This window comes from Citrobacter sp. Cu231, from assembly GCF_030332265.1.
GTDB lineage: Bacteria > Pseudomonadota > Gammaproteobacteria > Enterobacterales > Enterobacteriaceae > Citrobacter > Citrobacter meridianamericanus.
The window spans coordinates 115343-168926 of record NZ_JAOWIE010000020.1 but is presented as its reverse complement, the minus strand read 5'-3'; the positions used below and the strand labels follow the sequence as shown (position 1 = coordinate 168926).

The window sequence follows — 53584 nt, the reverse complement described above, 5'->3', positions numbered from 1 at the left end:
CAGGGAGGATAACGTTGCTTCAGCAACGGCCCGCAGGGCGAGGCGCAGCCGAGTAATCCTCCCGGATGCACCATCTTCTCCGAGATAGCAGCAAAACTGTTGTTTAATGGTCTGCGAGATAATCACCAGTACTTTTCCCCCGTTGAATCATTTCCACCAACACTCAGAACCCTCTTCATTCGCTGTCAGCGACAAAATCAATCAATTACGATAAAATAACGTCTGTCATTCGGCTTGTGAGAAGACGATGTACGAACGTTATGCGGGTTTGATTTTTGATATGGATGGCACCATCCTGGATACCGAGCCAACGCACCGTAAGGCGTGGCATGAGGTATTGGGGCATTATGGGTTGCGTTTTGATGAACAAGCCATGGTCGCCCTCAATGGCTCCCCAACGTGGCGTATTGCCCAGTCGGTAATTGAATTGAATCATGCCGATCTTGATCCCCATGCCTTAGCGCGTGAGAAAACCGACAAGGTGAGAAGCATGTTGCTGGACAGCGTCCAGCCTCTGCCGTTGGTTGACGTCGTGAAAGCCTGGCATGGGCGTCGGCCTATGGCGGTAGGAACGGGGAGTGAGAGCGCGATTGCAGAAGCGCTGCTCGCTCACCTTGGACTGCGTCGCTATTTTGATGCTGTCGTCGCAGCCGATCACGTACAACGCCACAAACCTGCTCCTGATACGTTTTTGCTCTGTGCTGAACGCATGGGTGTTGAACCGGCGCGTTGCGTCGTGTTTGAAGATGCCGATTTTGGACTTCAGGCGGCGCGTGCCGCAGGAATGGACGCCGTGGATGTCCGGTTATTGTGAGTGATGGACTGTCGCTCCTGTCACTGTTTGCCAGCAGTTTTCTCAGCGCCACGCTATTACCCGGCAATTCTGAAGTTGTTTTAGTTGCTTTGCTGGTCTCCGGGGTAAGTCATCCCTGGGTCTTAGTCTTAACAGCAACAATGGGTAATAGCCTTGGAGGGTTAACTAACGTTATCCTTGGGCGTTTCTTTCCATTGCGTAAAACATCGCGCTGGCAAGAAAAAGCCACTGGCTGGCTGCGGCGCTATGGCGCTGTCACACTATTATTAAGCTGGATGCCGGTTATAGGTGATTTATTGTGCCTGTTAGCTGGATGGATGCGCATCTCGTGGGGTCCAGTTCTCTTTTTCTTATGCCTTGGCAAGGCGCTGCGCTATGTTGTTGTCGCGGCGGTTACGACGCAAGGCATTATGTGGTGGCACTAATTGTGTTGTGAGATAGCCTTCAGGGTAACCAATACCATTATGCTAATTAAAACGATTTTGACAGGCGGGAGGTCAATTTGATCCCGGACGTATCACAGGCGCTGGCCTGGCTGGAAAACCATCCTCAGGCGTTAAAGGGGATTCAACGTGGGCTGGAGCGCGAAACGCTGCGTGTTAATGCAGACGGGTCATTAGCAACAACAGGCCATCCTGAGGTGTTAGGCTCAGCGCTAACGCATAAATGGATAACGACTGACTTTGCCGAAGCGCTGCTGGAATTTATCACTCCGCCAGGCGATGACATTGAGAAAATGCTCACGTTCATGCGCGACCTGCATCGGTATACCGCCAGAAACCTGGGCGACGAGCGTATGTGGCCGTTGAGCATGCCTTGCTATATTGCCGAAGGCCAGGATATCGAACTGGCGCAGTACGGCACGTCTAATACTGGTCGTCTGAAGACGCTGTACCGTGAAGGCCTTAAAAACCGTTACGGCGCATTGATGCAGACTATCTCCGGCGTACACTACAATTTCTCCCTGCCAATGGCCTTCTGGCAGGCGAAGTGCGGCGTAACCGAAGGCGAAGATGCTAAAGAGAAGATCTCTGCGGGCTACTTCCGTCTGATTCGCAACTACTACCGTTTTGGTTGGGTGATCCCGTATCTGTTTGGCGCCTCTCCGGCCATTTGTTCCTCCTTCCTGCAAGGAAAACCGACAACCCTTCCGTTTGAAAAAACTGACTGCGGGATGTACTACCTGCCGTACGCAACATCGTTGCGTCTGAGTGATTTGGGCTATACCAATAAGTCGCAAAGCAATCTCGGAATTACGTTTAACGATTTGCATGAGTATGTGGCAGGATTAAAGCGCGCGATTAAAACGCCTTCCGAGGAGTATGCAGCGATCGGTCTGGAGAAGGAGGGTAAGCGCCTGCAAATCAACAGCAACGTTCTTCAGATTGAAAATGAGCTGTATGCGCCTATCCGCCCGAAACGTGTTACTCGTCGTGGTGAAACACCATCTGATGCGCTTCTGCGTGGCGGTATTGAATACATCGAAGTACGCTCGCTGGATATTAATCCGTTCTCACCGATCGGCGTTGACGAGCAGCAGGTGCGCTTCCTCGATCTGTTTATGGTCTGGTGTGCTCTTGCTGATGCCCCGGAAATGAGCAGTGATGAATTGCTGTGTACGCGTAAAAACTGGAATCGTGTGATTCTCGAAGGTCGTAAGCCAGGGCTGACGTTAGGTATTGGCTGTGAAGCCGCCCAGTTCCCGCTGCCTAAAGTGGGTAAAGATCTGTTCCGTGATCTGAAACGTGTGGCACAAACGCTGGACAGCATCGATGGGGGAGAGGAGTATCAGAAGATCTGTGATCAACTGGTGGCCTGTTTTGACAATCCTGAACTGACTTTCTCTGCCCGGATCCTGCGGTCTATGATTGATGAAGGCATTGGCGGTACGGGCAAAGCGCTGGGTGAGGCTTACCGAAATCTGCTGCGTGAAGAGCCATTAGAAATATTGCAGGAAGCTGAATTTATTGCTGAAACCGAGGCTTCAAAGCGTCGTCAGCAGGAGATAGAAGCGGCTGATACTGAGCCGTTTAGCGTGTGGCTGGAAAAGCACGCTTGATACAAAAGAAAAAGGCCACTCGGGAGTGGCCAAAATTTCATCTCTGAAAACAGGGATGATGATAACAAATGCGCGTCTTTCATATACTCAGACTCGCCCCGGAACAAAGAGTTCAGATTATTTTAAAAAAATTTATCGGAGGTGGCTAAATGCCGTTGTTAGATAGTTTTACTGTCGATCACACCCGGATGGAAGCTCCCGCAGTCCGGGTTGCAAAAACGATGAATACCCCGCATGGCGACGCAATCACCGTGTTTGATCTACGTTTCTGCATTCCGAACAAAGAAGTGATGCCTGAGAAAGGTATCCATACGCTGGAGCACCTGTTTGCAGGTTTTATGCGTAACCACCTCAACGGTAACGGCGTTGAAATTATCGATATCTCTCCGATGGGATGCCGTACCGGCTTTTACATGAGCCTGATTGGTACGCCGGACGAGCAGCGTGTTGCCGATGCATGGAAAGCGGCGATGGCGGACGTGCTGAAAGTGCAGGATCAGAATCAGATCCCGGAACTGAACGTTTACCAGTGCGGTACGTATCAGATGCACTCTCTTAGCGAAGCACAGGATATCGCGCGTCATATTCTGGAGCATGGTGTGCGCGTGAACAGCAATGAAGAGCTGGCGTTGCCGAAAGAGAAACTGCAGGAATTGCATATTTAGTCTTATTAATTAGCTGTTCTTGTATTGAAATCAACCCCGGCTTATCACCGGGGTTTTTTATTTCGCTATATAATCCAGAGCTATTATATTTATGACGGGAATATAATCTCGTCCAATTAATTCATAACCTGCTAAATAATAAAATGTGATCTGGCAGGCAGAAAATAATGGATAATTAACGATGCCATCTCACACCGATCACATAAATAAAAAAACATAAATAATTAATAGAAAAACATAATGGAATACGCCAGGTATCCAGGTAATAAAAAGACTCTTTTCATTGCTGGTGGATGGGGTTTTTATCAAATCTTATCTGGTATACATTAAACTTTAGGGATAAAAAATGAAGGTGAAATATTTAGCGCTTGTGGTCGGCGCTTGCTTTTCGCATAACCTTTGGGCAGCAAATACCACTATTGAACAGCGTCTTGCCGAGCTGGAGCTGCGCGTGATTAAGGCCGAACAGCGAGCCGCAGATGCTGAGTCGCAAATTCGCTCGCTGAAGCAGCAGCAAGTAGCCGCAGCGCCGACGGTGCAAGTACAGTCTGCTGAACCCACCGCCTCTACGGAAAATCCACCCAAGTTAACGCTATCCGGTTTTAGCGATATTAAGTTCTATGGCGACGTTGAGTTTAACATGGATGCGGCAAGCCGCTCTGGTAGTCTGACATCAACCCGAACCTCGGCAAATAAAGATTGGGCACCTGGAACGAATGAACGTTGGGATATCAACGGGCGTCTGCTACTGGGGTTTGATGGCTACCAACGACTGAATAACGGTAATTTTGCCGGATTCTCGGTTCAGCCCCTGGCAGACCTGACCGGAAAAATGAACCTCGATGATGCGGTGTTCTTTTTTGGTCAGGAAAAAGACTGGAAAATTAAGGTGGGACGTTTTGAAGCGTACGATATGTTCCCGCTGAATCAGGATACGTTTATTGAATATTCAGGTAATACGGCGAATGACCTTTACAGTGATGGCTATGGCTATATTTATATGATGAAAGAGGGGCGTGGACGTAGCGACAGCGGCGGTAATTTCCTGATCAGTAAAACCATCGATAACTGGTATTTTGAAGTGAATACATTGATGGAAAATGGCAGTACGCTCTATATCGAGAAGCAGTACCACGGAATGGACTTAACCAATGATAAAAACGTGGCTTACGTGCGCCCGGTGATCGCCTGGCAAAACGGGCGTTTCTCTACGGCGGTGGCGATGGAAAGTAACGTCGTCAATAATGCCTACGGCTATTATGAGAACGGGAAGTGGATCGATCAGTCCGATCGTACGGGGTATGGTTTTACCATGACCTGGGACGGACAAAAAACCGATCCGGAAGATGGCGCGGTGATTAACCTGAATACTGCTTATATGGACGCGACCGATGAGACCGATTTTACCGCTGGGGTGAACGCGTTGTGGCATCGATTCGAACTGGGCTATATCTATGCGCATAACAATATTGATGCTTTCAATGCCGCTAACCTGGGGGCCGTTTGCGAGGAAGACTGCTGGATCACCGATCCGGGCAGCTATGACATTCACACCATTCATGCCTCATACTTATTCCCTAACGTAATGAATATGAAAAACTTTAATATCTATCTCGGTGCTTATGCCTCATGGGTTGAGGCCGATCCGAACAGTGGCGACAATAGTGAAGATGCACGTTACGGCGGACGCCTGAGATTCAAATATTATTTCTGATGCTGGCCACAATAAAAAAGGGATCCGCAGATCCCTTTTTTTCAGATAGTTAGTGCGCGCCACCGCCGCCGCCTCCCGCGCCGAAGGGGGGTTTAGCGAACCACACCAGACCAAGCAGAACCAGGAAGATCCCCGCCGACATCCAGAAGATTTCGTTGGCTGAAATAATCAGACCCTGATTAGTGATTTGCTGGGCTATCCATCCTGACGCTTGCTGGTGCGTCATCCCTAAATCCTGCAGCTTGTCGTACATTGCCTGAGCATTTGGGTTGTAGGGATTAACGGATTCCGTTAGCTGCGCATGATGCAGCGACTCACGGTTAGTCCACATCGTTGTTGTAATCGATGTACCAATAGAGCCGGCCAGCGTTCGCGTAAAGTTAGACAAGCTCGATGCAGCCGCCAAACGCTCAGGTGGTAAGCCGGACAGCGTGATGGTCGTCAGTGGCATAAAGAAGCAGGCTACCGCGAAACCCTGAATAAACTGCGGCCAGGCCGATGCGCCAAAGTCCATACCCGGTTCGAACGTCCACGCGCGCCAGTAGAAACAGACGGCATACATAATAAAACTGAATGTCACCAACCGACGCATATCCAGCTTGTGCGCAAAGCGGCCGATAATTGGCGACAGGATCACCGGAATAATCCCTACCGGCGCGGACGCCAGACCGGCCCAGGTTGCCGTATAGCCGTAAACCTCCTGCAATAGCTGCGGCAGCAGGACGATGGCGCCGAAGTAGAGCATATAGGCCAGGCTGATACACAGACAGCCGATGGTAAAGTTGCGCGACTTAAACAGCGAGAGATCGACAATGGGGTGCTCGTCGGTAAGCTCCCAGACGATCAGGAAGCTGATAGCCACCACGGCGACCACCGTCAGGAGAATAATCTCCTGAGAGGCAAACCAGTCCAGCTCTTTGCCACGGTCGAGCATAATCTGCAAACTACCGATACCAATGACCAGCAGTGCCAGACCAATGGCGTCGATGCGCCGCTGCTCGGTTTTTGTTTCCCGACCACGCAGTGTTTGCAGGGTCATCAACACCACTACAGCACCGATTGGCACGTTGATGAAAAATATCCAGCCCCAGTGATAGTTGTCGCTGATGTAACCCCCAAGAATAGGGCCACATATTGGGGCAACGATCACCGTCATCGACCACAGCGCCAGGGCGATGGAACGTTTGGCGGGAGGATAGTTATTCAGTAACAGGCTTTGTGACAGCGGAATCAATGGACCAGCGACAATCCCTTGGATCACGCGGAAGAAAATCAGCATGTTCAGGCTGGTGGACATCCCACATGCCCATGATGCAATGACGAAGGCAGTCGTTGACCATATGAATAGTCTTACTTCACCAAAGCGCTTTGCCAGCCAGCCGGTGATCGGAATTGAGATAGCGTTTGCCACCCCAAATGAGGTGATCACCCAGGTTCCCTGGCTCAGTGAAGAGCCGAGGTTCCCGGCGATAGTGGGGATCGCCACGTTAGCAATGGTGGAGTCCAGCACCTGCATGAATGTCGCCAGGGATAGCGCGATCGTCATAATGACGAGCTGCGCGCCTTCCAGCGGTTTTTGCTGTTGCATCACACGCACCTTTGAATTAGCCCGCGTTGGCCCGCACGATCTCTTCGATCATCTTATTGACCGGAGCAAGGTTGATTTCACGTGCATTACTTTCTGATACCGGCGTGGTGCGGACCTGGCTTGCCAGAATTTGTCCGTCACGATTGGAAGTATCCACCGTAACCAGCGTAGACAAACCGATCCGCAGTGGATGCTGTGCCAACTGCTGCTCATCCAGTTCGATACGTACCGGCAGACGCTGGACGACTTTGATCCAGTTACCGGTCGCGTTTTGGGCCGGCAGCAGTGAAAAGGCGCTCCCCGTCCCCATATCGAGGCCGACAACTTTACCGGTATATTTCACGTCATCGCCATAAATATCGGTGACAACCGTCGCGGGTTGACCAATACGAATATGGGCGAGCTGTGTTTCTTTAAAGTTGGCATCCACCCACAGGTTAGTGGCCGGGACAACCGCCATCAATGGCGTTGTTGGGCTAATCTGTGCCCCTGGCTGTACGGCACGGCGGGATACATAGCCGGTCATAGGGCTGACGATTCTGGTACGTTCCACCGCCAGCCAGGCATCGCGCACTTCGGTGGCGGCCTGTTGTACGGCGGGTTGATCTTCCAGCTTGCTACCGAGAATCATTGCCTGGTTAGCATTATACTGCTGGATAGCGACATCAAGCTGAGCCTGAGCGCTGGCAACGGCATCACGCGCATGTTGCAGCTCTTCGCGGCCAATCAGGTTGGCGTTGCCCAGCGGGACACGACGATTAAAGTCGCTTTGTGCCTGCGCCAGCGCGGTTCTCTGCACCTCAATGCTGGCCTGTAACTGCTTGCTGTTGATCATCAACTGGTGCGTCTGACGCACGCTGGAAGCCAGCGCAGTTTTGGCTTTTTCAAATGCCTGTTTGGCATCAGTCTGGTCGAGGGTGACCAGCACATCGCCTTCTTTAACAAAATCAGTGTTATCAGCCCAGACTTTTGTCACGCTGCCTGATACCTGCGCCATGATTTGAACCTGATTCCCTGCCACGTACGCATCGTCTGTATCTTCGTAATGACGCAGTACTAAAAACCAATAAATCCCATATGCCACGGCAATGATAATAAAGAGCAAGGTCAAAAGGAGAAGCATACTTTTACGTTTGCCATTCTTCTTGACCGGTTGCTGCGGGGTTTGAGTCTCCGCATTTGCGCTCATGTTGTTCTCCACGATCTTCTTTTTATCACATCGGCTGAGCCGACCTGTTTATCAGACAGGCCAGCAGTATGCGTGCTGGCCTGTCGGTTTTTTCATTTATAAATCTGGATTTCTGAGCGAGTCGACGCCTTAGCGCAGCGCTTCTAACACCGCGCCATCCTGCTCCATCTGATCAAGACGGGTCAGAAGTTTACGGGTAATTTGCTCAAGCTGATCTTTTTCGGTGGTGCTAAGAGATGACCAGAGCTGGTGCAGGCAGTTATGCTGAGGCGGTAACACCTCCTGCAAAAATGCATGGCCTTTCTCGGTCAATTGCAGATGCAGACAGCGGCGATCGTTATCGCTTTCACGACGTTCGATCCAGCCACGTTTTTCTAACTCATCCGCGATGCGGGTGGCGTTAGTACGTGACGATCCAAGCGCGCAACTCAGTTCAGAAGGCTGAATACTGTGGTTTTCCTGAGACTCCAGCGTAATTAACGCCATAAACAATGTCTCGTTAATCCCTTGAGCTTTCAGCATCTTATTGCGGTTTTCCAGCAGCTTGCCTTGCATGTGCATGCAGAGACGGGTCAGAAGCACTTCCTGATAAGGGAACTCTTCGTAGCGGCTGGCGCGAAATTTTAGCATTTGTTCAATGGGCGTAAACGAACTATCCATTTGGGTATAACCTCATTAATTTCAGCCGATATAGTAACGACAGTGACAAATAAAGTAAATGTATTATTTATTTAAAATGATTTTTTTTATCTATAATCCAACCAGCATTTTCCAGGCTAATCCATAGCCCAGAGCACTCAGTAACGTTGGAATGATGATGCTGCGGGTCTTATAGAAGCTTGCGCCCAGTATGACAAACCCCACCAGTGTAGGCACAAACCGACGAGTGTCGTGCATCACTTCCGGTGCGGTAGACACCACCAGCAGGGCGCAAATTGATGCAATGCCAATGGTGTCGAGTAATATCCCCGTCGCGCCACGCTTCGCCGGGCGAACATTCCCCACGCCAAGACGAAGCGGCAAATAGCGGAAACAGTAGTTAACACAGCCGACCAGCAGGCCAAGCAGCAGAACCTCATAGCTCATCAGGACCTCCCTGCCAAAATGACTGGATGAGTGCGGTCAGACATCCGCAGACAATGCCTGAAAGGATAGCTGCTGGAATGGAAAACAGCGTAACGCCAGCTAACGCCCCGGCCAGTGCAGCAGTTACGCAGAGCGCCTGTTGACGCTGGAAAGAGGCGAGCAGGAAGCTCATGAACAGTGCCGGGAGCATGAAGCCTAACGCCGCCTCAACCGCCGGGTAATCCTTGAGTAAACCGCTGCCGGAAAACGCGCCGATCACCGTACCAAACACCCAGGAGGCCCAGGAGCATAGCGCAATACCGATCATCCAGTTTTCACTCCAGCGCCGGTTATCCCGTACCAGCTTCGCCGTTGCGGCAGCAAAGACTTCATCGGTGAGGCCAAAAGCCCATAGTGCGCTTTTGGGCTTGCTCAGCCGCTGAGCGATGCGGCTGCGCAGGGAAGGGCCATACAAAATATGACGGACGTCCATCGCCATAACAGTAAGGGCCGCGACCCACAGTGAACTGCCAGCGGCGAGCATCGTGGTGATGACAAACTGGCTGGCTCCAGCATAGATAATGCAGGAGAAAAAGACGCTTTCAACGGGACTAAAGCCAAGACGAGTGGCACTAAGACCAAAAGCAAAAGCGACTGGAATATAGCTGATGACTATCGGCAGGCTATCTTTGAAACCTTCAGTTAGCGTTGCAGAACTGGGTTCAGGTTGGGGAACAGGGCTTTCCATAGGGCTATAGGCTTCATTACCGAAATTAATATAACTTGGTTCAATGAGTTATAACCTTAGCAGACTGATGGGCTCCTTAACACCCTGCGGAGCCCAATCAACGGTAAACATGCGCTATACGCTTAATTTACGGCTTCCTGGCGGTGAAAACCTCGCCACCAGACTAACAGGTTGAGTATGGCAACGGTCATACCTGCCAGACAAACGCCAGCCCACCCGGCGTGCTGCCAGGCAGAAGCTGAAATCAGCGAACCGGCCGCCCCGCCGATAAAATAGCTGGTCATGTATCCGGCGGTCAGGCGATTACGTGCGTCTGGGTGAATGCGATAGATAACCGTCTGGTTGGTGATATGTACACCCTGAACGGTGAGATCCAGTACCAGGATGCCGATAATCAGCATGGGTACGGAACTATGCCCCAACCAGATGGCCCACCAGGAGAGCAGCAGTAATAACAAACCTGCAGTGGTGGTGAGATGCGATTTTCCCTTATCGGCAAAACCACCCGCCGGACGCGCACCTAACGCTCCGGCAGCGCCAGCCAGGCCAAACAGTCCGATGGTGCCTTCGGAATAGTTAAACGGCGGTGCAGCGAGCAAAAACGCCATTGAGGTCCAGAGAATACTGAAATTAGCAAAGGTCAGGCAGCCCAGCATCGCGCGGGTACGCAGCAATTTATCATGGGTAAACAGACTGAATACGGAGCCTAACAGCTGTGGATAGTTAAGATGAGTCTCTGATTTCATCTTTGGCAGGCCGCGCCACAGCGCAATCGCCATCAGCGCCATTAATACCGATGCGACCCAAAATACGGTACGCCAGCCGCCAAGATTAGCCAGTAATCCCGCTACGGTGCGCGCCAGCAGAATGCCCAACAGCAGGCCGCTCATAATTGTGCCGACAACCTTACCGCGCTTGTCCGGCGTCGCAAGCGTTGCCGCCAGCGGAACCAATATTTGTGCCACGACGGAGAACAACCCGGTCAGAGCGGTGCCGAGGATCAGCATGACCAGCGACTGGCTGCTGGCGGTAATCAGCATGCCGCCTGCCGCTAACAGTGTCATAGAAACGATCAGCATTCGACGCTCAAACATATCGCCAAGCGGTACTAAAAACAGCAGGCCGGCGGCATAGCCAAGTTGGGCTGCGGTGACGATAAACCCTGCAGTACTGGCAGATAGCGAAAAGTTACGCGCAATGGTGTCGAGCAGCGGCTGTGCATAATAGTTACTGGCGACGGCAAGGCCGGTGGCGATAGACATTAACAGGATTAGCGAAGGGCTAAGTCCCTGAGTGGTTTTCGTCATGGTTTTCAACTGAATAATGGATTGCAGAAAACAATCATAACGGAAGTGATTAAATGTTGCTGATTTGTTGGGTGATGGATTGTGCGGTTTAGAGGAGATAGAGGGAAGCAGGCCGGATATGCCTTAGCGTATCCGGCACTCAGGCGATGTTATTTCTGCGCAGCCAGCGCTTCATTCACCCAGCCGTCGAACTGTTGCTGGTGGGCTTTGATCCAGCCGTCAACGTGACCCTGTACGTCAGCTTCCGAGGCTTTCCCATCATGCATCATCGCGTTCTGCGCGTTAATATCTGCCAGCGGCAGCTTCATGATAGCGAACAGTTTCGCGGCGGCCGGGTTTTTCTCCGCCCAGGCTTTATTGGCGACGATATGCATCGTGTTCACCGGGAAGCCGTAGTTGGCACCGTTTGGCAGTTTGGTATCAATGCCTTTCTGTTCGCCTGGCAGGGAAGAGAACGGCACCTGCAGCCAGACCACATCTTTACCCGGTTTCATCACGTCGCTTACCCAGTACGGTGTCCAGGTGTAGTAAAGAATGGGTTTGCCTTCTTTAAAACGCGTAATGGTGTCGGCCATCATCGCCGCATAGTTCCCGTGGCTGACCTCGACGGTTTTTTCCAGATCGAAGGCTTTGTTCTGGTGGTTAATAACCGCTTCACAGCCCCAGCCCGGTGAGCAGCCCATCATGTCTGCTTTTCCGTCGCCGTTGGTGTCAAAGATTTTGGCGATCTTCGGATCTTTTAACTGGGCGATGTTGGTGATTTTGTACTGCTCAGCGGTTTTTTTATCGATCAGGTAACCCTGTGCCGCCCCCGTAACGAATACCCCCTCGCGATAAAACTTTTTATCTCCGCCCGCCGCGGCGTACATATCATCATGCAGCGGCTGCCAGTTCACAGCGGTAAACGTTGCATCGCCAGAGGCAATGGAGGTATAGCCGACGTTGTAGTCAACTTCGCTGGTTTTGTTAACGGTATAACCCAGCTTCTCCAGCGCGCGGGCGACCAGCTGCGTCTGGAAAGATTCTTCAGAGATAGTGCTCTGGATTGGCTGTACGGTGATGCCTTTGCCCGGCAGGTCAGAAGCGAAAGCGCTGGTGGAGACAAGGGTGGCAAACGCTGTGGCAATAATGATTTTCTGTCGCATCGTTGTTCCTTATTGCACTTCATCCTTCAAGCCGCCTCTTTGTTGGCTGCACTCATGCACCCCAGTCATGTACTACTTGTACGCTCCCGGGGATACATTCGTTTGCCGCCGCGATGCAACTTGAACGATTTTGCGCAAGTTAATGAATTGTAGGCCCGGTAAGCCATGGGCTACCGGGCAACGGGTGAATTACTTCGTGAAAGGGCGAGTGATAAGCCCAACGGGACCTGTGGTGTACCAGCGGCGGTTACCACGGCTACGCGAGTCGCGACCGACGGCCTGCGTCAGGCGGTCGAGAATGATGGCGAGGATCACAATCCCAACTCCGCCAACGGTGGCAAGCCCCATATCCAGACGACCGATGCCGCGCAGAACCATCTGACCCAGTCCGCCGACGGCAATCATCGAGGCGATGACGACCATTGAGAGCGCCAGCATCAGCGTCTGGTTAACCCCGGCCATAATGGTGGGCATTGCCAGCGGGAGCTGCACTTTAAACAGCATCTGGCGCGGGCTGGCACCAAACGAGCGTGAGGCTTCAATCAGATCGGCTGGCACCTGGTTAATCCCCAGAATGGTCAGACGCACAATTGGCGGCAGGGCGAAGATAATCGTCACCACCACGCCCGGGACGTTACCAATACCGAACAGCATGACAATCGGCACCAGATAGACGAACGCAGGTGTGGTTTGCATCGCATCCAGCAGCGGGCGAACAATTTTTGCCGCCCGAGGGCTACGTGCTAACCAGATCCCCATCGGCAGACCGATCACCACGCAGAACAGCAGCGCAGTCAGCACCAGTGCCAGGGTTATCATGGCCTGCGACCACGCGCCGATGGCACCGATTGCAATCAATGAAATCAGCGTAGCAACGCCCATTCCAACGCCGGAAATCTGCCAGGCAATCAAGGCGAACAGGATAATCGCCGCCGGGGCTGGCATACCTAACAGCAGCTGTTGAAAGCCGTTGAGAATGTAATCCACCGGGACACGAATGCCCTGGAAGACCGGACGGAAATGAGTAACAACCCAGTCGATCCCCTCAGTGACCCAGCTATCGAGCGGGATCAGCGTTTTATGGAACGGATCCATAATATTGAAATGCTCTGGCGCCGGCGCGGGGGCGCTGGTCAGCCAGTCCGCGCCACTGCCGTCAGTGGGCGCACCGGATGGCGTACTCCAGGCATCGGCAGTTTGTGCGGCGCTGTCAGTCGCTGGTGTGGTATCCCACGGATTAGTTTGATCAGCCATTGTTTACCCCCTCACGATCTAAAGCCTGTAACAGCATGCGTTTTGAAATGACGCCCACATACTGCTGTTCCTCATCAACAACCGGCACCGCGCACGGGGCCTGGCCGACATGAGAAAGCAACTCGCTGAGAGGAGTTTGTGCATCGACGGCTAGCGGCTCATCGATCAATGCCGCTTCAATACCTTGCGCCTGACTTAACGCTGTTTTTAATGAGTCGATAGAGACAACACCGACGAATTTGTTGCCTCGCTCGATCACATAACCATATTCGCGATCTTTGTCCTGCAATAATTGCAGCGCAGAACGTGGGCCCACCCCGGGCGTTTTTCGAATTAAACCCTCGGGGCTACGGCGCGATATATCTTTCGCACTGAAGACCTGGCTAATATCAACGCCACGGAAGAAGGTGCGGACATAATCATTGGCCGGATTATTCAGAATTTCATCTGGCGTACCGACCTGCACCACTTCACCGTTTTGCATAATGGCAATTCTGTCGCCAATACGCATGGCTTCGTCGAGGTCGTGCGAAATAAAGACCACGGTACGTTGATGCTTCGACTGCAGTTTTACCAGTTCATCCTGCATCTCTGTACGAATTAAAGGATCGAGTGCTGAGAAAGCCTCATCCATTAATAAGATGTCAGGATTAATGGCTAACGCACGGGCAAGTCCCACACGCTGGCGCATCCCTCCGGAGAGTTCATCCGGGTATCCGTGAGCGTAATTCTCCAGACCAACCTGACGTAGCGCATCTAAGGCTTTTTCACGACGTTCATCGGCGCCAACACCGGCTAATTCCATACCGAATGCCGTATTGTCCAGAACCGTCATGTGCGGCATCAGGGCAAAGGACTGGAAGACCATCGCAATCTTTTTTCTGCGCACCTCGCGAAGCTCGGCATCGGATATCCGGGCGATGTCTACACCGTCAATCAATACCTGTCCGCGGGTGGGTTCAATCAGGCGATTGAGAAGGCGTACCATTGTGGATTTACCCGAACCAGATAATCCCATGATGACAAATATCTCGCCTTCTTCAATGGCCAGACTGGCGTTCTTAACGCCAAGCGATAGCCCTGTTTTATCCAGAATCTGCTCTTTTGAAAGTCCTTTTTCAATATATTTGAAGGCTCTCTGCGGATGCTCTCCAAATATCTTATAGAGATTTTTAACTTCTAATTTAATTGCCATGCAATAGAATGATTCCTGTTATTTGTTTATATCGATATATTACCTGATGGAAATAGTGACCTTTTTCTACCCTAACATACTGAGAATCTGAGACAACCCTGAATTTGGCTGTGGCACGAATATTGCCGAAGGCCAGGTGGCGGGATTTCCCATGATATAAGGGCTGAACGCGAATGTGAGTTGCTTGATATTTTTTGTAAATGGCAAGGGAAAAACGCCTGAATTGATGAAATGCAGGCGAATAATGCGGCTGGTATTGAGTGTAGATCACACAATTATATTTGCGCGATAAAAGTGTGATCCTGTTAAAATATTTCCGCGAAAATTGTACGGAATTTCCCGCGAAAATGAGTGCTAGAAATTCCAGTCGTCGTCTTCAGTTTCGACCGCTTTTCCCATCACGTAAGATGAGCCAGAACCCGAGAAGAAATCGTGGTTTTCGTCAGCGTTAGGCGATAGTGCGGCAAGGATTGCCGGGTTGACCTCCGCCATTTCTGGCGGGAATAATGCCTCATATCCCAAATTCATTAATGCCTTATTGGCGTTGTAACAAAGGAAGGCTTTGACGTCATCTACCCAACCGGTCTTTGCATACAATTCTTCCGTATAGCGCGCTTCGTTATCATACAATTCCATCAACAGGTCGAAGGCAAAATTCTTTAACTCCTCACGTGCGGATTCGGAAATATGTTCCAGACCTTTTTGAAATTTATAACCAATGTAATACCCATGAACGGCTTCATCACGAATGATCAGACGAATAAGATCGGCAGTATTGGTCAATTTGCCGCGGCTGGAAAAATACATCGGCAACCAGAAACCGGAATAGAACAGGAAAGATTCCAGAAACACGCTGGCAATTTTCTTCTTCAGCGGTTCGTCGCTGGCGTAATGTGCCAAAACGATCTGTGCTTTGCGCTGGAGTGGGGGACTTTCTTCACTCCAGGCGTAAGCCGCATCCACATCTTTGGTCTGGCACAGGGTGGAAAAAATAGAGCTGTAGGAACGGGCGTGCACCGCTTCCATAAAACTGATATTCGACAGCACCGCCTCTTCATGCGGTGTTAATGAATCTGCCATTAATGCTGGCGCGCCGGCAATATTCTGAATGGTGTCGAGCAGCGTCAGCCCGGTAAAAACGCGGATCGTCAGTTGCTGTTCAGCAGCGTTCAACGTTTGCCAGGCCGGGATATCATTGGAAAGCGGAACTTTTTCCGGTAGCCAGAAGTTACTGGTCAGGCGATTCCAGACTTCGAGATCTTTATTATCCTCAATCTTGTTCCAGTTGATGGCGCTAACGCGGGATAATGTCATTTTGTTCTCCTTACAGCGCGCATGACACGCAGCCTTCTATTTCGGTCCCTTCCAGCGCCAACTGACGTAGTCGGATGTAGTACAGCGATTTGATGCCCTTACGCCAGGCGTAAATCTGCGCTTTGTTGATATCGCGCGTAGTGGCGGTATCGGGGAAAAAGAGCGTCAGTGAAAGCCCCTGATCGACATGGCGCGTTGCCTCAGCGTAGGTATCGATGATTTTTTGCGGACCAATCTCCCAGGCATCCTGATACAAGGCCAGATTTTCATTGGTCATGAACGGGGCAGGGTAGTAAACGCGCCCGGTTTTGCCCTCTTTACGAATCTCCACTTTCGACACAATCGGATGAATGCTTGACGTGGCATGGTTGATGTAGGAGATAGAACCAGTGGGCGGAACCGCCTGTAAATTCTGGTTATAAATACCGTAGCGCATCACATCTTCACGCAGTTGCGCCCACATCTCGCGCGTCGGTAGCGTAATGCCGCTGGCGGCAAACAGTGTGCGGACCTTGTCGGTTTTTGGCTGCCAGTCGCCCTGCAGATACTGGCTAAAATACTCGCCGCTGGCGTAGCGGGACTGCTGGAATCCGGCAAAGGTTTTACCGCGCTCGCGGGCGAGCTTCATCGATGTATTCAATGCATGCCAGGTGATGGTGTAGAAATAGAGATTGGTGAAATCCAGTCCTTCCGGCGAACCATAGGCAATCCCTTCCCGCGCCAGATACCCGTGCAGGTTCATCTGCCCAAGGCCAATCGCGTGCGACGCGCTGTTTCCTGCTTCAATCGAGGGTACGCTGCGGATATGGCTCATGTCCGAAACGGCGGTTAAGCCGCGAACAGCTGTCTCCACGGTGCGGCCAAAGTCGGGTGAATCCATGGTATGGGCAATGTTCAACGAGCCGAGATTGCAGGAGATATCATGCCCTGTATGCGCGTAATTGAGGTTTTCATCGTAGGTGGAGGCGCTGTTAACCTGCAAAATCTCTGAGCACAGATTGCTCATATTGATCCGACCGGCAATTGGATTGGCACGATTCACCGTGTCTTCAAACATGATGTATGGGTAGCCTGACTCGAACTGGATCTCTGCCAGCCGCTGGAAGAAATCGCGGGCGTTAATGTATTTTTTGCGTACGCGTTCGTCGGCGACCAGTTCGTCATACCGTTCACTCACGGCGATATCACCGAACGGTTTGCCGTAAATGCGTTCTACGTCGTACGGTGAAAACAGCGCCATCCGGGCATTTTCTTTCGCCAACCGGAAGGTGATGTCGGGGATTACCACGCCAAGCGAGAGCGTTTTGATACGGATTTTTTCGTCGGCGTTTTCACGTTTAGTATCGAGAAAACGCAAAATATCCGGATGGTGCGCGTGCAGGTACACCGCGCCCGCGCCCTGACGCGCACCGAGCTGATTCGCATAAGAAAACGCATCTTCCAGCATTTTCATGACCGGGATCACCCCGGAGGACTGGTTCTCAATGCGTTTAATGGGCGCACCCGCCTCGCGCAGGTTAGAGAGCAAAAAAGCCACGCCGCCGCCGCGTTTGGAGAGCTGCAGCGCCGAGTTGACCGCGCGTCCGATTGACTCCATGTTGTCTTCAATACGTAACAGGAAACAGGAGACCAGCTCGCCGCGTTGCTGTTTACCGCAGTTTAAAAAGGTTGGCGTGGCGGGCTGAAAGCGCCCGGAGAGCATTTCATCGGTCAGTTGCGTCGCAAGCGCTTCATCGCCCTGCGCCAGAGTGAGCGCCACCATCGTCACCCGATCCTCAAAGTCTTCCAGATAGCGCTTACCGTCGAACGTTTTCAGCGTATAGCTGGTGTAGAACTTCCATGCGCCGAGGAATGTCTGAAAACGGAATCCACTGGCGTGGGCGTGGTCAAATAGCTTCAGCACAAACGCGCGATTGTAGCGGCTTAACACGCTGGCATCGTAGTAGCCTTCATCCACCAACGTTTCGAGACGCGCCTGCTGGCTGGCAAACGCCACCGAATTGGGGCGGACGTGGGCGGCAAAGAAAGCCTCCACCGCCTGATGGTCTTTGTCGAACTGAATGCGCCCGGCTTTATCGTACAGATTCAGCATGGCGTTCAGGGCGTGATAATCCAGCGTCTGCTGCATTACACGTTCTGCGGTTGTCGTTGCCAAAATTCGCTCACTCCTTTTCGAACGTTGTCGATATCGCTTTGGGTGCCCATTAGCTCAAAACGATAAAGCCACGGCACGCCGCATTTTTGTGAAATGACATCACCCGCGCGACCGTAGGCATCACCGAAATTGCGGTTGCCGGAGGCGATCACGCCACGGATTAACGCCCGGTTGTGCGTATCGTTTAAAAAGCGGATCACCTGTCTCGGAACAGCGCCAGCCGTGCCGCCACCACCATAGGACGGCACGATTAAAATGTAAGGTTCGTCTACCCGGATCCGCTCGCGTTCATTAAGCGGGATGCGAATGGCAGGCATCCCCAGACGCTGCATAAAGCGGTGCGTATTTTCGGAGCTGCTGGAAAAGTAGACGAGTTGACTCATGCGCTGACCACTTGAGGTTCAGGACGCAGACGGTTGATCATATCCGGGCGAAATCCTGACCAACTGGTTTCCCCTGCGACCACGACCGGTAGTTGGCGAAAGCCTTGAGCGCGCAAGCTATCAGCCTGGTCGGGCTGTAAATCGACGTTCACCATCTCAAAGTCGAGGCCACGGCTTTCCATCGCTTTCTTGGTGGCGTGGCACTGAACACAGTTATTGCGAGTGTAAATAACAATGAGCATGATTCGTATTTCCATTGAGGAGTGAAAGAATGACGCGACAGACAGCGTCAGGTTGTGTGCATCTTGATACAGATGATACTAGATGTAGTTTTAAAAATATTCAACCATACAAGATATGGGAATTTTAGGTTGATTAGGGCATGAGTGAGGAGTGTGGCGGGGAAGAAGATTGTTGCCGGACAGAGCTATCCGGCAACCGATAAATCACATGCGCATTCCCACAGCCAGGCGGTTAAAGCAGTTCATCAGGCTAATGGCAAACGTCAGGTCGCTAATTTCTTTCGCGCTAAAATGGTCGAGCAGCGGCAGATAAACATCGTCTCCGGCATGGGTGCTGGCGATATCGGTGACGGATTCGGCCCACGCCAGCGCCGCACGTTCCTGCTCGCTGAAGTGGTGACTCACCCGCCAGCCTGCCAGCGCGTCCAGTTTAGCCTGCGCAACGCCTGCTTTGCGCAGCGCTTTACTGTGCATTTCCAGACAAAAGGCGCAGCCGTTGATTTGCGAGACCCGCAGGTAAATCAGTTCCGTCAGCGTAGGTTCCAGCGCGCAGTTCTCCAGCGCTTTGCTTGCCTGAACCAGAGCGTTATAGATTTCAGGACTGAGTTCATAATAGGGCTGGCGTAACATGGTCATGGTATTTCTCCTCGTTTGGATAACCCGCAATGTAGCACTATAATGGACTGCTACAGAGAGCCATATTGTTGCAAAAAAAGCAGACCATAAATGCCGCGCTATCAACAAATCGCCCGCCAGTTAAAAAATGCCATTGAGACAGGTGAACTCAAACCAGGCACAAGATTGCCCTCCAGCCGGACGTGGTCCCAGGAACTGGGGGTTTCGCGTTCGACGGTGGAACATGCCTATGCCGAGCTGGTGGCTCAGGGCTGGCTCGCGCGGCGAGGACAGGCAGGAACATTTGTCAGTGAGCAATTGCGCCTGGAAAAGGCACCTGCGTCTCCCGCGATCTTCGCCGGAGAAAACCCCAGACCGCAAGCTTTTCAGATGGGATTACCCGCACTCGATCTCTTCCCACGTGACGTCTGGGCGCGAGTGATGGGTCGGCGTTTACGCACCCAAACGCGTTTTGATCTCGCGGTGGGCGATGTTTGCGGCGAACGCGCGTTACGTCAGGCGATTGTGGATTACCTGCGCGTTTCACGCAGCATTGAGTGCCAGCCGGAGCAGATTTTTATTACGTCAGGCTATGCGGCATCAGTAACGTTAATTCTGCGCGCTCTGTCTCAACCTGGTGAGGGAATGTGGGTCGAAGATCCCGGCTTTCCGCTGATTCGGCCCGTGGTGGCTCAGGAACAGATTGAGCTGATGCCGGTGGCGGTGGATAGCGATGGTCTGGATGTCTGCGCTGGGATCCGCGACTTTCCACAGGCGCGTTTTGTCATGCTCACACCCGCACACCAAAGCCCGCTGGGTGTGGCCCTGTCATTAGACCGTCGCCATCGGTTGCTGGAGTGGGCGGCTCGCGAACAGGCGTGGATTATTGAAGATGATTACGACAGTGAATTTCGCTACCACGGTAAGCCGTTACCGCCACTTAAAAGTCTGGATGCGCCCCAGCGAGTGATTTATGCCGGCACGTTCAGTAAATCGATGTTTCCGGCGTTGCGCACGGCATGGTTGGTGGTCCCTCTGACTCAGGTCGAACGTTTTCGTCAGCAGGCGGCGCTAACGGCCTGTAGCGTTCCGGTTTTATGGCAGCAAACGCTGGCGGATTTTATGCAAGATGGTCATTTCTGGCGGCACTTAAAACGCATGCGCCAGCATTATGCCGAGCGGCGTCAGTGGATGGAGAACGCCCTGACTGAACAAGGATTCAGCGTCATTCCTCAGGAAGGGGGGATCCAACTGGTGATGACCGTAGAGGGAGATGATGTTGCGTTAGTGCGCAAAGCGAATCAGGCCGGGCTTGCGGTTCAGGCGTTGAGCCGTTGGCGAATAACTTCGGCTGGAAAGGGGGGGATCTTGCTGTCGTTTACCAACATCAGCTCGGTTGTAATGGCGCAACAGGCGGCAAATCAACTGCGGCTGGCACTGACATAATCTGTAGGGTTCTTACGATATTCGTCCCACCCTGGTCACTCGTTTATGGACTTTTCTGAAAGCGTTGCTAATGCTGAATCAGGTAAGGTAAGCCCGCAGTAAAAGATAACGAGGAAAATAATATGTATTTACGACCTGATGAGGTGGCGCGCGTACTTGAAAAAGTGGGCTTTACCGTTGATGTAGTGACTCAGAAAACGTATGGCTATCGTCGTGGTGAAAATTATGTGTACGTTAACCGTGAAGCACGCATGGGACGTACCGCATTAATTATCCATCCCACGCTAAAAGAGCGAAGCTCTTCGCTGGCAGAACCTGCGACGGATATTAAAACCTGCGATCATTACCAACAATTTCCACTGTATTTAGCCGGTGAGACACACGAACACTATGGTATTCCGCACGGCTTTAGCTCGCGAATTGCGTTGGAGCGTTATCTGAGTGGGTTGTTTGGCGACGTTAGCTCAAACTAATAATGCGACTGGCAGGGCCAGTCGCGAAGAGACCTGTCAGGCTTTAGCCTGGTGATAGCTGCTGACCTTAAACAGGCGGCGGCAATAATCAAGAAAGTAGCCATAGACCGCGCCCATCAGCATTGATACCACGATATTCGAACTGACTGCAGCCGTAATCTGGTGCCAGTCTGCGCCAACCGTCAACAGAATAATCACATACACTGGCGACTGGAAGGTGACATAAGCCAGCACGTCCGCCAGATTTTTCCCCCACCCAGCCTGCGTGGTTTTGCGTGCCGCGCGCATAAATAAATCGCGGTACATGCCGTATGGCCACGCGATCAGTATGTTAATGGGGATAGCAACGAGTCTGGAGTACAGGGACTGTTCGAAGCTCATTCCTGAAAGGAATATTTCGATCAACATGTTCACGACAGAACAATAAACAACCATCGCGAACGTGTCTGCTACTGCATGACGCAAGCGTGACTGCGGAGAGAACATGTTAATGCTCCTTGTAAAAAGAGAAAAAAAGGTTTTGAATACCTTTCTGCTAGTGATTTGTCTTGCTGCATTCGCGTTTGAATAGGATATCTGGCTGGATAATAACTATCAACTAGCTTAAAATTTTTATTTATTACCTTTTTGTCGATAAAATGCTCTGTAATGGTGTGTTTTTTGTTCGTTTTGGTGTTTTCGTTGCTGGGTTAAGAAAAAATCTTTTAGATCAACTAGTTATGGTTATTTGTTTTTATGAATTTTTTGCGCTCCTTTTCTGAATGTTGACCAATGTTCAATATATCTACTCGTCGATTCTGCGCGATAGTGTGGCCTGGTTATCAAGTGACGCATCGAGATACCTTGAAGGTATATTTATCGTGGCTATCAGAGGAACGGAAATATTATATAGATAATATAAAAAATGATGCCATAAATACCTGTGTTGGCTTTTTGTTTTATAACATACGAATAAATTAGACTGGAAATATAATAGGTAGTTGCATACAATATTTAGCGTAATACCATTTTTATGTTTTACGTTAAAGAGGTTTTGTTAATATGAGTTCAATGTTAAAAAACTTAAATAATATCCGCTCGCTGCGAGCAATGGCTCGAGAATTTTCTGTTGAAGTGCTGGAAGATATGCTTGAAAAATTCAGAGTTGTGACCAAAGAACGGCGCGATGAAGAAGAACAGCTACAGCGCCAACGTGCAGAACAGCAGGAAAAAATTAATACCTTGCTGGCGCTGATGCAGGCAGACGGGATCAATCCGGAAGAGCTGCTGAGCATAACGTCTGTGACGGCACGTTCAGTTAAAAAACGTCAGCCGCGCCCGGCGAAATATCGTTTTACCGATCTCAATGGTGAAACAAAAACATGGACTGGACAAGGTCGCACACCGAAGCCAATTGCCGAGGCGCTGGCTGCCGGTAAATCGCTTGATGACTTTTTGATCTAATTATGAATGCGGTGAGGGTGTCCTCACCGCTTATTTTCAGCAAACGCCGAAATCACCTTCTTCGGTATATCGCGTCACATCAGCCGCTTTCAGCGTGAATTTCTCACCGCTTTCATTACTGGCTTGTACCGCCACAATTTGATCGTCATTGACTTCGACAACTTTCAGTTTGGGGCCGCCCATGCGCGGTTGAACCAGATCGCCAGGTTGAAACATAGTGCACTCCTTTATTTATCGCAGAACTCACCATAGATCACGTCAATCGGCGGGTACAGCGCTGTTTCAAGGTTTACCGCTTAATGAGTACGTCGGTTCCAGGGCATGATGTCCAGTAATCGTGCCATGCCGCAAAAGCCGGTCACACCAGCGAGTATCAGCCCCGCGCCGACAAAACCGCTCAGCAGGAAGAAGGCGCTATTGACGGCGTAACCCAGAATGACGCCGAACAGGGCAAGGCTACCTGCGGATATCTGCACCTGACGCATCAGCGGTAACGGTTGTGAACTGTCTTTTGCCACCGGCAAACCTGCAGATTTCCAGCCGTCAATTCCGCCCTCCAACAACCAGACCTGCGCAGGAGCGGCAAGAGCACTCAGTTTTGTCGCCGCGTTTTGTGTACGTTTGCCAGACTGACAGTGAAAGATAATCTTTTCGGCGCGGAGATTTGCAGGCAACGCCCCATGCTCGAGCGTCGATAACGGGGCCAGATGCGCCTCAGGGATATGTTCGTGCAGATACTCGTCAGCATCGCGGATATCAATCAGTTTTGCGCCTTGTGCGACCAGCGTCTGCGCTTCGCGTGGGGAAATCGTCCCAATAGTCATGATGGCTCCTTATGGGCAATAAAGTGTCTTTAATGTGGCGATCAGCGAATTCACGGCCGCATTTTTGATGGAGTACAGGATGCGCTGGGCATCGCGTTGGCTGTCTATCAGGCCTTCTTCTCGCATACGTGCCAGGTGCTGCGAAGTGGCGGAGGGACTGAGGCCGGTAATACGGGCTAACTCGCCCGCGCTGGTACCGGGCGAACCGCAGAGCATGCACAAAATCAGCAACCGCTTCGGGTTACTCATCGCTTTGAGCAGAGCGGCAGCCTGTTCCGCGCTGGCCTGGAGTTGTTCAAGTTCTGTCATATGTATTTAAGCATAATCTAAATTAAGTAAATTCTAAAATAAAAAATCAACCTACGCCAGCGTCAAAAGCGTAAAAGAGGGTAAAACAACAGGGCGAGACGGGAGGAGTTAGCTACACTGATTAGTCTTAGAGATAAAATCTCTTTTTAAACAATGGTTAATTTTTTGCTTGTAGGGAGTATGTATGGGTTTCTGGAGAATCGTTTTTACTATTATTTTGCCTCCGCTCGGCGTGCTGCTGGGTAAAGGATTCGGTTGGGCTTTTATTCTCAATATCGTTCTGACGCTGCTGGGCTACATCCCAGGTCTGATCCACGCCTTCTGGATACAGACGCGTAACTAATTCCCCTTCTACAACGGCGCTTTGGCGCCGTTTTCGTTGTGCTCCTTTCTCCTCTGCTACACTTTTCAGGTTGATTGTTTATTATCGAGGTGGATATGGGTCTCTTCAATTTTGTAAAAGATGCGGGTGAGAAACTGTGGGATGCGGTCACTGGAAATCATGACACAGCCGATCTGGCAAAAAAAGTGCAGGAACACCTGAATAAAACCGGTATTCCAGATGCGGATAAAGTGGACGTCCAAATTAACGAAGGCAAAGCCACCGTTTCTGGCGATGGATTAAGTCAGGAGGCGAAAGAAAAAATCCTGATAGCGATTGGTAATATCTCTGGTATTGCCAGTGTCGACGACCAGGTTAAAACCTCTGTGCCCGCGAGTGAAAGCCAGTTTTATACCGTGAAATCGGGGGATACCCTGAGCGCTATTGCCAAACAGGTTTACGGCAACGCTAATCTGTATAATCAAATATTTGAAGCAAATAAACCGATGCTGAAAAGCCCGGATAAAATTTATCCCGGGCAGGTTTTACGTATTCCGCAACAATAATAATGTTCAGGTTTATTGCGTCAGCAATTTGCCGGACATCGCCTGTTGAATAATCGGAATCGGCGTCAGCAGGTGCTGACGCATTAATTCGCTGGCTCGCGGGGCATCGCGTGCCAGAATTGCTTCGATCAGCGTTTGGTGCTGATCGTGTTTATCTTCCAACATCTCAACCGACAGCACCGTTTTACGCAGCCAGATAAACCGGTAGCGCGCCGCCAAATCGAACAGTCGTTCGCGCATTTGCAGCAAATATTGTGAACCGCAGCCGGAGACAATCGCTGAGTGAAACGTCTGATGGCGCTGATCCCACTCGTCGAGCATCTGTTCACTGGCGTCAATCGCTTCAAGCTTAGCGAGCATATGCGCCCGCGCCAGAATTTCAGCTTCCCAGGCATCGTCGCCACGTTCAATCGCCAGCGCGACCAGCATGGCCTCCATATTGGCGCGGGCATCGAAAATATCGAGCAACTCCTGCTCGGACATTGGGGCGACACGATATCCTTTCTGATTGACCACCGTGACCAGCCGCTCGGCAACCAGTTGCGAAAGCGCTTCGCGTAGCGGTCCCACGCCAAGATCATAACGCGAGGTCAGCAGGCTCATACGCAGTTTTTCATCAGGCTGATACACACCGCGGATGATGTCGTTCTTCAGCCAGCGGTATCCATCAATGGCCGTCGGTTGGTGAATGGCGGTCATGGTTTCACTCCTGAACGGATTTCCCGGCCTGAGCCGGGAACAGGTTTAATGCGTATTTTGCAATGGTGCTTTTTGCCACGATAGCAGTTTTTTCCAGCGCGACATAATGGGCACGGTACAAATAATTCCTATGGCTAACAACCCGGTAGAGATAACTTCCAGCTGTTGTGCCGGGCGAAACAGCATTACCACCAGCACAAAGATAATAAACGCGATCACCAGCCAGGTTAGCCACGGATAAAGCCACATTTTCAGTTTGATTTCACCACCTCGCGCCAGCAGGATTTTACGCATCCGCAGTTGGGAAATCGCAATCACCAGATACACCAACAGTGCGATGGCGCCGGAGCTGTCGATCAGGAATTTGAATACTTTGGCCGGGGCATAATAGTTGACGACCACAGTGAGAAAGGCGGCACCTGTCGACAGTAACACTGCAACATAAGGCGTTTTACTGCGGTTTGTTTTGCCCATAAAAGCGGGTGCATCGCCGCGACGACTCAGGGAGTAGAGCATGCGTGATGAGGTATACAGTGCGGAGTTCAGACAACTAGTCACCGACAACAAAATGACGCAGTCCATGATCAGCTTCGCATGTGGGATATGCAGTAACTCCAGCACTGAACGATAAGAGCCCACTTCTTTCAGTCCCGGCATGTTCCATGGGATCAGCGCCACTACCACGAAAATAGAGCACAGATAGAAGATGGAGATACGCCAGATAACCGAGTTGGTGGCGCGGACGATGTGTTTATCCGGGGTATCGGATTCGGCGGCGGCGATAGTGACAATTTCCGCGCCCATAAAGGAGAACATGGTGATCAGCATCGCGCTGAGCACAGCGCCGAAACCGTTGGGCATGAAGCCGCCATGATCCCACAGGCGCGAAACCCCACTGACTTCGGCATAAGGGTAGAAACCGCTAATCGCCACCGCGCCGAGGGTTATAAACGCCAGAATGGCAATCACTTTGCACAGCGCCAGCCAGAACTCGAATTCACCATAATTTTTGACGCTCAGCAAATTACTGCCGGTTAATGCCAGCGTGATAACCAGAGAAAACAGCCAGATAGGGATGCCCGGGACCCAGGAGTGAAGAATAATGGCGGCAATATTCGCTTCCAATGGGATCACCAACACCCAGAACCACCAGTACAACCAACCGATGGTATAACCTGCCCACGGGCCGATGGCCTTATCGGCATAGGTAGAAAACGATCCGGTATCCGGGGTGGCGACGGCCATTTCGGCCAGCATACGCATAATCATCACCACCAGTAACCCAGCGAACAGGTACGCTAATAGCACTGCGGGACCGGCTTCTGCTATCGCCACGCTTGAACCGACAAATAAACTTGCGCCGATAACTCCGGCAATAGACAGCATGGTAACGTGGCGTGATTTCAGCCCGCCCCCTAAATCATGTGATTGTGACACTTGCCCCATCGTTTAAACCTCTCGAAAGTATTGCACTTGGGAGAGCACCCCGGCATTCCCGCGCCGGGGCACGCGTATTATTGTTATTGATCTGTTTGCCGGATAAGGCGCATTTGCATCGCCATCCGGCTCGGATGCAGGGGTGTTAACCTTGCTTCGCCTCGGCAAAACATTGAGCGATGATGTCCAGCCCCTGGTGGATTTGCGCATCTTCAATGGTCAGCGGGACAAGGATGCGCAGGACGTTGTAGTAAGGCCCGCAGGAGAGCAGGATCAGTCCTTTATCACGCGCACGCGCGACAATTTCGGCGGTCAGTTTGGCGTCTGGTTTTGCATGGTCGCCATCTTCGAACAGTTCGATAGCAATCATCGCCCCCAGCCCGCGAACGTCGCCAATCTCGCGGTGGGTTTCCGCAATAGCCAGCAGACCTTCACGCAGGGTTTGCCCCAACTCGTTGGCTTTTTGCAGCAGATTTTCCTGCTCGAAAATGTTCAGTACCGCCAGCGCGGCGGCACAGGCAATCGGATTACCAGCATAAGTACCGCCCAGCCCGCCCGGTGGAATAGCGTCCATGACGTCGGCGCGTCCGGTCACGCCCGCCAGCGGGAAACCTCCGGCGATGGATTTGGCGAAGGTGGTGAGATCGGGCGCAACGCCCATCTGCTCCATGGCAAACAGTGTACCGGTACGGCCCGCGCCACTCTGGACTTCGTCAGCAATCAGCATGATGCCGTGCTCATCACAAATGGCGCGCAGCCGTTGCATAAAGGCCGGTGAGGCGGCGTAAAAACCTCCCTCGCCCTGAACAGGTTCAATCACGATGGCGGCAACGTCTTCCGGCGCGGCATCATTTTTGAAGATGCGATGAATGCTGGCGATAGCATCGTCGTCACTGATGCCATGCAGCGGGCACGGGTAAAGCGCGCGATACACATGGCCAGGCATCAGCCCCATTCCGGCAGAGTACGGGTTTACTTTCCCGGTCAGAGACAAAGTGTAATGTGTACGACCGTGGTAAGCGCCGCTAAAGGCGATTGTGCCGGTGCGTTTGGTGGCGGCGCGGGCGATTTTTACCGCGTTTTCCACCGCTTCAGAACCAGTCGTTACCAGCAGAGTTTTCTTGGCAAAATCGCCCGGCACTTTCTTGTTCATGATTTCGCACAGCTCCAGGTAAGGCTCATAGGCCAGCACCTGGAAACAGGTATGGGACAGTTTTTTCAACTGCGCTTCTACCGCAGAGACAATCTGCGGGTGCAGGTGGCCGGTGTTTAGCACTGCGATACCACCGGCAAAATCGAGGAATTCGCGGCCTTCAACGTCCCAGACCCGACAGTTTTCTGCTCGCTCGGCGAAAATAGGGTGGATCTGTCCTACGCCACGGGGAACGGCGTTGCTGCGACGTTGCATGAGTTCTTTGTTGGTGCTCATCAGGTGTTCTCCAGTATTTGTTTTATTAAAGGCCGATGCACATGTATTTGATTCCTAAGTAGTCTTCGATGCCGTATTTTGAACCTTCACGGCCAAGACCGGAGGCTTTGATTCCTCCAAATGGAGCGACTTCGTTGGAGATGATGCCGGTGTTAATGCCGACGATGCCGTATTCCAGCGCTTCGCCAACCCTGAAAACGCGGCTCAAATCACGGGCGTAGAAATAGGCTGCCAGACCAAACTCGGTGTCGTTGGCCTGAGCGATGACATCTGCTTCGTCTTTAAAGCGAAACAGCGGCGCCAGTGGGCCAAACGTCTCTTCTTTGGCGACCTTTGCGTTGTCAGGCACATCCACCAGAATGGTGGGCTGGAAGAAGTTCCCGCCGAGCGAGTGAGGTTTACCGCCCGCGATAATGCGCGCGCCTTTATCCAGGGCATCGGCGATGTGCTCCTGCACCTTGGCGACCGCTTTTTCGTCGATCAGCGGTCCGGTGGTGACGTCAGGTTGCAGACCATCGCCGAGGTGCAGTTTGCTCACAGCCTGCTGAAGTTTTTCGGCAAAACGCTCATACACACCGTCCTGCACGTACAGACGGTTGGCGCAGACGCAGGTCTGCCCGGCGTTACGGAATTTCGAGGCCAGCGCGCCTTCCACGGCTTTGTCGAGATCGGCATCGTCAAAGACGATAAACGGTGCATTGCCGCCCAGTTCCAGCGACACTTTTTTGATGTCTTTGGCGCACTGTTGCATTAACTGACGGCCAATTTCAGTTGAACCGGTAAATGACAGCTTGCGCACCAGCGGGTTGCCGGTCAGCTCGTTACCGACTGCGCTGGCTGAACCGGTCACCACGCTGAAAACGCCTGCCGGGATCCCGGCGCGATTAGCAAGCTCTGCCAGCGCCAGTGCGGAGAATGGCGTCTGGCTGGCGGGTTTGAGCACCATGGTGCAACCTGCCGCCAGCGCCGGACCTGCTTTGCGGGTGATCATCGCCGCCGGGAAGTTCCACGGCGTAATCGCGGCGGTAACGCCGATCGGCTGTTTGATGACGATCAGGCGTTTGTCAGCCTGATGGCCAGGGATCGTATCGCCATAAATGCGTTTGCCCTCTTCGGCAAACCACTCAATAAAGGAGGCGGCGTAGGTAATTTCGCCTTTGGCCTCCGCCAGTGGTTTTCCCTGTTCCAGGGTCATCAGACGGGCGAGATCGTCTTGATGCTCAATCATCAGATTGAACCAGCGGCGCAGAATGTTGGCCCGCTCTTTGGCGGTCAGCGCACGCCAGGCGGGCAGCGCGCGGTTGGCGGCGTTAATCGCTTCGCGGGTTTCATCCGCCCCCATTTTCGGTACGCTACCCAATTGCTGACCGTTGGCGGGGTTGGTCACCGCGAGGGTCTCGCCGCTGTTGGCGTCACGCCAGTTGCCGTCGATCAGTGCCTGCTGGCGAAATAAGGTTGGATCGTTAAGTTGCATAATTGCTTCCTGTCTTCATCGTTTTAACGGGTGAATGCGGCGTGTAATGTCTCCACGCTACGTGCCGCACGCAGCGTGCGTCCGGGATTACTCTGGTTCTCAAGCAGCGCATGAACTTTACTGACAATATGCGCGCCGATAGGGATTGCTGACGTTGCCGCAGGAGAAGGGGCATTACAGGTATGAATTGAGCGTGGCGTGGTCACAAACAGAAAATCATCGATCAGTTTGCCGTCAGGTGATACCGCCTGTGCCCGCACGCCCGCAGGCCAGGGCTGCAGATCGTGTTGCGTCAGGCTCGGGCAGTACTTTTGCACCAGTCGCAGATAACCGCTTTTGCACAACGAATTCTTCATTTCGCCAAGCCCGGATCGCAGGTTGTTTTGCAGCACGCGGCGAATACCGGAAGAGCCGAAGATCTCCAGCGTATCGCTCAGTGAGAAGTCGCGCTTACGGTAGCCTTCGCGTTTAAACGCCAGCACCGCGTTGGGGCCGACCGTGACGCTGCCGTCGATCATCCGGGTCAGATGCACGCCGAGAAACGGCATCGCCGGATCGGGGATCGGGTAAATCAGATGATTAACTATCTGGTTATGTTCTGATGCCAGACGAAAGTATTCGCCACGGAACGGACAGATGATAAAGCCGGGTTCGACACCGAGCATTTTCACCAGTCGATCCGCCATCAGCCCGGAGCAGCTAATTAGCGTCGCACCTTCATACTCCTGACCCTGACGCGTATGGACGATCACCCCCGCGGCATGCTCTTTCAGCGCGCTGACCTCGGCGTTGTAAACAATCTCACCGCCCTTGGCCTGGAAAATCTTCGCCATCGCGGCGGTTACTTCACGGTAGCTGACGATCCCGCTCGACGGGACGAAAATACCGCCCAGACCGGTGATATTCGGTTCACGCTCGCGAAGCTCCTGCGCATTCAGCCATTCACGCTCAAGGCCGTTAGCGGCGGTGCGATCCCATAGCGCACGCATGCGTTCCATTTCCAGAGCGGAAGTGGCAACCAGCATTTTTCCGCAGACGTCGTAGCGGATGCTGTTTTGATCACAAAAGGCTTTGGTGGCGCGATTTCCGGCCAGGCAAAACTGCGCCTTCAGGCTGCCAGGCGTGTAATAGACCCCGGCGTGGATCACACCGCTGTTATGGCCCGTCTGGTGACAGGCCGGGCCGGACTCTTTTTCCAGCAGCGCGATTCTGGCGTCCGGATAGACATCAATCAGTTGCATGGCGGTCGACATGCCGATAATACCGCCGCCAATAATCACAAAATCATACATCCGCTTTTTTCCTTCGCGCTTACTGATGGGTCTGGTAGTGGTTGGTCGCGTAAGCGAAATAACCACGCTGGCGCATCAGTTCGCGGCGCAGGTCAGGATGCGAGGTGAAACGATCGCGACCGTGTAGCCAGAACAGGTTGTTGATCAGCAGGAATTTACCGACTGAAACCGGTACGGAAATAATGCTTTTGCTGGTTTCCAGCGCGTCGGACAGGTCGCTCAGCCAGACGCCTTCTTCATAGTCTTTTGGCTGGACGAACTGGTCGATGTAACGCATTACCGGACGACCCTGCTGGTCAACGTCAAACACCGGATGGAACACTTCCTGGCTCACGTTTTTGCTTGGCGGCGCGGCAAAGCGCATGGGGCGGCGTGCCAGCGGATGGGTAAAGTACTGCTCCAGATGTTCCCAGTCGTCGAGGTGCAGCAGCAGCGAGTTACCGCCGGTCATGTTCTGCTCGTCAATCTTCATCATCAGTACATAGTCTGTTACCTCTTCGAGGTAGGTTCCGTCGTTATGTAGCTCCATAACACGGTGCGGCTGACGCAGATAGCTGTCTGAGTTATCGACATTTTTCACTACAAAACGTGCATAGTATTGCCCACTCATCGCATCAAAATTGGAGCGTCCAATAAGATGCGCAACCGCCGTCGCCAGCTTGACCATCTCTTCTGCCTGCGCCACATCATCCACGCCAACGGCATTGATCAGCAGTGCGCCTTCGGCACGATCGAGCAACGTTTTCAGCAGCAGAGGTTGCAACTGATTGCCGCAAAGGTCATCAAGGATTTTGCCGACTTTGAATCGCAGGAAGGATTTGTATTCCAGTGCCTGTACCGGCCACTGCGCCACGGCTTGCAGAAATTGCTCAGTGGTCTCAGCGGAAAAAGTCAGCTCGAGCAGGCGTGGGGACTGGGCTGATGGTTTCAACGTGAAACCGCTGTAGTGCTGGGCTGGATCTTCTGCGTTAGGTTTTACGGCAGTCAGTGCGTTCATCAAATCGTTCCTCTCAGTAGATTGTCAGGGAGATATGGCGCAGCTCGTTTCGTAGCCATAAATTAAAAATATCTACATTTTTGAAAAACGCGCACAGAATGAGGTTCTTTGTTTATTATTTGTGATCAAAAGCAACAATTATTTAACATTGCAAACGGTGTGGATATCACGGGGTGAGGCGGGAAGGCGAGCTATCAGGCGTCATACCAGCAGAGTTTTTGTCTATCTAACTTTTTGGTTATTAATGAATTTTTTGAGTGGTGCCACGTGTTCCACGTGGCCAATTAGTCTTTTTCTTCTTCAGATTTATGGCGACTGCTTTGATTGCTCAGTTGCGCTATTAGCAGAGACCGAATACGACTGTGAATACTCGGCGTAGAAAGGGTAGATGGTAATAATATCGTCGCTAATACTCTGTAACTGACGCAGTTTAACTGAGAAGTAACTTAATGAAGTTTTATTCGCGTTGCAGGCATCTTTGCGTTTCTTCCCGACGACCAGGAAATCTTTTAGTGCTGCAATATTATTCCTGCTGTTGATGCGAGCGATTTTAATTAAAACATTGAAATGTTCTTCGCTGAGGCTTCCATTTGACAAAGAACGATAGCTACGTGGACGGCAGTGTGACTGAGAAGGATGGCGCTGTGACATAAAAGGATCCATGGCTTTGGTTTCAAAAGTTCATTTTTTTGCCATAGAAAAATATAAAATTTAATAATTTGTAATAACTCTAATTTAATCTAAAATCCGTAAAAATCAATAATCTAATTTTATATAAATTTATATAAAAAATGATATATATAACGAGTTCACTATTGTGAACCATGAGCGAATGATTAAGTGTTTATCGATCCTGGGCAGCGATGTATAGAGTAGGTTTTCAAGTGTTTTTATGAAATTTTGCGGTGGTGATTATTTTCCTTTGGTTGATGAAACATATTGTTACATTTTAACTTGAGTTATGGATTATTCTTTGTTTAGCGATATATTTTATTAAATTTATATAACTTTTATTTGTAATAACGATACGTGCATTTTTATATCACAATTTTTTAACTGTTTTATTAACAATTTACTGTATATTTGTTAGGCTGAATAACAAAAAAAATAGCTACTTTTTTTCCATGTTTACACTTGGTCTTATTTTACTATCATAATACAAAGTTAAATATGGCTGGGATAGATGGATGATTAAATGAAGTATACTTTATCAGCAAAGATATTCATTAGTGCTCTGGCTGTAAGCACAGTTTTTATCGCATGCTTGCTTTCCTGGATTGTCACTTTGTAAATGTGGGGTGAAAAAATGAGCTCTAATGAAGAAATTGATTTATTAGATTTTATAAAGTATGCCTTTAATAAATATCTACTAATATCATTTATCGTGTTTTTCTATATTGTAATAGGTGGCGTGTTTTGTTACATCAATAACGATAAGGTGACGTTAACACTTGATATTACACCGAAAGTTTACTCACCATTTTTTTACACTTCATGCAACGATGATGTTGAATGCCGTAATGAAATATTCAAAACATTATTGGTGTCCAGAGTTGATAGTCGCTTTAGTGTCAATGAAAATAAAAAAAGTAATACCCTGAATCTGAAAGCCTTGGTTTCCAGGAATGAAGCAAATGAAATTGAGAACTCACTGCTCTCTCTTAACGCCGCACTCAATGCATGGTATGCAGATGATGTCGACAACGTATTGCAGGAGTTAAATGCGCGGCACGCTGATAATAAATCAACAGAGACCCTATCGCGTGCCTATCTAATCGCAGTGGCAACGAAACGTTATTTGGATAAGGGCGATATTGTTATTATATCAGAGCCGGTAGTGGTGGCTCGATACAATACAACTATGGTTCTTTTATTGTCAGCGCTTGTAGGACTTATTTTTTCTTTGTTATTGGTGATGTTAAGCTACCATAACCGTCAAGAAGAAAATAAATGTATAAATTGTCAGTTTAATATTAAGTAAACTGCTCCACTTAACGTAATTACGCCCCTGATGATTTGCATCGATAAGGGGCGTTAAAATATTCATTAACGTATAGAGGAGAGGAACTTAAAATGGAGTAGAATGATTTTCTCAAGTATCTACATTAAAAGCTAGCTATGACATTTTTGAATTCATGAAGATGATTCAATTTTAAATAGTTTAGACCTGCTTTCCTGTGCGCATACAATGTTGGTGGTGTACGTCCAGTCTTTTCTGCAATCTCTTTTATCTCAACACCTATAAATGAGAGCCATAATGCTTCCCATTGATATTTTGTAAGCCCCAATATGCCGTTAGCACAGTGAGGATGACGGGAGCGAAGATAAGTACTTCTTTCAATGGAATCTTTTAAATCCGCAATCGGCGTTCTGATGTCATAGGCCCTCAGTCCGGTCATATCGACAAAACGTCTTTCATTCGCATTTTTTTGATCATATAACACAATGCCTTTCCAGCCGTAGTTGTTGGAAATCTTACGCGTCATATCGAGCATTTTGATACGTTGTTTAAGGGTACTACCCGTGGTTACTAGCAACATGATGCCGATGCTTGCTGATGGATAGCAAAACGCAGGCGAAAGGTCCGATTCATTTATCCATGTGAAATCCACCAGGTTCTGGATGGCTAACTTCAGATAGCTATTAGCCGATACGCACACGATCTTAATATTATTACTCATTTTATATGAATTAGGTAAGTTAATTAATATTTGCACAATACCAAGGGTACATCTGTACGACGGAGCGACTAATGCGTTGCAATTGCCTGAGTTTAATTGACAGACAACTCTGTGAGATGCCGCTGATAAGACAAGCTTCATTTCGTTTTAATCCATTAACTAAATGAAGTTCGAGTGCGTATATAATCTTTTCACTATATATACTGGATATATCAATAAGCAAATGGAAATGGGTTTTATCTACCATTCCTGGTGTTAGGGTCCCTGGCGCTGGAATAGAAGAGTAATGTTCTGCAAAGCCATCCTTAATGTTCATTTCTTCCTCATGGCGCAAAATGATAACTATTGGCTTGAATGGTTCATTGATGAACTCTTCTTTAATAATAGCTTTAACATTGATTTAGTAAATAGCTCACAGTTTTATATTTGGCATTTTTGCGGGTTGATTTAATTCAGGAGTTACAAAAAATCCAATAAAATCAATTGTGAAGATGTTTTTTTGTTAATTATAGCATTATGTGTTTTGATGAATTTGGCGATAATGCTCCTGGTATTTATTAAATAATGATAAAGGTTTAATCAATATAATAGAAAATTGATGTTTATTAAATGTTAAATTTATTAAAAATAATATAATTTGAATAAAAATCTAATAATTACCATGTGGACTAAAATGTGCATCGATCTAACATAAGAAATGTGCAATGCATTGCCAGACAACCGACTGGTGCAAATTAACTCTTTTGTGTGATGAAAGCATAAGTACTTCTGGTAACTGGATGTGTAAGCCATACGAGTATAAATTTTTAAAAATCTCTAAGGCACCTACGTTAATTTTTTTAGGAGGATTACTTGCTATTATGAAAATTATAATTTTTTTTGTGTGTGGTAACAATATCGACACAAAATAGTGAATTTTATGTCAATAATAAATTTTATACATCTGGCTGATGAGTAATTTAATTTTCTTAGAAAACATACAGTTGTATTATGACTAATAAACTTTATTTGCAAAGGAAAGATAAATAATATAAAAATGCCAGAAATATTCATCACCTGGATAAGTATGAACAAAAAAACGTATAGATTTAGTAATGGGTGGATTATTGGTTTTTATGTTATATTGATCGTCTTGTATTTGGGCGTGGGGTTGTGTCTTTCGCAATTTAAAATAAGTGTAAAAAACGTCCCGCAAACAACATACTTAATCGTCATTGTGGGACTGTTGTTTCTCTATACAATAATGTTTTTGTTTATGCTGTTTCAATATCTATGTCGAAAAGAGTTATCCTATATCTTTATTCTGGGTATAGCATTTATTAGCTGTGATATCTATTTTATTGAAACGATCTATATTGTGCAGGCGCTGATTAATGATAGTGTTTCAATCGAACAGAGAAGCAATGACATTGCTATCTTTTACTACTTTCGGCAATTGAGTTTTATCATTACGCTGTGTATCGGCATTAAAGCGTATAGAAACGATACGATTGTCATTGAGGATAAACAAAAGAAGCCGATACTGGAGATGATAACGGTCATCGTTGTGGTCGCAATAGGTATTCTTGCTCATAATTTATCAAGTTATAATCCCGATGTCGTGATAGATATCACCTGTTTAAAAGACGATCTGGTGACGTTGCATTGGGAATTAAGATACATTTATTCGTTAATTGCAGGTTGGGCCATAGCTTTAGTCTACCTTACATTGAAAACCCGATTGAACAATGCGTTGTGGGTCAGTATCGCTCTGATGTGCTGCTCGGCGATATTAACCAATTTATTACTTATCACTCTTGATGAGTACAGTATGTATATCTGGTACGTCAGTCGCGGACTTGAAATAATAAGCGCATTATGCGTAATCTCAATTTTAATGTTTAATACTTTCCTGCTACTAAAAAGAGAAACGGAATCCTCTATGAGAGATGCACTAACCAAAATTTATAATCGTAAGCTGTTCTATAAAACACTTAACTCTGCCATGCTACGTGGAAATGTTTGTGTGTTGATGCTTGATATTGATAAATTTAAGAGGATTAACGACACTTATGGACATCAGGAGGGAGATAAGGTGATCGTCTCCATCGTTTATATCATTAATAAATCGATTCGTGACTCCGATGTATTTGCTCGGGTGGGGGGAGAGGAGTTTGGCATTTTATTAAAATGCAATGATAAACAGGAGGCTATGGTGGTGGCTGAGCGGATTCGACAAAATGTAGAAAAACTCACGTTACCGCCAAATGTATTTGGTATTAAAGAACAGATGACCATAAGCATCGGGGTTTATTTTAGTTCTCCGAAAGATGAATCGGGTGATAAAGTCGTTTCCTATGCTGATGCTGCACTTTACGCCGCAAAAAATGCAGGCAGAAATAAAGTGATGTATTACTGCGGTCCCCACGAGCTAACGTGTCCGTGCGTACAGCCATAACCAGCAGTATGTTAGCCGGCCAACAACGCCATCGCGTAGTTGGCCGGCAATATTGACTAACCTGCATCTACCTGCGGTTTACTGTTACGTTTACGGATCAGGCGCAGCACCGGCGGGACCACAATAACTACTACCGCCATTACCAACAGCACTTTTGCCACGCCGCTGGCCCACAGAATATCCAAACTCCCGTTACTGATGGACAGCGCCCGGCGCAGGTTCTGCTCCAACATTTCCCCGAGAACGAAGCCTAAAATTAACGGCGACATCGGGAAGTGCATTTTACGCAATATGTAGCCCAGCACGCCTAAGGCAACCATCAGCACCAGATCGAAGGTGGTGCTGTGGACGGCATACACGCCCACGGCTGAAACCGCTGCAATAGCCGGTACTAAAAACCACAGCGGGATGGTCAGCATACGGGTAAACAAACCGATCAGCGGGATGTTCATCACCAGCAGCATCACGTTGGCAATCAGCAGCGCTGCAATCAGCCCCCAGACGATATCCGGCTGCTCGGTAAACATGGCCGGCCCCGGTGTGATGTTGTAAAGCGTTAGCGCGCCCATCATTACCGCCGTGGTGCCGGAACCCGGCACGCCGAGCGTCAGCATCGGAATGAACGAGCCGCAGGCCGAGGCGTTGTTTGCTGCTTCGGGGGCCGCCACTCCGCGTATATCACCTTTACCGAAGCTGTCGCTGTTGCCGCTGAGTTTTTTCTCCGTCATGTAGGTGATAGCACTCGCAATGGTCGCGCCTGCGCCGGGAAGGACCCCGACGAAAAAGCCAATCACCGACGAGCGCAAGGTTGCGCCAGCGCACTGCGCGCCTTCTTTAGCGTTAAATAGCATGCGACCCGTTTTACGCACCAGCGTCTGGCCACTGCTGGTATGTTCCAGCATTAACAATATTTCTGAGACAGAGAACAGCCCAATCACCACCACGATAAACTGCACACCGTCGGAAAGATGGACACTGTCAAAGGTAAAGCGATAAACCCCGGTATTGGCGTCTACACCGACGGTCGCGAGTCCCAGACCGATGAGCGCTGCCAGAAATGATTTCAGCGGATTTTGCGCCATCATGCTGCCGAGGCATGCAATGGCGAAAACCATTAAGGCAAAGTATTCAGCCGGACCGAAGGCCAGCGACCACTGGGCTAATGCCGGGGCAAACAGAATGATGCCGCCGATAGCGATGAGCGAACCAAAGAAAGAGCTGACCGCAGAGATAGAAAGCGCCACACCACCGCGGCCTTGCTGCGCCATCGGGTAACCATCCAGCGCGGTCATAATCGCCGCCGCATCGCCGGGCACGTTCAGCAAAATCGACGAGATTCGCCCGCCGTATTCACAGCCGATATAGACTGTCGCGAGCAGGATCAGTGCAGACTCAGCAGGCAGGTGCAAAGCGAAGGCCAGAGGCAGGAGGATCGCCACACCGTTGATTGGCCCCAGTCCAGGCAACAGCCCGACAATGGTACCGACAAAACAGCCAATCAGGGCGATGACCAGGTTTTCCGGCGTCATGGCCACCGCGAAACCTTGTGAAAGATAAATCCAGGTATCCATCGTTTCTCCGTTAACCCAGCCAGGCGCCGAGAGGTAAGGTGACGTCAAGCAGGCGGTCAAAGGCATACCACAGCAGAATGCCGAGCACCGCGCCCGAAATACCCGCAGCCGGAATGGTTGCGCCGAACAGCATGCCAATCACTACGGTGAGAATGGCGGTGGCGATGGGAAAACCGAGCCATTCGAAACCCCAGGCGTACATCAACAGCACAATTACCATCGTCAGCAGCTTTTGCAGCACGTGACGGCGGGGCCAACTGATAGTGTCGGGATGGCGCAACAGCAGCGCCACGGCACAGACCAGCATCAGACTGATAATGCCAAGCGGAAAGGGACGCGGCCCAACTGGCTCATAGCTATATTCGCTGGTGATTTGCCAGGCCACGAACAGCCCGGCTATACAGAGCAACAACCAGATACCTGCAAAAATACGATCGCTCATCATCTTTGCCTCTGTGCTTATTTCGCCAGACCGAAGGCTTTCGCCTGCTCACGATAATCCGTGACCTGCTTCTTCACGTACTCGTCGAGCTGCTTCCCGCTCATGTTGAACTCGAACAGGCCACGGAGATCGCGCTGCTTTTTAAACTCATCGGTTTGCTGGAGTTTGTTAAAGGCATCAACCCACCACTGATACTCGGCGTCGCTGACTTTTGGCCCAACGTAGAAACCACGGATGATCGGCCACACGAGGTCATAGCCTTGCTCTTTGGCGGTGGGGACGTTGGCTAACTGGCCCGGCAGACGTTGATCGGAGAACACCGCGAGCACGCGGATTTTGTCGCCGTTGAGATACGGCACCATCTCACTGAGATCGCCGGAAACTACCTGAACGTGATTCCCCATCAGCGCGGTAACCGGTTCGCCGCCGCCTTCAAAGGCGACGTAGCGCATTTTGTGCGGATCGACGTTTGCTTTTTGCGCCAGTAGCGCCGACTTCATCCAGTCCTGACTACCAATAGAAGCTCCCGCGCCAATCACCACGCTGTTGGGATCTTTCTCCATCGCCGTCAGCAGGTCTTTCAGCGTTTTCCACGGTGAGTCCTGGCGTACGGCAATCATGCCGTAGTCAGTGCCTACGCTTGCCAACCAGCGGACATCATCCACGCCGTAGCGACCAAACTTGCCTTGTGACAGGTTCAGCAGCGAGCCGCCGGAGAAGGCAACGACGGTACCCGCTTCGGCAGGACGTTGCGCGACGATAGCGTTATATGCCACAGCTCCCACGCCACCGGGCATGTAGGTTACGCGCATCGGTTTTTCGATAGCGCCGGTTTCCATCATGCTCACCTGAATCAACTTACAGGTGAGATCAAAACCACCGCCGGGTTTAGCAGGGGCGATACATTCCGTGCGCGATGGCGCTTGTTCCGCCAGAACAGAGGTACTCATCAATAACATGCTTGCAGTAAGGGTACGAAGTAATTGTTTTTTCATTATTTATCCTCACGCCGGATGACCGGATTTCAGGTACGGAAGATTATTTTTGTGATTATGTGAGCCGATGTGTAGCAGTTCGGTTGCATGATTGTTAAAACATTAACCTTTCAATTCCCTTTCAATGCGGCAGAAACTTTACAGGATGTGATATGCGTCTCTTATTAGCGGAGGATAATCGTGAGTTAGCTCACTGGCTGGAGAAAGCGCTGGTGCAAAACGGTTTTGCCGTCGACTGCGTTTTTGATGGCCTGGCGGCCGATCACCTTTTACATAGTGAAACGTACGCGTTGGCGGTGCTGGACATCAATATGCCGGGGTTGGATGGCCTTGAAGTCGTTCAGCGCCTGCGCAAACGCGGGCAGACGCTTCCCGTTCTGCTGCTGACGGCGCGCAGCGCGGTGGCCGATCGGGTGAAAGGATTGAACGTTGGGGCCGATGATTATCTGGCAAAGCCGTTTGAAATCGAGGAACTGGATGCCCGGCTGCGGGCCCTGCTACGGCGCAGTGCGGGGCAGGTACAAGGTATACAGCAATTAGGGGAACTGGCGTTTCACGATGAAGGCTATTTTCTCTTGCAGGGGCAACCGCTGGCACTCACCCCGCGCGAACAGGCATTGCTTACGGTGCTGATGTATCGTCGATTGCGACCGGTTTCGCGTCAGCAGTTATTTGAACAGGTCTTCAGTCTAAGCGATGAGGTCAGCCCTGAAAGCATTGAGCTGTACATCCATCGTCTGCGTAAAAAGCTACAGGGAAGCGATGTGCGTATTGCCACGCTACGCGGCCTGGGCTATGTGCTGGAGCGCAGCGATGAAGTGGGTTAAACCCCAATCGTTGTATCTGCAACTGCTGATGTTTCTGGGCCTGCCGCTCCTGTTGTTGTGGGGGCTGTCGGCATTTAATAGCTATGTCAGCGCGCTACAGGCGGCGACGCAGGCGTATGACCGGACGTTGCTCTCGTCTGCCAGAACTGTCTCCGAGCGGCTGGTAGTACGCAATAAACAGTTGGAAGTGAATGTGCCGTGGGTGGTACTGGACAGCTTTGAACTGAATATGAACGACAGATTGTATTACAAGGTGGTCGATCCAGCGGGGAAGGTTATCTCTGGTTATGACGATTTACCTGCGATGCCGCCAGCAACTTCGCGCACGCGGCTTTATCCGGCGCTGGCGTGGTTTTATCACACTGAATATCGTGGCGAGGCCATTCGCGTAGCGCGCCTGCTGCAGCCCGTCAATGAGGGCGGTATTGTCGGCATGGCTGAGATTTATGTCGCCGAAACGCTGCAATCGCGACGTTATCTGGCGCGGCAGCTGTTGTTTTCATCGTGGGTTTCGCAAGGGCTGCTGGTGCTGCTCACGCTGGTGCTGGTTGGCTGGCTGCTGCGCCGGGTATTACGCCCGATGCGCCAGCTGTCTTCGCTGATGGTGCGTCGTGAGCCGGGGCTGCTGACGCCGCTGCCGGAGCTGTTGCCGTGGTCGGAAACCCGCCTGTTGATTGTGGCATTCAACCGCTATCTGGACCGACTTCGCGGCCTGATCTCTCGCCAGGAACGCTTCAGTGCGGATGCTTCCCATCAGCTTAAAACGCCGCTGGCAGTGCTGAAAACTCAGGCGGCGGTGGCTCTGGCCAGTCAGCAACCGCAGCAGTGGTATGAGAGTTTACAGGCTATGAGTACCACGCTGGATAACACCATTCAACTGACTGAAAGGCTGTTACAGCTGTCGGCGGTGAAGCGTAAAGAGCAAGGAGAAAGGCACTTTTCACCGGTTAATTTGTATGAGGTGGTGCAAACCAGCTGTTTCACGCGACTGGCGCAGGCGCGCAGTAAAGGGATCGATCTGGGCTATGAAGGGGAACAGGACGCGGTGTGGGTTGAGGGCGATGAAGTCCTGCTCGGGGAACTGTGCGGAAATCTGCTGGATAACGCACTGAAATACACGCCGCCGCATGGCGTAGTGACTGCCCGACTGCGGCGAGAGGGAGAAGCAGTGGTATTGGTGGTTGAAGATAGCGGGCCAGGCATTGATGAACAAATGGTGCATCAGGCGCTGCTCCCGTTTCATCGCCTGGATAACGTCGGCAATGTTCCTGGGGCAGGAATCGGTCTGGCGCTGGTCAATGACATTGCTCGTCTGCACCGCACGCACCCGAAGCTATCACGGAGTGAAGCACTAGGTGGGTTAAGCGTGCGGATGCGTTTTTTATGTCTGGAGCGAGAAGAGCAGGGGCGCCCTGCGCCCGTTATTTAAAGGTCATCGTCGCATTGACTAGCCCGTAAACGGCTGACTTATGGCCGTCGAGTTTCAGAATTGGTGGCGTAATTAACATTGCAAGTTAGCTGGCGTCTCATCGGGATTACCCTTATCCAGCCACGTCTGTACCATATTTGGCTTGTTTGTATTATTGTTGACGTCAAACATCGCCGCTTTATCAATCTCATTATAAATAATGCGAATTTGCCTCAAGTTAATTGCACTGTGTGTGGTGCTAACGACGCGCAGCAACAGATAAAAGGATACTTTATTCATCAGGTGTACTTTCCAGACTCAGGGAACAGTGCCATCCATAGCATCAACGTCCGTTATTCGCTGCTGCGCCAGTATTCGCGGCAAGCAAAGCGACCAGCATACTGCTGATGAGTAAAGTTTTTTTCATCATAACTCCGTTAAATTTATTATTTACCCAGAAGATTACTTGTCAGAGGCACAAATTCAGCTGGAGTACATCAACGTCAAAAAATGATGTAGGGCTTCATTTGAAATGAAACGATTAACGTGCGTAAATCGCTCAGCAAGTCATCCGCTGCGGATGCTATTTATTTGCGATAAGTAAGTAAACTAAATTTTTTGAAATGATTAAGTAGCTTTATGAGACTTTTGTATATATGCCTTAACAAAGGTGTGTAAAAATTTATTGGAGTGGTTTGCTCTATTTTTAACAAGTTTTTAATGTTGTCATTTATTCTCTTTTGTTTATTTTCATAAACGTGTTGATGAGTGCTGAAAATTTTGGTGTTAAAGGTGTTTGCACGCAAAATGTTGACATTAGTGATATGTAATACATATTTTTAGTATGGGTAATGATAACGTTGCTAATTATTATGCTGTGAATGTATTGCTATGTTCTTTTTATAACGAATATTATTAATATAATTATTGATTATCTCTGTCGTTCACCGGGGCTTTTGCTGCAGGGCGTAACACTGTCAGGGTTGGAAGAAGTGTTACTGCTTGTAAGGTTAACCTGTTGTCAGGTGGCATCACTTGATTCTATCTGCTCATAGCTTATGGGTTGTGATCTGTCAATGGCAATTATGTTGCAATTAGCCATATTTTTATATGATACAATCAAAAATAAACGTCAATAAATGCTTAATTTAATCAATATGTTAAGTTTATGTGGTGCGAAACTCATCACATTGTATTACATTGTTTTTTACATTTACTGACAGTGTGCCATTGCGTTTTTTAGACTTGTGATATAATTAGCAACATTAAATGGAAAAAAATGATTAAAGATCAATAAATAATAGGCTGAGCTATGCTTAAAAACTCGCTAAAGATTAGCAGCCAGGGATATCCAGTCTTTCTAAAACTGGTCGATTTCATTGTTATCAATGCGACGTTAATCTTTAGCGCCCATCTGCTGGGAGTGGAGCCCTTTAACACTATTGCCATCCTGAGCATTCTGTTCTCAGTTTTTTATTTGCTATTTGCTGAATACATCAAAATGTATCAGCAAAAGATTAAAACAATCGGTCTGCGAAACCAAAAACGGTTGGTTGTTTGTACGCTTCTGGCCATTTTTTGTAACGAGCTGGTCACTGTCGCCGTGGCTGAACCTGAATCGCTCGGAGCCTTAGACCGACTGCCTGCGCCTTTTTATTCAGCGATTATTTACTGGTACTTCATTCCATTACCTTTTCTTTATTACATTCGCTTTTTCATTTTTAAATATTCAACGAAAAAGAGTATGCGCGTAGCGATTATTGGTCTGACTGACAATGGTCTGGCCGCAGAAAACGCGTTAATGAACGAATACGCCAACATCACATTAGATTTGTCATTTTATGATGAGCGCGCCTTATCCCGTTGTGGAGATATCGTTGATAAAGTCAAAAGCCCCTTTCGTGGCCCGGTGATTAATCTGGTCGAGGAAGCCAGGCAGGGCAATATCGACGAAATCTATATCGCTTTACCGATGGTGGCCTTGCACCGTATTCGTCATTTCCTGGCGATGATGTCAGACACCACCGTCGATACCTATATTGTCCCGGATTTCTATACCTACAGTAACAACATGTCCAAGTTGCGCTCCATCCACAATCTGCAAACTATCGGTATCTTTAGTTCGCCGTTTGAAGGGGCGGGGTCGTTTATTAAGCGAGCGGAAGATCTGGTGCTGGGCAGCATCATTATGGTGATGATTTCTTCACTGATGTTGGCAATAGCCATTGGTATTAAACTCACTTCCCGCGGGCCGGTATTTTTCAAACAAGATAGGTATGGCCTGAGTGGGCAAAAAATTAAGGTCTGGAAGTTTCGCTCGATGCGTGTGATGGAGAACGCCGATACGGTTATTCAGGCGACAAAAAACGATCCACGTGTAACGAAATTCGGGAGTTTCTTGCGCCGTACCTCGCTTGATGAACTCCCGCAATTTATTAACGTATTGCAGGGAAGTATGTCGATTGTCGGCCCCAGACCCCATGCGGTTACGCATAATGAGCAGTACCGCAAACAGGTCGAAAATTACATGATCCGCCATAAAGTGAAGCCTGGGATCACTGGGCTTGCACAGATCAACGGTTTCCGCGGGGAAATCGATGCGCTTTATAAGATGGAAAAACGGGTTCAGTACGATATTGAGTACATTCAAAACTGGTCGTTATGGCTGGATATCAAAATCATCATTAAAACTATTTTCAAAGGATTTGTCGGTAAGAATGCATACTAAATTGATAGTGATTACCGGAATCGTGATATCGCAGCCCGCATGGGCTGATTTAACCCCGAAATCACACATTGGCTTTGCGGGAATCGACTTCCAGGGCAAGGTCGCTGTGGATTATGGTTATAATGATAACGTTTCTTATCAGCCACATAGCAGCGATGCTATCGGCTCCTCGTTTCAGAGCGCAGCGCCTGTACTGAGTATGATCGGAGAGCGCGGTCAGGATAAGTATTTACTGATGTACTCCGGAGATTATCGTAACTACTCCAGTGATTCCGCTGATAACTATAACGATCATTTTTTCCGTTTTAACGGTGCCTGGCGGTACGGGCTCAAGCATGGTCTAACCCTCAATCTGGAAGATACGCTTGGGCATGAATCCCGTGGTCGCGGTATTACCGAGGGTTTTCTCCCGGGCCAATTCGAGCAGTATGGGATTACATCTCCACTGACGACGAATTTTATCAACAGTGAATTGCGTTACAGTTACGGCGCACCTGATGGGCGTGGGAAAGCTGAACTGGCGTTGTTGTATAAAAAACTCACTTTCGGCAACACGTCTGATGTACGGGACAGCAGTGACGATTTCTACAATTATATTCAGGAACAGGAATGGCACGAAAATAGCCTGGTGGCAGAAATTTTTGACCAGTACACATCCAGGACGCGCTTTCGCTATAGCTTTATTACTAACCAACGTCACTATGATAACAACTCAGAAAAAGACACAAATGAGTATTATTTACTGTATGGCCTGAAATCGCAGTTGACGGGGAAAACCAATGTCGACATGAATATTTCATGGTTGTACAAGACATTTGAAAACAGTGCCAACTCGCAGGATTTTAATGGTCTAAACTGGGACATAAAAGGAGAGTGGAAACCGTTACAACAGTCTGTTTTCACCGTCCACTCGGCGCAAAGCATTAAAGACCCATCGGAAGTTGGGGGATATATTTTAGTGACCCAGTATGGTCTTTCTTACCAGCATTTCTGGTTAGGCAACCGTTTTTCTACCTTACTGGATTACTCATTTACCTCGGAAGATTATAAAAAACAGAATAAGGATCGACATGATAAAGATGGAGTATTTAGCGTAACCATGAGCTATGACTACACGCCGTCGGTTAATTTTGAGATTAAATATCAAATAGATACATTGAATTCGAATAAGGATACTGACTCGTTTTATATCGGTCCCAACGACAATCAGGAAGTCATTAGAACGTTGGGTTATGATAATTCTATGATTATGCTTAAAGCTAAGGTTCAGATCTAAAATGAAAATAATAGAACTGTGCGCGGTTTTGCTATTCAGTATCCTGATGGTCGGATGCACAACGTCCAGCCCGAGATTAATGGACGATCCTGCTGCTGTTCAGCAGGATTACCGGCTTGGCGCGGGGGATACTGTCAATATCGCTGTTCATGGCCAACCCGATATGACGATGCGGTTTATTTTGGATAAGAGTGGCGAGATTAATTTCCCATTCGTGGGTGCTCTTAAATTAAACGATAAAACCGTCGATCAGGTGACTAAAGAATTAACTCAGCGTCTGACTGGAGATTATTTTACCACTCCGATGGTGACAGTGAGTATTTCCGAGTTCCGTAAATACTATGTTTCTGGCGAGGTGAAAAGTCCGAATGGATACGCCTATGAGCCAGGTCTTACCGTCGAGAAGTCTATTGCGCAGGCTGGGGGGTTTACAGACCGTGCAGACCGTCAAGATATCAACATTCGCCTGTCGGGTAGCAATCAGCTGCTTGAGAATGTCGATTTAACGCACTCTGTTCATCCTGGGGATGTCGTGATTATTGGCATGGGGTTCTTCTAACGATGAAACTATCTATAGTGGAAAACGGCAAAAAACGAGAAAGCACTGTCGAATTCTCCCGCTTTGCTAAAGAGTTGAAAAAGAACGCCTGGAAAATCGCGCTAGCCGGTATCGTTGCCGGGGTCGTTGCTTATCCGTTAATCAGCATGATGTCCTCAAAGTATGTGTCAACGGCAACGGTGCTGATTAAGGCGCAGGCCGATAACGTTTCTCCGTTTCCACAGGTTGATGGTTTCGATTCAACGCGCAGTGGTTACTATGAAACGCAATACGCGTTGATGCATTCACGGATTGTGCTCGAGCAAGCCGTTCGCGATATGAAGCTGGATGAGAACCCAGAATTTATCGGGGAAAAAACCGATGCTCAAGGGGCGGATAGCAGTGAAAGTCGGCAACTGAGAATAGAGCAGGCGCTGAAAACGTTGTCGAAAAACCTGAATGTCATTGGTATTCGTACAACGAACCTGGCCTCGATTACCTATGAATCGACTTCGCCTCAGGTTGCGGCGGACATCGCCAACGGTGTCGCGCAGGCTTTCATCAACTATACGGTGGAGCAAAAGCGTCTGAAAGTGGAGCAAGCCCGCAAACTGAATTATGAAAAAATGGAAGAAATTCAGAAGTCGATAGCGAAGCAAAAAGAAGATATGGAGAGTTATCTGAAAAATGCCGGGCTGCTGACCTTTCGCGGTATTGATGGTTTTGAAACCGAGCAGTTAAGTATCGTGACCAATCGCCTGGCCGATGCGACTCAGCGTCGTGTTGCCGCGGAATCTGTCTATAACGAGGTGAACGGGGGAGGGAAGTCCGCTGAGAGTGTTATCTCGCTACCTTCGGTCTCTAACCACGCCCAGATTCAGGATTTACGCATTGCGTTAATTCAGGCGCAGCGTACGTTGTCTGAATTGCGCAAAGTCTATGGGCCAAAAAACCCGGCCATTTTAAAAGCAGAAGCTGATGTGCAGTCGATCCAAAGCCAAACGGGACGGGTGTTGGGTGAACTGAAAGTGGGTTTACGCCAGCAATATCTGGCGGCGCTTGCGGATGAAAAGAACTACCAGCAACAATTGGCTGAGCAGAAAGCGATCTTCCAGAAAATGGCGTCAAAACGTGATGCCTGGAACAGCCAAAAACTGGCGTTAGATAAAATGGAAGATCTGTACAAATCGCTTTATCAGCGTACTCAGGAGCTGTCGCTCTCCGGCGTGAATGCTGATGCGGTGTTATACGATCCGGCTGTTCCAGCATTGAAACCGGCGAAGCCGAATAAATCACTGCTGTTGGTGATGGTGGTCATGCTGGTGGTGGTGTTCAGCATCATGTATTTCATTGTCAAAGCGGCGATGGATAACTCAATCGGTACGTTGAGTCGTATGAGAAAACGCCTGAACGTTGTACCGCTTGGTGAAATCCGTCGTTTTAGTGGGATCTCTGGGCGCGCGCAGGTGCGTGACATGATCCTGAAGAACCCGCTGAATGCCGATATTGTGCACGGTATCCGTACCCGGATTATGCTCGATAACCGGTCATTACAGACGCTCATCGTGGCGTCAACGGTGCACGGTGAAGGACGTTCTCTGCTGGCGAGTTTGTTGGCGAACTCCTTTAGTTTCGATCAGAAAACTCTGCTTATTGATGCGGATTTCTTTAATACTGATGGGCTCTCTTCTGAACTGGCGTCGGCAACATCCGCAGGTCTGGCGGAACTGTTGCGCGGGGAGACTGAGCTTAAACAGGCGCGGATTACGCTCAGTGATAATCTCGATTTTATTCCGCACGGCAAGAGCGCAATCTCTTCTTTACTGATGCTGTCGTCGGGTCACGTTGAGCCCTTAATGCGCGAGCTGAAATCGCACTATCAGCGCATCATTATTGATGTCGCAGCTGTGAATCAGAGTCAGGATGTTCAACTGATTAAACGCGCCGTTGATGGGGTGATTTTCGTCGTGAAAGCTGGGGCGGGGTCCGCCGGGCAAATCGCCAACGCGCTGGATAAGTTGGAGGAAAATAACGGCGCGGTTATTGGCGCGGTACTCAATGCGGTTGAAGAAAAAGATCTTGAGACGCAAGAAGGTTTACGTTCACTCAACTTTAGTACCGATCAACTGATGACCACGCCAGGCCGCGTATGAGTCTACTGAAGAGCGCTTCCACGATAGCCGGTTCATCAGTCATTTCGCAATTGATTGGTGCGTTGTCTATCTGGTTGATTTCACACAAGTATGATATGGCGGAGGTGGGGCTGTATGCGCTCAACTACAGTATCGCCGTGGTGGGCGCTCAGGTATGTACCTTTGCATCACAGCTGTTAATTCCGAAACAACAGGAAGAAGAACTGGTGCAGAACGTCGTGTTCTGTCTGATCCAAAGCACGATTATTGCCTTACCGTACGCCGTAGTGACCGCATGGTTGTTTCACCAGAATATCCTGTTTCTCTATTTGCTGACGCTGGCAACGGCGTGGGTTTTAATCTCAGAGAACCTGTCTCTACGCACGGCTAACTTTCGTTTTCTGATTTTCCAACGCATTTCTGTCTCGGTAGTGGTATTCCTTTCGGTACTGGTGACGCACCATGTGCAGCTGTTTTATTGGGCATGGGCGTGCGCGACAATGGCACTGACCGTCAGCTGCATTTTGCATTCGTTTGACGTTCGTTCGGTAGCAATTCAACATTTGCGGCCTACCAGTAATTGGCATTTTTTCAAACAGAATATTCATCACATTACCAAAGTCGGCAGCGCAGAGGTGTTGGCGATGGCCAGCAGCAATTTGCCGATTATGCTGATTAACTTTTGGTTCTCCGCGCTGACGGCGGGTTATTTTTCCGTGGTTAGTCGCTTCTGTCTTGCGCCGGTGGTGATCATCGGAAACGCGGTGCGCAATACTATTTTTTCCAAGTGGTCTATCGACTTCAGAAATAACACCTTTAATTATCAGGAATATACCAGGGTACGGATGCTGTTGTTGTTACTGGGGGTTATCTGTACCCTCGGGGTGTTTATTTTCTATCCGATAGTAATGCGGCTGGGCTTCAGCGAAGACTGGATTAACTCCATTGAGACTTCACGCTACATGTTGCCCTATTTATTCCCAGCGCTGGCGATAAGCCCCCTAACGGTGATCGAGCTTATTTTTGGCTCTCACCGCTACTTTCTGCGCATCCAACTGGAACAGCTGGCGATTGTGTTATTCGCTTTTGTCGTCGTCCCTTATTTTTATAAAGACTACGCCACGTCGGTCATTCTGTTTTCTTCCCTGACATTTATTCGCTACGCCTTCATTTATCTGAAAATGAATAAGCGAGCCAATCTTCTGAAAGACAAGCCGGTGATACTATGACGCTGAATACCGGATACTATTTACAGGTTTATACTTTTGTCACGCTGATTCTGTGTGGTCTGGTGCAATACTTTACCGGCTTGCAGTCGGTGCTGTGGATCCCCTTTTTCCTGACCCTGTTGATGGTGGGATTGTTGGTGATGCAGACGCGCGATGGCTCCCTGCAACTGGACGCGCAGGAAACGATTGTGCTGGCGCTGTACTTCTCGTTTCTTATTTTGGCCGGAACATCAACGCTGATTCAGGGCGGGATTACCGTTGCGATTGTGGCATTCAAAAACGAAATCGCATTGTCGTTGGTGATGATCTGCTTGCTGCTGGGATTTTGTCGGGAATCGCAGATTTATCGTGTTACACGCTTTCTGTACTGGGTGTTTTACGCGCAGATCCCGGTAATGATTTATCAGGTTTTACTGGTCGTTCCCCAGCGCGTCGCGGTGCGTGGAGAAGATGAGAAATGGGATTCCGTGGTTGGTACGTTCGGCGGAGATCCCATGGGGGGCGGTAATACTGCCGCAATGGGCCTGTTTTGCCTGTTGATTATGTTGTTAAAAGTTTCTGAGTATAAGCACGGGCTGACCACGTTTAAATCCATGGCCTTGCATATCGTTCTTGGGATCGGGTTATGCATTATGGGTGAAGTGAAGTTCGTTATACTACTTTCACCAATATTCCTCGCGTGGGTGTGGATCTCCCCGAGCTATGTCAAAGACGTGAGTAAGGTTAATCTAAAGACATTGCTGATTATTGTCGCAGGAATGCTGCTGCTCGTTAGTCTGTCGATAGTGATCCTTGCGTACTATTATTCTTCCGCGTTTGGCGGCGATCCGTCGAAAAGCGCGTTGAGCATTTTTATTGACTCCTTAAGCTATATCTTTGATCCGAACTACATTATGTCTACCGGGGAGTTAGGGCGTTTTACGACCTTCCTGTTCTGGTTGAAAAATAACGATTTGTGGGGACTTACAGGAACGTTATTTGGCTACGGACTCAATGCCACTAACAGCGGTAGTACGGTATCGCCGGGCTTTTTGAATATTATCTATAACTTAATCCTCGACTCGACTTCCCTGAGTATGCTGCTGTGGGAGGTCGGCGTTATCGGCACGTTGCTTTTTATTAGCTTGTTCATTTATATCCTGAAAGTTTGTCAGCCAAAGCCATTACTGACACTTGCACAGCTGGACCAGCAGGATCTCCAGTTGCTGAGTTTTGCACCAGCGTTTAACGCTTTTGCTATCAGTTGCTTAATCAGCTTACCTTACAGTCAGATACTGATGATTATACCGATGTTACAATTCCTGTTCTATTTATCACTAGGATCGAGTTTGGTGATTCGTCGAACCGTCCTTCGCTGCGTAGGGTAATTGTATGGACTATAAACCGTTTATTTCAGTGAGTATTAAAACGCTCAATGAATCTGAATGTATTGAGAAAACGATTGACAGTATCCGCAAGCAGCTTGTTGATTATCCACACAAAATTATTGTGGCCGACAGTCTTTCAACGGATAACACCCAACAGCTTGCGATCGATAAAGGGGCGACCGTAGTGTCATTAACTAACCCAAACGATCGTTGCTGCGGCGTCGGGCATCAGTTGGGTTATCTTTATAGTGAAGGGGAATATCTGTTGCTGATGGATGGCGACATGGAGTTGGAAGAGGGCTTTGTGGATCAGGCCGTCGCGTTCTTGCAGGCTGAGCCGGAATATGCAGGCGTCGCGGGAACCGTTGAAATGGACGATGCCGTTAACTATGAGTTTAAATCGCGTAAGCAGCGAATAAATAAGATTTATCCCCTGGGGGATAGCGACCATTTAGGCGGTGGCGGATTATATCGCCGCTCGGCGATAGAGAAAATTGGTTATCTTACCAACCGTAATTTGCATGCTTATGAAGAAGCCGAACTGGGTCTGCGTTTACTTGATGCGGGTTATAAATTGCGTCGTCTGAATATTCCGTATTTTATTCATACTTCGCATACCATGCCGACCTTTCAGTTGCTGAAGCACCGCTGGACAAGCGGATACTATCAGGCTCCTGGCGAGCTTCTACGCTGTGCCTGGGGAAAACCTTATTTCAGTAAAGCGTTAAAAATGGTTAAGAACGAGGCGATTTTTGCTGTTTACCTGATTGCCTTGTTCATTGCGGCAGTGACCTTCAATCTCGAGCTTTTCGATATTGCATTTCTTCCGTTGCTTGTCTTTGTTGTCTTGAAAACCGTGCAGAACCGATCGTTATTGAACGGATTACAGAGCGTAATGAATCTGGCCGTGCTTTCTGCGGGGCTTGTTAAGGGGTTGACTAAACCGATACGCGATCCGTTGACTCCGCCTGACAGTAAAATCATTCATGAATAACCAAGGCTGGCGCAATGAAAGTTTTATTAGTGAATAAGTTTTTTTTCATTAAAGGCGGCGCGGAAACGGTTTATTTTCAAGAGCGCGATATGCTGAAACAGGCCGGAGTGCAGGTTATTGATTTCTCTATGCAGCATGAGAACAATTTCCCTTCGGACTATGCGGATTATTTCGTCAACAATGTGGATTATCACAAAGAAAGTAATCTGCTGGGCGGGCTCAAAACGGCGGTTAACTTTATTCATAATTCCCAGGCCTGCAAAAAGATGCTGGCGTTATTACAAAAAGAGCGTCCGGATATTGTTCACTTTCATAATATTTACCATCAGTTAACGCCGGCATTGATTAAAGTAGCGCGCAATTTTGGCTGCAAAACGGTACTGACCGCGCATGACTACAAGATCGTCTGTCCCGCCTATTCGATGCTGCGCGATGGCAAAGTGTGTGATTCTTGTATTACCGGGACGGTTTTCAATGCCTTCAGGTATCGTTGTCAGGAAGGTTCCGCCTCAAAAAGCTTACTGCTCTCTTTAGAGGCGACCTGGCAGTATATTGCGCAAAATTACCAGGCGCTGGATGTGATCGTTTCGCCAAGCGTCTTTTTACGCGGCGTATTGCTACGTAAGCTGCCGAACTCTCGCATTGATGTCATCGTTAATGGCGTTGATGATAGCCGTCCCTTGGGTGAGATAAGCGATGAGGGCTATATGCTGTACTTCGGTCGCCTGAGCCGTGAAAAGGGAGTGGCAACGTTGTTGGCGGCGCATCAGAAAATGCAGAATAAAGCGCCGCTGAA

53 protein-coding genes and 1 other RNA gene (1 of these 54 only partly in view) are annotated in these 53584 nt (G+C 49.5%); 23 read left to right on the top strand and 31 right to left on the bottom strand.

Translation table 11 applies throughout. From position 1 onward, the window contains the following. From OGY15_RS01540 to OGY15_RS01515, 6 genes are all read left to right on the top strand, one after another. A non-coding RNA gene (locus OGY15_RS01540) (RtT sRNA) lies at positions 1 to 73 on the top strand; the annotation flags it as partial. Positions 74 to 247: 174 nt separating this feature from the next. Continuing rightward, positions 248 to 814 carry a fructose-1-phosphate/6-phosphogluconate phosphatase gene (yqaB, locus tag OGY15_RS01535; RefSeq protein ID WP_151218185.1) on the top strand — a complete coding sequence of 189 codons (567 nt, stop codon included), beginning with the start codon at positions 248 to 250 and terminating at the stop codon, positions 812 to 814. Then, positions 811 to 1239: a YqaA family protein gene (locus OGY15_RS01530; protein WP_151218184.1), complete on the top strand. Its 429-nt coding sequence runs from the start codon at positions 811 to 813 to the stop codon at positions 1237 to 1239. Before yqaB ends, OGY15_RS01530 begins: the two co-directional genes overlap by 4 nt. 77 nt (positions 1240 to 1316) lie before the next feature. After that, positions 1317 to 2873: a glutamate--cysteine ligase gene (gene gshA / locus OGY15_RS01525; RefSeq protein ID WP_151218183.1), complete on the top strand. Its 1557-nt coding sequence runs from the start codon at positions 1317 to 1319 to the stop codon at positions 2871 to 2873. A gap of 149 nt (positions 2874 to 3022) precedes the next feature. After that, a complete protein-coding gene (gene luxS / locus OGY15_RS01520) occupies positions 3023 to 3538 on the top strand; it encodes an S-ribosylhomocysteine lyase (protein ID WP_151218182.1) in 516 nt (171 codons plus the stop codon). 346 nt (positions 3539 to 3884) lie between these two features. Continuing rightward, positions 3885 to 5252: a carbohydrate porin gene (locus tag OGY15_RS01515; protein ID WP_286537810.1), complete on the top strand. Its 1368-nt coding sequence runs from the start codon at positions 3885 to 3887 to the stop codon at positions 5250 to 5252. 49 nt (positions 5253 to 5301) lie between these two features. On the opposite strand, the gene emrB is transcribed toward OGY15_RS01515, so the two are convergent. From emrB to OGY15_RS01445, 14 genes are all read right to left on the bottom strand, one after another. Beyond that, on the bottom strand, positions 5302 to 6840 hold the full coding sequence (gene emrB / locus OGY15_RS01510) for a multidrug efflux MFS transporter permease subunit EmrB (RefSeq protein WP_151218180.1): 1539 nt from the start codon (positions 6838 to 6840) through the stop codon (positions 5302 to 5304). 16 nt (positions 6841 to 6856) lie between these two features. Beyond that, complete coding sequence (gene emrA / locus OGY15_RS01505) at positions 6857 to 8029, bottom strand: multidrug efflux MFS transporter periplasmic adaptor subunit EmrA (protein WP_286537802.1); 1173 nt, start codon at positions 8027 to 8029, stop codon at positions 6857 to 6859. 129 nt (positions 8030 to 8158) lie between these two features. Continuing rightward, positions 8159 to 8689: a multidrug efflux transporter EmrAB transcriptional repressor EmrR gene (gene emrR / locus OGY15_RS01500; RefSeq protein ID WP_003037300.1), complete on the bottom strand. Its 531-nt coding sequence runs from the start codon at positions 8687 to 8689 to the stop codon at positions 8159 to 8161. A 90-nt stretch (positions 8690 to 8779) separates the two neighbouring features. After that, positions 8780 to 9115 carry an L-valine transporter subunit YgaH gene (gene ygaH, locus OGY15_RS01495; protein WP_187253096.1) on the bottom strand — a complete coding sequence of 112 codons (336 nt, stop codon included), beginning with the start codon at positions 9113 to 9115 and terminating at the stop codon, positions 8780 to 8782. Continuing rightward, entirely contained in the window at positions 9105 to 9842 is a 738-nt protein-coding gene (locus OGY15_RS01490; protein WP_151218177.1) for an AzlC family ABC transporter permease, read from the bottom strand. Before OGY15_RS01490 ends, ygaH begins: the two co-directional genes overlap by 11 nt. Before the next feature lie 122 nt (positions 9843 to 9964). Then, the gene (locus OGY15_RS01485; RefSeq protein ID WP_151218176.1) at positions 9965 to 11149 is read right to left on the bottom strand and encodes an MFS transporter; all 1185 of its coding nucleotides are present in this window, start codon (positions 11147 to 11149) and stop codon (positions 9965 to 9967) included. Between the two features lie 149 nt (positions 11150 to 11298). Beyond that, positions 11299 to 12294, bottom strand: a complete 996-nt coding sequence (gene proX / locus OGY15_RS01480; protein ID WP_151218175.1) for a glycine betaine/L-proline ABC transporter substrate-binding protein ProX — start codon at positions 12292 to 12294, stop codon at positions 11299 to 11301. Positions 12295 to 12483: 189 nt separating this feature from the next. Further along, positions 12484 to 13548 carry a glycine betaine/L-proline ABC transporter permease ProW gene (proW, locus tag OGY15_RS01475; protein WP_286537791.1) on the bottom strand — a complete coding sequence of 355 codons (1065 nt, stop codon included), beginning with the start codon at positions 13546 to 13548 and terminating at the stop codon, positions 12484 to 12486. Then, positions 13541 to 14743 carry a glycine betaine/L-proline ABC transporter ATP-binding protein ProV gene (gene proV / locus OGY15_RS01470; RefSeq protein ID WP_151218173.1) on the bottom strand — a complete coding sequence of 401 codons (1203 nt, stop codon included), beginning with the start codon at positions 14741 to 14743 and terminating at the stop codon, positions 13541 to 13543. The genes proW and proV overlap by 8 nt, the downstream gene beginning before the upstream one ends. Before the next feature lie 354 nt (positions 14744 to 15097). Next, a complete protein-coding gene (gene nrdF, locus OGY15_RS01465) occupies positions 15098 to 16057 on the bottom strand; it encodes a class 1b ribonucleoside-diphosphate reductase subunit beta (protein ID WP_151218172.1) in 960 nt (319 codons plus the stop codon). A 10-nt stretch (positions 16058 to 16067) separates the two neighbouring features. Continuing rightward, positions 16068 to 18212, bottom strand: coding sequence for a class 1b ribonucleoside-diphosphate reductase subunit alpha (gene nrdE / locus OGY15_RS01460; RefSeq protein ID WP_187258896.1), 2145 nt, complete (start codon positions 18210 to 18212; stop codon positions 16068 to 16070). After that, positions 18185 to 18595: a class Ib ribonucleoside-diphosphate reductase assembly flavoprotein NrdI gene (gene nrdI, locus OGY15_RS01455; RefSeq protein WP_151224233.1), complete on the bottom strand. Its 411-nt coding sequence runs from the start codon at positions 18593 to 18595 to the stop codon at positions 18185 to 18187. Before nrdI ends, nrdE begins: the two co-directional genes overlap by 28 nt. Beyond that, positions 18592 to 18837, bottom strand: a complete 246-nt coding sequence (gene nrdH, locus OGY15_RS01450; protein WP_151218170.1) for a glutaredoxin-like protein NrdH — start codon at positions 18835 to 18837, stop codon at positions 18592 to 18594. Before nrdH ends, nrdI begins: the two co-directional genes overlap by 4 nt. 204 nt (positions 18838 to 19041) lie before the next feature. Then, entirely contained in the window at positions 19042 to 19473 is a 432-nt protein-coding gene (locus OGY15_RS01445) for a carboxymuconolactone decarboxylase family protein (RefSeq protein WP_151218169.1), read from the bottom strand. A 90-nt stretch (positions 19474 to 19563) separates the two neighbouring features. Between OGY15_RS01445 and pdxR the strand changes: the two genes are divergently transcribed. Further along, a complete protein-coding gene (pdxR, locus tag OGY15_RS01440) occupies positions 19564 to 20898 on the top strand; it encodes a MocR-like pyridoxine biosynthesis transcription factor PdxR (protein ID WP_151224232.1) in 1335 nt (444 codons plus the stop codon). Between the two features lie 122 nt (positions 20899 to 21020). Further along, entirely contained in the window at positions 21021 to 21371 is a 351-nt protein-coding gene (locus tag OGY15_RS01435) for a DUF2002 family protein (protein WP_061068432.1), read from the top strand. A 36-nt stretch (positions 21372 to 21407) separates the two neighbouring features. On the opposite strand, the gene alaE is transcribed toward OGY15_RS01435, so the two are convergent. Next, positions 21408 to 21857 (bottom strand): L-alanine exporter AlaE, encoded by a 450-nt coding sequence (gene alaE / locus OGY15_RS01430; RefSeq protein WP_151218168.1) that lies wholly within the window; start codon positions 21855 to 21857, stop codon positions 21408 to 21410. Positions 21858 to 22412: 555 nt separating this feature from the next. On the opposite strand from alaE, the gene stpA reads away from it, so the two are divergent. After that, positions 22413 to 22814 carry a DNA-binding protein StpA gene (gene stpA / locus OGY15_RS01425; RefSeq protein ID WP_187253087.1) on the top strand — a complete coding sequence of 134 codons (402 nt, stop codon included), beginning with the start codon at positions 22413 to 22415 and terminating at the stop codon, positions 22812 to 22814. Between the two features lie 36 nt (positions 22815 to 22850). Here stpA and OGY15_RS01420 read toward each other — a convergent pair whose 3' ends face one another. The 3 genes from OGY15_RS01420 to OGY15_RS01410 all read right to left on the bottom strand — a co-directional run bounded on the left by OGY15_RS01420 (position 22851) and on the right by OGY15_RS01410 (position 23947). After that, a complete protein-coding gene (locus OGY15_RS01420; RefSeq protein WP_151218167.1) occupies positions 22851 to 23030 on the bottom strand; it encodes a GDFGVC terminal motif YodC-like protein in 180 nt (59 codons plus the stop codon). A gap of 80 nt (positions 23031 to 23110) precedes the next feature. Continuing rightward, a complete protein-coding gene (locus OGY15_RS01415) occupies positions 23111 to 23638 on the bottom strand; it encodes a rhodanese family protein (RefSeq protein WP_278238485.1) in 528 nt (175 codons plus the stop codon). Between the two features lie 9 nt (positions 23639 to 23647). Beyond that, complete coding sequence (locus OGY15_RS01410; RefSeq protein ID WP_137346398.1) at positions 23648 to 23947, bottom strand: ArsR/SmtB family transcription factor; 300 nt, start codon at positions 23945 to 23947, stop codon at positions 23648 to 23650. Between the two features lie 184 nt (positions 23948 to 24131). Between OGY15_RS01410 and OGY15_RS01405 the strand changes: the two genes are divergently transcribed. After that, positions 24132 to 24290, top strand: a complete 159-nt coding sequence (locus tag OGY15_RS01405; protein WP_003037242.1) for a YqaE/Pmp3 family membrane protein — start codon at positions 24132 to 24134, stop codon at positions 24288 to 24290. 95 nt (positions 24291 to 24385) lie between these two features. Beyond that, complete coding sequence (lysM, locus tag OGY15_RS01400; RefSeq protein ID WP_278238486.1) at positions 24386 to 24835, top strand: peptidoglycan-binding protein LysM; 450 nt, start codon at positions 24386 to 24388, stop codon at positions 24833 to 24835. Between the two features lie 12 nt (positions 24836 to 24847). Here lysM and csiR read toward each other — a convergent pair whose 3' ends face one another. The 7 genes from csiR to OGY15_RS01365 all read right to left on the bottom strand — a co-directional run bounded on the left by csiR (position 24848) and on the right by OGY15_RS01365 (position 32814). Continuing rightward, a complete protein-coding gene (csiR, locus tag OGY15_RS01395; protein WP_278238487.1) occupies positions 24848 to 25534 on the bottom strand; it encodes a DNA-binding transcriptional regulator CsiR in 687 nt (228 codons plus the stop codon). A gap of 45 nt (positions 25535 to 25579) precedes the next feature. Beyond that, positions 25580 to 26980: a GABA permease gene (gene gabP, locus OGY15_RS01390; RefSeq protein ID WP_187253086.1), complete on the bottom strand. Its 1401-nt coding sequence runs from the start codon at positions 26978 to 26980 to the stop codon at positions 25580 to 25582. 136 nt (positions 26981 to 27116) lie between these two features. Beyond that, positions 27117 to 28400, bottom strand: a complete 1284-nt coding sequence (gene gabT, locus OGY15_RS01385) for a 4-aminobutyrate--2-oxoglutarate transaminase (protein WP_151218164.1) — start codon at positions 28398 to 28400, stop codon at positions 27117 to 27119. 25 nt (positions 28401 to 28425) lie between these two features. After that, the gene (gene gabD / locus OGY15_RS01380) at positions 28426 to 29874 is read right to left on the bottom strand and encodes an NADP-dependent succinate-semialdehyde dehydrogenase (protein WP_286537749.1); all 1449 of its coding nucleotides are present in this window, start codon (positions 29872 to 29874) and stop codon (positions 28426 to 28428) included. A gap of 23 nt (positions 29875 to 29897) precedes the next feature. Beyond that, positions 29898 to 31166 carry an L-2-hydroxyglutarate dehydrogenase gene (gene lhgD, locus OGY15_RS01375; RefSeq protein WP_151218163.1) on the bottom strand — a complete coding sequence of 423 codons (1269 nt, stop codon included), beginning with the start codon at positions 31164 to 31166 and terminating at the stop codon, positions 29898 to 29900. A gap of 19 nt (positions 31167 to 31185) precedes the next feature. Continuing rightward, positions 31186 to 32163, bottom strand: a complete 978-nt coding sequence (gene glaH / locus OGY15_RS01370; RefSeq protein WP_151218162.1) for a glutarate dioxygenase GlaH — start codon at positions 32161 to 32163, stop codon at positions 31186 to 31188. Positions 32164 to 32469: 306 nt separating this feature from the next. Next, positions 32470 to 32814 carry a PapB/FocB family fimbrial expression transcriptional regulator gene (locus OGY15_RS01365; RefSeq protein ID WP_044713312.1) on the bottom strand — a complete coding sequence of 115 codons (345 nt, stop codon included), beginning with the start codon at positions 32812 to 32814 and terminating at the stop codon, positions 32470 to 32472. Between the two features lie 655 nt (positions 32815 to 33469). Here OGY15_RS01365 and OGY15_RS01360 point away from each other — a divergent pair. Next, positions 33470 to 34144, top strand: a complete 675-nt coding sequence (locus OGY15_RS01360; protein WP_286537748.1) for a hypothetical protein — start codon at positions 33470 to 33472, stop codon at positions 34142 to 34144. A gap of 124 nt (positions 34145 to 34268) precedes the next feature. Here OGY15_RS01360 and OGY15_RS01355 read toward each other — a convergent pair whose 3' ends face one another. Further along, the gene (locus OGY15_RS01355) at positions 34269 to 34844 is read right to left on the bottom strand and encodes a hypothetical protein (protein ID WP_071891779.1); all 576 of its coding nucleotides are present in this window, start codon (positions 34842 to 34844) and stop codon (positions 34269 to 34271) included. Between the two features lie 19 nt (positions 34845 to 34863). Then, complete coding sequence (locus OGY15_RS01350; RefSeq protein WP_229235785.1) at positions 34864 to 35091, bottom strand: PapB/FocB family fimbrial expression transcriptional regulator; 228 nt, start codon at positions 35089 to 35091, stop codon at positions 34864 to 34866. A gap of 819 nt (positions 35092 to 35910) precedes the next feature. On the opposite strand from OGY15_RS01350, the gene OGY15_RS01345 reads away from it, so the two are divergent. After that, on the top strand, positions 35911 to 37281 hold the full coding sequence (locus OGY15_RS01345; RefSeq protein ID WP_052755115.1) for a sensor domain-containing diguanylate cyclase: 1371 nt from the start codon (positions 35911 to 35913) through the stop codon (positions 37279 to 37281). A gap of 56 nt (positions 37282 to 37337) precedes the next feature. Here OGY15_RS01345 and OGY15_RS01340 read toward each other — a convergent pair whose 3' ends face one another. From OGY15_RS01340 to OGY15_RS01330, 3 genes are read right to left on the bottom strand one after another with little or no spacing between them, the layout of a single operon-like run. Further along, positions 37338 to 38852 (bottom strand): tripartite tricarboxylate transporter permease, encoded by a 1515-nt coding sequence (locus OGY15_RS01340; RefSeq protein WP_151224227.1) that lies wholly within the window; start codon positions 38850 to 38852, stop codon positions 37338 to 37340. Positions 38853 to 38862: 10 nt separating this feature from the next. Continuing rightward, positions 38863 to 39297 (bottom strand): tripartite tricarboxylate transporter TctB family protein, encoded by a 435-nt coding sequence (locus OGY15_RS01335; protein WP_087050849.1) that lies wholly within the window; start codon positions 39295 to 39297, stop codon positions 38863 to 38865. Between the two features lie 14 nt (positions 39298 to 39311). Further along, the gene (locus OGY15_RS01330) at positions 39312 to 40289 is read right to left on the bottom strand and encodes a Bug family tripartite tricarboxylate transporter substrate binding protein (RefSeq protein ID WP_151218159.1); all 978 of its coding nucleotides are present in this window, start codon (positions 40287 to 40289) and stop codon (positions 39312 to 39314) included. A gap of 152 nt (positions 40290 to 40441) precedes the next feature. On the opposite strand from OGY15_RS01330, the gene tctD reads away from it, so the two are divergent. Beyond that, entirely contained in the window at positions 40442 to 41116 is a 675-nt protein-coding gene (gene tctD, locus OGY15_RS01325) for a transcriptional regulator TctD (protein WP_003826032.1), read from the top strand. Beyond that, positions 41103 to 42545, top strand: coding sequence for a sensor histidine kinase (locus OGY15_RS01320; protein ID WP_187253082.1), 1443 nt, complete (start codon positions 41103 to 41105; stop codon positions 42543 to 42545). The genes tctD and OGY15_RS01320 overlap by 14 nt, the downstream gene beginning before the upstream one ends. 72 nt (positions 42546 to 42617) lie before the next feature. Here the strand turns inward: OGY15_RS01320 and OGY15_RS01315 are convergent, their stop codons facing one another. Then, a complete protein-coding gene (locus tag OGY15_RS01315) occupies positions 42618 to 42824 on the bottom strand; it encodes a fimbria/pilus periplasmic chaperone (protein WP_286537747.1) in 207 nt (68 codons plus the stop codon). Between the two features lie 1012 nt (positions 42825 to 43836). On the opposite strand from OGY15_RS01315, the gene OGY15_RS01310 reads away from it, so the two are divergent. The 8 genes in view from OGY15_RS01310 to OGY15_RS01275 are tightly spaced (at most 14 nt apart) and all read left to right on the top strand, a layout consistent with a single transcriptional unit that may run on beyond the window. After that, on the top strand, positions 43837 to 45252 hold the full coding sequence (locus tag OGY15_RS01310) for an undecaprenyl-phosphate glucose phosphotransferase (RefSeq protein WP_151218158.1): 1416 nt from the start codon (positions 43837 to 43839) through the stop codon (positions 45250 to 45252). Beyond that, positions 45242 to 46528, top strand: a complete 1287-nt coding sequence (locus tag OGY15_RS01305; RefSeq protein WP_151218157.1) for an outer membrane beta-barrel protein — start codon at positions 45242 to 45244, stop codon at positions 46526 to 46528. The genes OGY15_RS01310 and OGY15_RS01305 overlap by 11 nt, the downstream gene beginning before the upstream one ends. Before the next feature lies 1 nt (position 46529). Then, a complete protein-coding gene (locus tag OGY15_RS01300; RefSeq protein ID WP_286537739.1) occupies positions 46530 to 47087 on the top strand; it encodes a polysaccharide biosynthesis/export family protein in 558 nt (185 codons plus the stop codon). Positions 47088 to 47089: 2 nt separating this feature from the next. After that, positions 47090 to 49219 (top strand): GumC family protein, encoded by a 2130-nt coding sequence (locus tag OGY15_RS01295; protein ID WP_286537735.1) that lies wholly within the window; start codon positions 47090 to 47092, stop codon positions 49217 to 49219. Then, complete coding sequence (locus tag OGY15_RS01290) at positions 49216 to 50427, top strand: lipopolysaccharide biosynthesis protein (protein ID WP_151224225.1); 1212 nt, start codon at positions 49216 to 49218, stop codon at positions 50425 to 50427. Before OGY15_RS01295 ends, OGY15_RS01290 begins: the two co-directional genes overlap by 4 nt. Beyond that, positions 50424 to 51794: a capsular biosynthesis protein gene (locus OGY15_RS01285; protein WP_151218154.1), complete on the top strand. Its 1371-nt coding sequence runs from the start codon at positions 50424 to 50426 to the stop codon at positions 51792 to 51794. Before OGY15_RS01290 ends, OGY15_RS01285 begins: the two co-directional genes overlap by 4 nt. Before the next feature lie 4 nt (positions 51795 to 51798). Continuing rightward, positions 51799 to 52788, top strand: coding sequence for a glycosyltransferase family 2 protein (locus OGY15_RS01280; RefSeq protein ID WP_151218153.1), 990 nt, complete (start codon positions 51799 to 51801; stop codon positions 52786 to 52788). A 14-nt stretch (positions 52789 to 52802) separates the two neighbouring features. Further along, positions 52803 to 53584, top strand: partial view of a glycosyltransferase family 4 protein gene (locus tag OGY15_RS01275; RefSeq protein ID WP_151224223.1) — the 5' portion only. It continues 430 nt past the right edge of the window; only the first 782 of its 1212 coding nucleotides appear in the window; it begins with the start codon at positions 52803 to 52805; the stop codon falls past the right edge of the window.

Bases quoted from the DNA above. Each gene is read 5' to 3' on its own strand.
- OGY15_RS01335 (WP_087050849.1), bottom strand. From the start codon at position 39,297: ATGATGAGCGATCGTATTTTTGCAGGTATCTGGTTGTTGCTCTGTATA.
- OGY15_RS01295 (WP_286537735.1), top strand. From the start codon at position 47,090: ATGAAACTATCTATAGTGGAAAACGGCAAAAAACGAGAAAGCACTGTC.
- OGY15_RS01365 (WP_044713312.1), bottom strand. From the start codon at position 32,814: ATGTCACAGCGCCATCCTTCTCAGTCACACTGCCGTCCACGTAGCTAT.
- proW (WP_286537791.1), bottom strand. From the start codon at position 13,548: ATGGCTGATCAAACTAATCCGTGGGATACCACACCAGCGACTGACAGC.
- nrdI (WP_151224233.1), bottom strand. From the start codon at position 18,595: ATGAGTCAACTCGTCTACTTTTCCAGCAGCTCCGAAAATACGCACCGC.
- OGY15_RS01355 (WP_071891779.1), bottom strand. From the start codon at position 34,844: ATGAGTAATAATATTAAGATCGTGTGCGTATCGGCTAATAGCTATCTG.
- OGY15_RS01330 (WP_151218159.1), bottom strand. From the start codon at position 40,289: ATGAAAAAACAATTACTTCGTACCCTTACTGCAAGCATGTTATTGATG.
- OGY15_RS01345 (WP_052755115.1), top strand. From the start codon at position 35,911: ATGAACAAAAAAACGTATAGATTTAGTAATGGGTGGATTATTGGTTTT.
- OGY15_RS01340 (WP_151224227.1), bottom strand. From the start codon at position 38,852: ATGGATACCTGGATTTATCTTTCACAAGGTTTCGCGGTGGCCATGACG.
- OGY15_RS01420 (WP_151218167.1), bottom strand. From the start codon at position 23,030: ATGTTTCAACCTGGCGATCTGGTTCAACCGCGCATGGGCGGCCCCAAA.
- alaE (WP_151218168.1), bottom strand. From the start codon at position 21,857: ATGTTCTCTCCGCAGTCACGCTTGCGTCATGCAGTAGCAGACACGTTC.
- luxS (WP_151218182.1), top strand. From the start codon at position 3,023: ATGCCGTTGTTAGATAGTTTTACTGTCGATCACACCCGGATGGAAGCT.
- yqaB (WP_151218185.1), top strand. From the start codon at position 248: ATGTACGAACGTTATGCGGGTTTGATTTTTGATATGGATGGCACCATC.
- OGY15_RS01515 (WP_286537810.1), top strand. From the start codon at position 3,885: ATGAAGGTGAAATATTTAGCGCTTGTGGTCGGCGCTTGCTTTTCGCAT.
- OGY15_RS01445 (WP_151218169.1), bottom strand. From the start codon at position 19,473: ATGACCATGTTACGCCAGCCCTATTATGAACTCAGTCCTGAAATCTAT.
- OGY15_RS01360 (WP_286537748.1), top strand. From the start codon at position 33,470: ATGAGCTCTAATGAAGAAATTGATTTATTAGATTTTATAAAGTATGCC.
- nrdF (WP_151218172.1), bottom strand. From the start codon at position 16,057: ATGACATTATCCCGCGTTAGCGCCATCAACTGGAACAAGATTGAGGAT.
- nrdH (WP_151218170.1), bottom strand. From the start codon at position 18,837: ATGCTCATTGTTATTTACACTCGCAATAACTGTGTTCAGTGCCACGCC.
- OGY15_RS01320 (WP_187253082.1), top strand. From the start codon at position 41,103: ATGAAGTGGGTTAAACCCCAATCGTTGTATCTGCAACTGCTGATGTTT.
- emrR (WP_003037300.1), bottom strand. From the start codon at position 8,689: ATGGATAGTTCGTTTACGCCCATTGAACAAATGCTAAAATTTCGCGCC.
- emrA (WP_286537802.1), bottom strand. From the start codon at position 8,029: ATGAGCGCAAATGCGGAGACTCAAACCCCGCAGCAACCGGTCAAGAAG.
- stpA (WP_187253087.1), top strand. From the start codon at position 22,413: ATGAGTTCAATGTTAAAAAACTTAAATAATATCCGCTCGCTGCGAGCA.
- gabP (WP_187253086.1), bottom strand. From the start codon at position 26,980: ATGGGGCAAGTGTCACAATCACATGATTTAGGGGGCGGGCTGAAATCA.
- OGY15_RS01410 (WP_137346398.1), bottom strand. From the start codon at position 23,947: ATGACAGAACTTGAACAACTCCAGGCCAGCGCGGAACAGGCTGCCGCT.
- lysM (WP_278238486.1), top strand. From the start codon at position 24,386: ATGGGTCTCTTCAATTTTGTAAAAGATGCGGGTGAGAAACTGTGGGAT.
- gabT (WP_151218164.1), bottom strand. From the start codon at position 28,400: ATGAGCACCAACAAAGAACTCATGCAACGTCGCAGCAACGCCGTTCCC.
- glaH (WP_151218162.1), bottom strand. From the start codon at position 32,163: ATGAACGCACTGACTGCCGTAAAACCTAACGCAGAAGATCCAGCCCAG.
- OGY15_RS01315 (WP_286537747.1), bottom strand. From the start codon at position 42,824: ATGAATAAAGTATCCTTTTATCTGTTGCTGCGCGTCGTTAGCACCACA.
- OGY15_RS01485 (WP_151218176.1), bottom strand. From the start codon at position 11,149: ATGACGAAAACCACTCAGGGACTTAGCCCTTCGCTAATCCTGTTAATG.
- lhgD (WP_151218163.1), bottom strand. From the start codon at position 31,166: ATGTATGATTTTGTGATTATTGGCGGCGGTATTATCGGCATGTCGACC.
- OGY15_RS01305 (WP_151218157.1), top strand. From the start codon at position 45,242: ATGCATACTAAATTGATAGTGATTACCGGAATCGTGATATCGCAGCCC.
- ygaH (WP_187253096.1), bottom strand. From the start codon at position 9,115: ATGAGCTATGAGGTTCTGCTGCTTGGCCTGCTGGTCGGCTGTGTTAAC.
- emrB (WP_151218180.1), bottom strand. From the start codon at position 6,840: ATGCAACAGCAAAAACCGCTGGAAGGCGCGCAGCTCGTCATTATGACG.
- csiR (WP_278238487.1), bottom strand. From the start codon at position 25,534: ATGACCGCCATTCACCAACCGACGGCCATTGATGGATACCGCTGGCTG.
- OGY15_RS01405 (WP_003037242.1), top strand. From the start codon at position 24,132: ATGGGTTTCTGGAGAATCGTTTTTACTATTATTTTGCCTCCGCTCGGC.
- OGY15_RS01350 (WP_229235785.1), bottom strand. From the start codon at position 35,091: ATGGTAGATAAAACCCATTTCCATTTGCTTATTGATATATCCAGTATA.
- proX (WP_151218175.1), bottom strand. From the start codon at position 12,294: ATGCGACAGAAAATCATTATTGCCACAGCGTTTGCCACCCTTGTCTCC.
- gabD (WP_286537749.1), bottom strand. From the start codon at position 29,874: ATGCAACTTAACGATCCAACCTTATTTCGCCAGCAGGCACTGATCGAC.
- proV (WP_151218173.1), bottom strand. From the start codon at position 14,743: ATGGCAATTAAATTAGAAGTTAAAAATCTCTATAAGATATTTGGAGAG.
- OGY15_RS01285 (WP_151218154.1), top strand. From the start codon at position 50,424: ATGACGCTGAATACCGGATACTATTTACAGGTTTATACTTTTGTCACG.
- OGY15_RS01300 (WP_286537739.1), top strand. From the start codon at position 46,530: ATGAAAATAATAGAACTGTGCGCGGTTTTGCTATTCAGTATCCTGATG.
- OGY15_RS01435 (WP_061068432.1), top strand. From the start codon at position 21,021: ATGTATTTACGACCTGATGAGGTGGCGCGCGTACTTGAAAAAGTGGGC.
- pdxR (WP_151224232.1), top strand. From the start codon at position 19,564: ATGCCGCGCTATCAACAAATCGCCCGCCAGTTAAAAAATGCCATTGAG.
- OGY15_RS01310 (WP_151218158.1), top strand. From the start codon at position 43,837: ATGCTTAAAAACTCGCTAAAGATTAGCAGCCAGGGATATCCAGTCTTT.
- OGY15_RS01490 (WP_151218177.1), bottom strand. From the start codon at position 9,842: ATGGAAAGCCCTGTTCCCCAACCTGAACCCAGTTCTGCAACGCTAACT.
- OGY15_RS01290 (WP_151224225.1), top strand. From the start codon at position 49,216: ATGAGTCTACTGAAGAGCGCTTCCACGATAGCCGGTTCATCAGTCATT.
- OGY15_RS01415 (WP_278238485.1), bottom strand. From the start codon at position 23,638: ATGACTATTGGGACGATTTCCCCACGCGAAGCGCAGACGCTGGTCGCA.
- tctD (WP_003826032.1), top strand. From the start codon at position 40,442: ATGCGTCTCTTATTAGCGGAGGATAATCGTGAGTTAGCTCACTGGCTG.
- OGY15_RS01280 (WP_151218153.1), top strand. From the start codon at position 51,799: ATGGACTATAAACCGTTTATTTCAGTGAGTATTAAAACGCTCAATGAA.